This window comes from Arthrobacter sp. C152 (genome assembly GCF_054890965.1).
On record NZ_JBTZSU010000003.1, the window covers coordinates 1 to 56,354 of the forward strand.

Annotated in this window: 53 protein-coding genes and 1 rRNA gene (1 of these 54 running past the window's edge); 25 read left to right on the top strand and 29 right to left on the bottom strand. The window is 66.1% G+C overall.

Annotated features, from left to right (window positions below):
* The first annotated feature begins 190 nt into the window (after positions 1–190).
* The 4 genes from rrf (at position 191) to ACYSM9_RS02715 (ending at position 2,686) form a co-directional block, all read left to right on the top strand.
* A 5S ribosomal RNA gene (gene rrf / locus ACYSM9_RS02700) occupies positions 191–307 on the top strand.
* A gap of 251 nt (positions 308–558) precedes the next feature.
* Positions 559–1,488, top strand: a complete 930-nt coding sequence (locus ACYSM9_RS02705; protein WP_461855460.1) for a patatin-like phospholipase family protein — start codon at positions 559–561, stop codon at positions 1,486–1,488.
* Between the two features lie 71 nt (positions 1,489–1,559).
* Positions 1,560–2,237 carry a GntR family transcriptional regulator gene (locus tag ACYSM9_RS02710; RefSeq protein WP_461855461.1) on the top strand — a complete coding sequence of 226 codons (678 nt, stop codon included), beginning with the start codon at positions 1,560–1,562 and terminating at the stop codon, positions 2,235–2,237.
* Between the two features lie 191 nt (positions 2,238–2,428).
* Entirely contained in the window at positions 2,429–2,686 is a 258-nt protein-coding gene (locus ACYSM9_RS02715; RefSeq protein ID WP_461855462.1) for a hypothetical protein, read from the top strand.
* A 13-nt stretch (positions 2,687–2,699) separates the two neighbouring features.
* On the opposite strand, the gene ACYSM9_RS02720 is transcribed toward ACYSM9_RS02715, so the two are convergent.
* The 3 genes from ACYSM9_RS02720 to ACYSM9_RS02730 form a co-directional block, all read right to left on the bottom strand.
* Complete coding sequence (locus tag ACYSM9_RS02720) at positions 2,700–2,858, bottom strand: hypothetical protein (RefSeq protein WP_461855463.1); 159 nt, start codon at positions 2,856–2,858, stop codon at positions 2,700–2,702.
* Positions 2,851–3,489 carry a hypothetical protein gene (locus ACYSM9_RS02725; protein WP_461855464.1) on the bottom strand — a complete coding sequence of 213 codons (639 nt, stop codon included), beginning with the start codon at positions 3,487–3,489 and terminating at the stop codon, positions 2,851–2,853. Before ACYSM9_RS02725 ends, ACYSM9_RS02720 begins: the two co-directional genes overlap by 8 nt.
* Positions 3,490–3,584: 95 nt before the next feature.
* Positions 3,585–4,019: an ester cyclase gene (locus tag ACYSM9_RS02730; RefSeq protein ID WP_461855465.1), complete on the bottom strand. Its 435-nt coding sequence runs from the start codon at positions 4,017–4,019 to the stop codon at positions 3,585–3,587.
* A 162-nt stretch (positions 4,020–4,181) separates the two neighbouring features.
* Here ACYSM9_RS02730 and ACYSM9_RS02735 point away from each other — a divergent pair, with 162 nt between their 5' ends.
* Together ACYSM9_RS02735 and ACYSM9_RS02740 are read left to right on the top strand one after the other, a co-directional pair.
* Complete coding sequence (locus tag ACYSM9_RS02735; RefSeq protein WP_461855466.1) at positions 4,182–5,231, top strand: helix-turn-helix transcriptional regulator; 1,050 nt, start codon at positions 4,182–4,184, stop codon at positions 5,229–5,231.
* Positions 5,232–5,248: 17 nt separating this feature from the next.
* Positions 5,249–6,166 carry a CPBP family intramembrane glutamic endopeptidase gene (locus ACYSM9_RS02740; protein WP_461855467.1) on the top strand — a complete coding sequence of 306 codons (918 nt, stop codon included), beginning with the start codon at positions 5,249–5,251 and terminating at the stop codon, positions 6,164–6,166.
* Positions 6,167–6,217: 51 nt separating this feature from the next.
* Here ACYSM9_RS02740 and ACYSM9_RS02745 read toward each other — a convergent pair whose 3' ends face one another.
* The 3 genes from ACYSM9_RS02745 to ACYSM9_RS02755 are packed head-to-tail and all read right to left on the bottom strand — an operon-like array spanning position 6,218 to position 9,352.
* Complete coding sequence (locus ACYSM9_RS02745; protein WP_461855468.1) at positions 6,218–6,730, bottom strand: DinB family protein; 513 nt, start codon at positions 6,728–6,730, stop codon at positions 6,218–6,220.
* A 28-nt stretch (positions 6,731–6,758) separates the two neighbouring features.
* Entirely contained in the window at positions 6,759–7,649 is an 891-nt protein-coding gene (locus tag ACYSM9_RS02750) for a potassium channel family protein (RefSeq protein ID WP_461855469.1), read from the bottom strand.
* Between the two features lie 26 nt (positions 7,650–7,675).
* Positions 7,676–9,352 carry an FAD-binding dehydrogenase gene (locus ACYSM9_RS02755; protein ID WP_461855470.1) on the bottom strand — a complete coding sequence of 559 codons (1,677 nt, stop codon included), beginning with the start codon at positions 9,350–9,352 and terminating at the stop codon, positions 7,676–7,678.
* A 156-nt stretch (positions 9,353–9,508) separates the two neighbouring features.
* Between ACYSM9_RS02755 and ACYSM9_RS02760 the strand changes: the two genes are divergently transcribed.
* The 3 genes from ACYSM9_RS02760 to ACYSM9_RS02770 all read left to right on the top strand — a co-directional run bounded on the left by ACYSM9_RS02760 (position 9,509) and on the right by ACYSM9_RS02770 (position 11,997).
* A complete protein-coding gene (locus ACYSM9_RS02760) occupies positions 9,509–10,318 on the top strand; it encodes a slipin family protein (RefSeq protein ID WP_461855471.1) in 810 nt (269 codons plus the stop codon).
* A gap of 160 nt (positions 10,319–10,478) precedes the next feature.
* Positions 10,479–11,864: an OFA family MFS transporter gene (locus ACYSM9_RS02765; protein ID WP_461855472.1), complete on the top strand. Its 1,386-nt coding sequence runs from the start codon at positions 10,479–10,481 to the stop codon at positions 11,862–11,864.
* A 1-nt stretch (position 11,865) separates the two neighbouring features.
* Entirely contained in the window at positions 11,866–11,997 is a 132-nt protein-coding gene (locus tag ACYSM9_RS02770; protein ID WP_461855473.1) for an MFS transporter small subunit, read from the top strand.
* 110 nt (positions 11,998–12,107) lie between these two features.
* Here ACYSM9_RS02770 and ACYSM9_RS02775 read toward each other — a convergent pair whose 3' ends face one another.
* Positions 12,108–12,539, bottom strand: a complete 432-nt coding sequence (locus ACYSM9_RS02775) for a DUF2177 family protein (RefSeq protein WP_461855474.1) — start codon at positions 12,537–12,539, stop codon at positions 12,108–12,110.
* A gap of 163 nt (positions 12,540–12,702) precedes the next feature.
* Between ACYSM9_RS02775 and ACYSM9_RS02780 the strand changes: the two genes are divergently transcribed.
* From ACYSM9_RS02780 to ACYSM9_RS02790, 3 genes are all read left to right on the top strand, one after another.
* Positions 12,703–13,572: a DUF1295 domain-containing protein gene (locus tag ACYSM9_RS02780; RefSeq protein WP_461855475.1), complete on the top strand. Its 870-nt coding sequence runs from the start codon at positions 12,703–12,705 to the stop codon at positions 13,570–13,572.
* A gap of 296 nt (positions 13,573–13,868) precedes the next feature.
* Positions 13,869–14,939, top strand: a complete 1,071-nt coding sequence (locus ACYSM9_RS02785; protein WP_461855476.1) for a hypothetical protein — start codon at positions 13,869–13,871, stop codon at positions 14,937–14,939.
* The gene (locus ACYSM9_RS02790; protein ID WP_461855477.1) at positions 14,936–16,807 is read left to right on the top strand and encodes a hypothetical protein; all 1,872 of its coding nucleotides are present in this window, start codon (positions 14,936–14,938) and stop codon (positions 16,805–16,807) included. Before ACYSM9_RS02785 ends, ACYSM9_RS02790 begins: the two co-directional genes overlap by 4 nt.
* Positions 16,808–16,876: 69 nt before the next feature.
* Here ACYSM9_RS02790 and ACYSM9_RS02795 read toward each other — a convergent pair whose 3' ends face one another.
* Positions 16,877–19,351 carry a sensor domain-containing protein gene (locus tag ACYSM9_RS02795; protein WP_461855478.1) on the bottom strand — a complete coding sequence of 825 codons (2,475 nt, stop codon included), beginning with the start codon at positions 19,349–19,351 and terminating at the stop codon, positions 16,877–16,879.
* Positions 19,352–19,749: 398 nt separating this feature from the next.
* Here ACYSM9_RS02795 and ACYSM9_RS02800 point away from each other — a divergent pair, with 398 nt between their 5' ends.
* The 3 genes from ACYSM9_RS02800 (at position 19,750) to ACYSM9_RS02810 (ending at position 22,348) form a co-directional block, all read left to right on the top strand.
* Entirely contained in the window at positions 19,750–20,181 is a 432-nt protein-coding gene (locus ACYSM9_RS02800; RefSeq protein ID WP_461855479.1) for an ester cyclase, read from the top strand.
* A 117-nt stretch (positions 20,182–20,298) separates the two neighbouring features.
* Entirely contained in the window at positions 20,299–21,333 is a 1,035-nt protein-coding gene (locus ACYSM9_RS02805) for a LacI family DNA-binding transcriptional regulator (protein ID WP_461855480.1), read from the top strand.
* Between the two features lie 16 nt (positions 21,334–21,349).
* Positions 21,350–22,348 (top strand): aldo/keto reductase family protein, encoded by a 999-nt coding sequence (locus tag ACYSM9_RS02810; protein WP_461855481.1) that lies wholly within the window; start codon positions 21,350–21,352, stop codon positions 22,346–22,348.
* 120 nt (positions 22,349–22,468) lie between these two features.
* Here ACYSM9_RS02810 and ACYSM9_RS02815 read toward each other — a convergent pair whose 3' ends face one another.
* A complete protein-coding gene (locus ACYSM9_RS02815) occupies positions 22,469–23,107 on the bottom strand; it encodes a hypothetical protein (RefSeq protein WP_461855482.1) in 639 nt (212 codons plus the stop codon).
* 591 nt (positions 23,108–23,698) lie between these two features.
* Here ACYSM9_RS02815 and ACYSM9_RS02820 point away from each other — a divergent pair.
* Entirely contained in the window at positions 23,699–24,541 is an 843-nt protein-coding gene (locus ACYSM9_RS02820; protein ID WP_461855483.1) for a GmrSD restriction endonuclease domain-containing protein, read from the top strand.
* A 403-nt stretch (positions 24,542–24,944) separates the two neighbouring features.
* Here ACYSM9_RS02820 and ACYSM9_RS02825 read toward each other — a convergent pair whose 3' ends face one another.
* Entirely contained in the window at positions 24,945–25,409 is a 465-nt protein-coding gene (locus ACYSM9_RS02825) for a hypothetical protein (RefSeq protein WP_461855484.1), read from the bottom strand.
* 97 nt (positions 25,410–25,506) lie between these two features.
* On the opposite strand from ACYSM9_RS02825, the gene ACYSM9_RS02830 reads away from it, so the two are divergent.
* Positions 25,507–25,773, top strand: a complete 267-nt coding sequence (locus tag ACYSM9_RS02830) for a hypothetical protein (RefSeq protein WP_461855485.1) — start codon at positions 25,507–25,509, stop codon at positions 25,771–25,773.
* A gap of 13 nt (positions 25,774–25,786) precedes the next feature.
* Here ACYSM9_RS02830 and ACYSM9_RS02835 read toward each other — a convergent pair whose 3' ends face one another.
* Both ACYSM9_RS02835 and ACYSM9_RS02840 read right to left on the bottom strand, forming a co-directional pair.
* A complete protein-coding gene (locus ACYSM9_RS02835; protein WP_461855486.1) occupies positions 25,787–26,386 on the bottom strand; it encodes a TMEM175 family protein in 600 nt (199 codons plus the stop codon).
* Between the two features lie 30 nt (positions 26,387–26,416).
* Positions 26,417–29,053: a PEP/pyruvate-binding domain-containing protein gene (locus ACYSM9_RS02840; RefSeq protein WP_461855487.1), complete on the bottom strand. Its 2,637-nt coding sequence runs from the start codon at positions 29,051–29,053 to the stop codon at positions 26,417–26,419.
* 299 nt (positions 29,054–29,352) lie between these two features.
* Between ACYSM9_RS02840 and ACYSM9_RS02845 the strand changes: the two genes are divergently transcribed.
* The gene (locus ACYSM9_RS02845) at positions 29,353–29,673 is read left to right on the top strand and encodes a GYD domain-containing protein (protein ID WP_461855488.1); all 321 of its coding nucleotides are present in this window, start codon (positions 29,353–29,355) and stop codon (positions 29,671–29,673) included.
* 131 nt (positions 29,674–29,804) lie between these two features.
* On the opposite strand, the gene ACYSM9_RS02850 is transcribed toward ACYSM9_RS02845, so the two are convergent.
* Positions 29,805–30,857: a LacI family DNA-binding transcriptional regulator gene (locus tag ACYSM9_RS02850; RefSeq protein ID WP_461855489.1), complete on the bottom strand. Its 1,053-nt coding sequence runs from the start codon at positions 30,855–30,857 to the stop codon at positions 29,805–29,807.
* Positions 30,858–31,056: 199 nt separating this feature from the next.
* On the opposite strand from ACYSM9_RS02850, the gene ACYSM9_RS02855 reads away from it, so the two are divergent.
* From ACYSM9_RS02855 to ACYSM9_RS02870, 4 genes are read left to right on the top strand one after another with little or no spacing between them, the layout of a single operon-like run.
* Positions 31,057–32,370 (top strand): ABC transporter substrate-binding protein, encoded by a 1,314-nt coding sequence (locus tag ACYSM9_RS02855; protein ID WP_461855490.1) that lies wholly within the window; start codon positions 31,057–31,059, stop codon positions 32,368–32,370.
* Positions 32,371–32,429: 59 nt separating this feature from the next.
* Positions 32,430–33,359 carry a carbohydrate ABC transporter permease gene (locus tag ACYSM9_RS02860; RefSeq protein WP_461855491.1) on the top strand — a complete coding sequence of 310 codons (930 nt, stop codon included), beginning with the start codon at positions 32,430–32,432 and terminating at the stop codon, positions 33,357–33,359.
* Complete coding sequence (locus ACYSM9_RS02865; protein WP_461855492.1) at positions 33,356–34,186, top strand: carbohydrate ABC transporter permease; 831 nt, start codon at positions 33,356–33,358, stop codon at positions 34,184–34,186. Before ACYSM9_RS02860 ends, ACYSM9_RS02865 begins: the two co-directional genes overlap by 4 nt.
* A 56-nt stretch (positions 34,187–34,242) precedes the next feature.
* Positions 34,243–36,867, top strand: a complete 2,625-nt coding sequence (locus ACYSM9_RS02870) for a family 78 glycoside hydrolase catalytic domain (protein WP_461855493.1) — start codon at positions 34,243–34,245, stop codon at positions 36,865–36,867.
* A gap of 119 nt (positions 36,868–36,986) precedes the next feature.
* Here the strand turns inward: ACYSM9_RS02870 and ACYSM9_RS02875 are convergent, their stop codons facing one another.
* The 9 genes from ACYSM9_RS02875 to ACYSM9_RS02915 form a co-directional block, all read right to left on the bottom strand.
* The gene (locus tag ACYSM9_RS02875; RefSeq protein WP_461855494.1) at positions 36,987–37,703 is read right to left on the bottom strand and encodes a hypothetical protein; all 717 of its coding nucleotides are present in this window, start codon (positions 37,701–37,703) and stop codon (positions 36,987–36,989) included.
* A 508-nt stretch (positions 37,704–38,211) separates the two neighbouring features.
* Positions 38,212–39,459, bottom strand: a complete 1,248-nt coding sequence (locus tag ACYSM9_RS02880) for an amidohydrolase (RefSeq protein WP_461855495.1) — start codon at positions 39,457–39,459, stop codon at positions 38,212–38,214.
* 79 nt (positions 39,460–39,538) lie between these two features.
* Complete coding sequence (locus ACYSM9_RS02885; protein ID WP_461855496.1) at positions 39,539–40,891, bottom strand: class-II fumarase/aspartase family protein; 1,353 nt, start codon at positions 40,889–40,891, stop codon at positions 39,539–39,541.
* Between the two features lie 10 nt (positions 40,892–40,901).
* Positions 40,902–42,299, bottom strand: coding sequence for a cation:dicarboxylate symporter family transporter (locus ACYSM9_RS02890; protein WP_461855497.1), 1,398 nt, complete (start codon positions 42,297–42,299; stop codon positions 40,902–40,904).
* Between the two features lie 123 nt (positions 42,300–42,422).
* On the bottom strand, positions 42,423–43,145 hold the full coding sequence (locus ACYSM9_RS02895; protein ID WP_461855498.1) for a GntR family transcriptional regulator: 723 nt from the start codon (positions 43,143–43,145) through the stop codon (positions 42,423–42,425).
* Positions 43,146–43,250: 105 nt separating this feature from the next.
* Entirely contained in the window at positions 43,251–43,847 is a 597-nt protein-coding gene (locus ACYSM9_RS02900; protein WP_461855499.1) for a DM13 domain-containing protein, read from the bottom strand.
* 62 nt (positions 43,848–43,909) lie between these two features.
* A complete protein-coding gene (locus tag ACYSM9_RS02905) occupies positions 43,910–44,728 on the bottom strand; it encodes an alpha/beta fold hydrolase (RefSeq protein WP_461855500.1) in 819 nt (272 codons plus the stop codon).
* A gap of 92 nt (positions 44,729–44,820) precedes the next feature.
* The gene (locus ACYSM9_RS02910) at positions 44,821–45,750 is read right to left on the bottom strand and encodes an NADP-dependent oxidoreductase (protein ID WP_461855501.1); all 930 of its coding nucleotides are present in this window, start codon (positions 45,748–45,750) and stop codon (positions 44,821–44,823) included.
* A gap of 129 nt (positions 45,751–45,879) precedes the next feature.
* The gene (locus ACYSM9_RS02915) at positions 45,880–47,580 is read right to left on the bottom strand and encodes a SulP family inorganic anion transporter (protein WP_461855502.1); all 1,701 of its coding nucleotides are present in this window, start codon (positions 47,578–47,580) and stop codon (positions 45,880–45,882) included.
* Between the two features lie 421 nt (positions 47,581–48,001).
* Between ACYSM9_RS02915 and ACYSM9_RS02920 the strand changes: the two genes are divergently transcribed.
* Positions 48,002–48,793 (top strand): carbon-nitrogen hydrolase family protein, encoded by a 792-nt coding sequence (locus ACYSM9_RS02920; protein ID WP_461855503.1) that lies wholly within the window; start codon positions 48,002–48,004, stop codon positions 48,791–48,793.
* 81 nt (positions 48,794–48,874) lie between these two features.
* On the opposite strand, the gene ACYSM9_RS02925 is transcribed toward ACYSM9_RS02920, so the two are convergent.
* From ACYSM9_RS02925 to ACYSM9_RS02945, 5 genes are read right to left on the bottom strand one after another with little or no spacing between them, the layout of a single operon-like run.
* The gene (locus tag ACYSM9_RS02925) at positions 48,875–49,501 is read right to left on the bottom strand and encodes a 4Fe-4S single cluster domain-containing protein (RefSeq protein WP_461855504.1); all 627 of its coding nucleotides are present in this window, start codon (positions 49,499–49,501) and stop codon (positions 48,875–48,877) included.
* Positions 49,498–50,298 (bottom strand): ComEA family DNA-binding protein, encoded by an 801-nt coding sequence (locus ACYSM9_RS02930; protein ID WP_461855505.1) that lies wholly within the window; start codon positions 50,296–50,298, stop codon positions 49,498–49,500. The genes ACYSM9_RS02925 and ACYSM9_RS02930 overlap by 4 nt, the downstream gene beginning before the upstream one ends.
* Positions 50,288–50,518, bottom strand: coding sequence for a hypothetical protein (locus ACYSM9_RS02935; protein ID WP_461855506.1), 231 nt, complete (start codon positions 50,516–50,518; stop codon positions 50,288–50,290). The genes ACYSM9_RS02930 and ACYSM9_RS02935 overlap by 11 nt, the downstream gene beginning before the upstream one ends.
* Complete coding sequence (locus ACYSM9_RS02940; protein WP_461855507.1) at positions 50,515–50,943, bottom strand: hypothetical protein; 429 nt, start codon at positions 50,941–50,943, stop codon at positions 50,515–50,517. The genes ACYSM9_RS02935 and ACYSM9_RS02940 overlap by 4 nt, the downstream gene beginning before the upstream one ends.
* Before the next feature lie 7 nt (positions 50,944–50,950).
* On the bottom strand, positions 50,951–52,591 hold the full coding sequence (locus tag ACYSM9_RS02945) for an AAA family ATPase (RefSeq protein ID WP_461855508.1): 1,641 nt from the start codon (positions 52,589–52,591) through the stop codon (positions 50,951–50,953).
* 366 nt (positions 52,592–52,957) lie between these two features.
* Between ACYSM9_RS02945 and ACYSM9_RS02950 the strand changes: the two genes are divergently transcribed.
* Positions 52,958–53,266, top strand: coding sequence for a DUF4234 domain-containing protein (locus tag ACYSM9_RS02950; protein WP_461855509.1), 309 nt, complete (start codon positions 52,958–52,960; stop codon positions 53,264–53,266).
* Between the two features lie 521 nt (positions 53,267–53,787).
* Here ACYSM9_RS02950 and ACYSM9_RS02955 read toward each other — a convergent pair.
* The gene (locus tag ACYSM9_RS02955) at positions 53,788–55,446 is read right to left on the bottom strand and encodes a thiamine pyrophosphate-binding protein (RefSeq protein ID WP_461855510.1); all 1,659 of its coding nucleotides are present in this window, start codon (positions 55,444–55,446) and stop codon (positions 53,788–53,790) included.
* A 120-nt stretch (positions 55,447–55,566) separates the two neighbouring features.
* On the bottom strand, positions 55,567–56,064 hold the full coding sequence (locus ACYSM9_RS02960; protein ID WP_461855511.1) for an Lrp/AsnC family transcriptional regulator: 498 nt from the start codon (positions 56,062–56,064) through the stop codon (positions 55,567–55,569).
* 93 nt (positions 56,065–56,157) lie between these two features.
* Here ACYSM9_RS02960 and hisC point away from each other — a divergent pair, with 93 nt between their 5' ends.
* On the top strand, positions 56,158–56,354 hold the 5' end (the start) of the coding sequence (gene hisC / locus ACYSM9_RS02965; RefSeq protein WP_461855512.1) for a histidinol-phosphate transaminase. It continues 901 nt past the right edge of the window; 197 of the gene's 1,098 nt are visible here — the first part of the coding sequence; the start codon lies at positions 56,158–56,160; its stop codon lies off the right edge, out of view.

Consider the following 56,354-nt stretch of genomic DNA (forward strand, 5'->3'; position numbering starts at 1 on the left):
CGACTCGTGAAGCTGACCGGTACTAATAGGCCAACAACTTACACCACACAGAAAACATTCTGCTTGCGTCCACTATGTGGTTCCCAACCAACAACCCGGGAACCAAACAACTACATAACAACACCACATGTTGTAACCACACAGTTTTCCCACACCACCCCCGCAGCGGGTCGGTGACGGGTCAAAGGGTTACGGCGGTCATAGCGTGGGGGAAACGCCCGGTCCCATTCCGAACCCGGAAGCTAAGACCCACAGCGCCGATGGTACTGCACCCGGGAGGGTGTGGGAGAGTAGGACACCGCCGGACACACATTCAGCAGGGCCCTGACAACGACAGCCAGGGCCCTGCAGCATTTAACCCACACGTGAGCGCGGGTCGGGGGTGTTGCGCGTGGCATGCCGCTGTGCGACGATTTCCCCTGATCGTGACCTATCCGCAGGAGGTGAGACCCATGTACGCAGTATCAGCAATGGGCGCTCCCTGCAGCCCGCGATCAACCGACTGAACCAGTCGTCACCGGGAGCTTCCGCCAGGCAACTTCGCGAAAGGCGACTCCCTTGAACACCACACCTTCTTTCACTCCGCACAGCACTCCCGCCACAAAATCCGGGCGCGCCCTTGTCCTGGGCGGCGGCGGATCCACAGGCAACGCATGGCTGATCGGCATCATCGCTGGCATGCTTGATGCCGGACTCGATGTGACCAACGCCGACCTGGTCATCGGAACATCGGCCGGATCCACGGCAGCGGCGCAGCTGTCGGGCGCAGCCCCTGCCGACCTGCTCGCCGCCGTCCTTGCGGCCCCCGCTCCTGCCCGTCCGGATACAGTACCCGCTGCATCCGGCAGCGGCAGCCGGCCCAACGCCGTGACAAGCCACCTGGAGAGAACCAACACAATCATCGGCGCCGCGTCGGACGCCGCCGACATGCGCCGCCGGATGGGAGCGGCAGGGCTCAGCATGGCCGCCGCGTCGGACGGTTCCGCGCAGGCACGGTGGCGGGCCACCGTCGCGGCACGCCTGCCCAGCCAGGACTGGCCGCAGCACAAAATGCTCATTACTGCGGTCGACGCCAACAGCGGCGAACCGGCCGTCTTCGACCGCCACAGCGGCATAGAGCTGGCTGACGCCGTGGCCGCCAGCTGCGCCAGCGGTTTTGCCTACAGAATCGGGGACAGGGCATATATCGACGGCGGCTACCGGCGCAACGAGAACGCGGACCTGGCGACCGGCCACCAGCGGGTGCTTGTGCTGTCACCCTTCGGCGGCAGGACCCGGATGCCGCTCGAGTGGGGAATGCAGCTTGCAGCGCAAGTGGAGGAGCTGCGGGCGGCCGGCAGCACGGTTGAAACCACCTTCCCGGACAGCGAAGCCGAGCACATGTTCTGCGCCAACGCCATGGATCCCTCGCTGCGCCCGCCCGCTGCCCGTGCAGGGTTCAGCCAGGGCAGGTCCATAGCCGGCCAGGTCGCCGGCTTCTGGCACTGACGGATGGGATCGGGCGGCCCGTCCTGGCAAACCTGGCCGGGCAGCCCGCCGCCGGCCTATATCGTGGAGCCATGACGTTTGACGAGGTGCTGGCCGATCTGCAGACCCAGGCCAGGACCACCAAGCACGCCGAAACCGGGCTCTGGGTCGCCGCCCAGCTCCGCAGCCGGATCGAGGCTGGCCAGCTGAAGCCCGGCTCCAAGCTCGCCGAGGAAGCTCTCCGCGAGGCCCTGGGCGTGTCCCGCAACACCCTCCGGGAGGCGTTTACCGCCCTGCACGCCGAGCACATCGTCACGCGCATCCCCAACCGCGGCGTCTTCGTGGCCCGCCCCACGGCCGAGGACATCCGCGAGATCTACCGGGTCCGCAGGTTCCTTGAACCCGCTGCCGTACTGTGGTCCGGCAAGGCGCCGGTGGCGCCCCTCAAGGAGATCATCCGCCGCGCCCGGGCGGCGGCGGCGAGGGGTGACATTCCCGCCATGGCCGGGGCCAACCAGGACTTCCACCGTGCCCTGATCAGCCGTACGGGCAGCGAACGCCTGAACGGTCTCATGGATCAGGTGCTCGCCGAGATGCGACTCGTGTTCCATTCCATGGCCGCCGACCCCGCCTTCCACGAGCCCTACGTGGAGGACAACGCCAGGATCGTGGAACTCCTGGAAGCCGGGGACCCGGCCGCGGCAGCGAACTTCCTGGCCGCCTACCTGAACCGCGCCGAAGCGCAACTGCTCGCCGCCGTCGAACGCTGACAGCGCGTGCTGCCCTGCAGCCATCGCCCGGCCGTCACGGCCGGGCAGTCACAATCGGTTGCCGGGGCACCGGCAGGGCATACGGCCGCGGGGCGCGCTAGTCTGGCTTCACCACGCCGCAGCGCGTGACCTGGGAGCAGCGGGCAGGGTCGTAATGAGCTGGCCATCCGCCCGCGACCGAAGGACAACCCATGCACCACAACCACGACGCCCCCACCACTCTCCGGCCCAGGAGGAAACGGATCCGGCATCCCCGCCTGGCGGTGGGGGACACGGTCCGCTACTGCGAAGGAACCCTCGCCGGCACCGGCGTGGTGGACGCCGTCACCGCGGACTACTCGATCATCTGGGTGTGGACCGACGGCGGTCACGGGCGCCGGATGTTCCTTCAGGGCTGCGGCAGCATCGTCTCAGCCGTGGGGGCGGAAGAGGACGCGGCCGGCTGCTGACCCCGGCGCCCCGCTATCCACCGGAGCGGTCAAGCTCGCCGGAACGGCGCCTGCGCCGCTCGTCCGCCTGGCCGATGCCATCACGGACAGCGGCGCGGATGACCCCGTAGAGGATGTAGAAGAAGACGGCCGCGGCGAGCACGAAGAGGACAAACCCGGTGATGCTACCCATGGTGGATGTCCTCCCCGGGCCAGTACTGCTGGACGCCGGATGCAGCCTCCGCCAACTGGCCGCCGTCGAGGGTCACGGACGTTTCATCGAGCCCGAAGTCCGTCCACTGCGCAAACAACCGCAGACCGCCGCCCGGAGGCAGGGGCCACAGCCACAGGCTGCCGGACCCGGCAAGTTCGTCGTCGGCGCCGCTGCCGCCACCGTTGTGCAGGGCAAGCGTTGGCGGGGCGGGCTGCTGGAAGGTGTCCATGAGCCCATGGGGTCCCTGATGGCCTGTGCTGGCCTTCGAACCGTCCGGAAACTGGACGCCGAACATCAGCCCGGACAGGGAACGCCGCCTGCCCTGCATGCCCATGGGCCGGAAGAACTCGCCGCGCCGTTCATCCCAGGCGTCCTCGTCCTCCGCGCTGCGGCGGATCACCCACGAGAGGTTGAAGGACACCCCCGTGGAGAACACCTCGGCGCTCCGCAGCGCCACCACCGACGTGGGGCTGCGGTGAAGGAAGGTGCCAAGGTGCACCACGGCCGGCAGTTCGTAGGCCGGCGCGGCTGCCCAGGGCGGCGGAGCATACCGGGTGGCGCGCGGCCGCGGCGGCATGGGCGGGACCGGAAAGTCCTGGAAGAAGGTCACGGTGATCCTTGCGTTCGCTGGTGACCGACCAGCGGAAACGGCAGCAGCACCGCCCTGGATCCCCCAATCCGTCCTTACCCCGCCAGTCTAGCCTCCTACTGGGTGGACAGTTCCGGCAGCAGCCCGAGCTGGCCCAGAAGCTCCATTTGGTCGAAGTACGCGCGGTAGGCGGTGATGGAGCCATCCTCCACCCTGGCGACGTCGCAGCTGCGGACGCGGACCTGCCGGCCGGTGGGCGGGAGCGTCCCGCCGGTGGGCAGGCTCAGGGCCCCGGTGTTCGTGCCCGTCACGTAGCCCTCGTCGATGGCTACGTTGCCTGCTTCATGCTTGTCCGCGGGCTCGTACCGGACATCGGGCATGGCCTCCCAGAAGTGGAAGTAATAGTCCGCGATTGCGCTGCGCCCGGTGATCCCGCCCCGGTCCGGGGTGTGCAGCACCGCGTCAGCGGCGTAGCAGCCGGCCAGCGACTCCCTGTCCTTCGCCGCCATGGCCGCCATCAGCCGGTCCATGACGTCGCGTGCCTGTCCCATGTCAACCTCCATTGATCCGTGACGCCGGGCTTGGGCGCCCGTAAGGGAAAAGTACGACGGCGGCACGCGCCGCCGCGATCCCCTTGCCGGGGGTTTCGGGGTGCTGGGGCGATCCCCAAATTGGGGGATTGCCGCACCGCCCTCCGGGACGATACTGGAGGTATGTGGGAGGAGCGCGCGGAGCGTGCCCGGCGGGACATCGCCGACCTGGCCGCCAGCGGAATGGGCCTGCCGGAACTCTACGCTTCGGCGCTGGCCGTCGTGCAGCGTGAGGTGCCGTTCGAGCAGGGCTGCTGGGCCGCCGTCGACCCGGATTCCATGGCGATGACCTCCATCACCAACTGGCAGCCGTGGCCGGTGGGAAGGGCCGAGTACGACGAATACAGCCTCCGCTTCGCCCAGACCGAATACACGGGCCAGGAACCGAACACCTTCGCCGAGCTGCTGCGGCGGCGGCGTCCGATTGCGAGGATGTCGGACGCGCCGCACCGGGACGTGGTCCGCAGCGTCCGGATCAACGACCTCCTCAAGCCCCAGGGCCTGGACCATGAGCTGCGTGCCGCGTTCCGGGTGGACGACGCATGCTGGGGAGTGGGCAGCATCTTCCGGGGCGGCGGCCGCGACTTCACGGACCGGGAGCTGGAATTCCTGGGGGCCGTCACCGCCACCCTGGCGGCGGCGACCCGCGTCGCTGTCCGCGCCGCGCACCCGGCGGTCCCGGCCGCCGTCGGGCCCGTGATTGTCCTGGCCGGGCTGCACGGCGAACTGCGGGCCGCGACGACTGCCGCCGCGTCCTGGCTCGCCGATGTGGAGGATGCTGCGCCGGGCCGGTTCAGCATGACGCTCTATTCTGTGGTGGCGCAGGCGCACGCCGCAGCATCGGGAACGGCACGGGCCAGGATGCGCGACGCCGGGAACAACTGGGTGGTGCTGCAGGCCAGCCGGCTGATCACCGGGGACGACCCCGGGCAGATGGTGGTCACCGTGGAACCGGCCACCACGAGCGAACTCGCCAGCCTGCTGCTGATGGCCTACGGTGTCACTGCGCGCGAGCGGGACGTCTGCCTGGAGGTGCTGTCCGGACAAGCGACCGCGGACATCGCGCGGCACCTGTTCATCTCACCGCACACCGTGCACGACCACCTGAAATCCGTCTTCGAGAAAGTCGGCGTCGGGAGCCGGGGGGAGTTGGTGGCCCGGCTCGTGGCCTGAAACGCGGGGAGGTTCCCATGCATGCCCTGGCGACATCGGTGCGCAGGCACCCGCTGCCGTGGTACTTCGCCGTGACCTTCCTCCTGTCCTGGGGCGCCATTGGGCTGGCCGTGTGGGCGGTTACCGGCGGGTTGTCGCCCACGCCGGAACAGTTCCAGCTCACCATCCCCGCCACCGTCCCGGCCATGCTGCTGGGACCCGCGGTGGCCGGCCTGGTCCTGACGGGGATCGTGTCGGGACGGGAAGGGTACCGTGACCTTTGGGCGCGGCTGCTTACCTGGCGGGTCGACGGGCGCTGGTACCTCTTCGCCCTGCTGGTCGCGCCGGTGACGCTGGCCGCCGCCGTGGCGGTGCTGTGGATGTCCTCCCTGGACTACGCGCCGAGGATCGCCACGGCCACGGATAAGGCCGGGACCATGGTCATGGGAGTGGTGCTGGGACTGGTGGTGGGGCTTCTCGAGGAGATCGGCTGGACCGGGTTCGCCATTCCCAAGGCCAGGGAGCATTACAGCGTTCTCTGGACCGGTCTTTTGGTGGGCGTGCTGTGGGGCGCCTGGCACTTCTTTGTGAACTACTGGGGCGGCGGTGGGACGAATGGCGGCGTGCCGCTGGCCATCTTCATGTCGCTCTGGGTCGCGGCGGTGCTTGTCGGCCAGCTGACGGCCTTCCGGGTGCTCATGGTCTGGGTTTACGACCACACGGGTAGCGTGCTCGTGGCGGCCCTGATGCACGCGAGCCTGGCGGCATTCCAGTTCATCCTGAACCCGCTCACGCCGGGAGTTCCGCAGCAGGTCTACCCGTGGGGGCAGGCGGCCACCATGTGGCTGGTGGTCGCCGCCGTGGCACTGACGAGCCGGGGCGAGATGACCGGGCCGCGGCGTTTCCAGCCCATCCACATCCGGTCGCCGCACCGGTCATCGCGCCGGCGCAGGTAGCTTACGCGGCCCTGCGGGCGGTGGCGGGCCGATCGTCACGTGGGGGCCGCGTCAGCTGTGGTCCCCGCCCCTGCCTGCCAGGATCTGTTCGCGCAGGATGTCCGCATGGCCGCAGTGCTGGGCAAGTTCGCGCAGCATGTGCAGGTACACCCAGCGCAGCGGGAGCGGTCCACGCCGGTTGCCCGTCACCACATCGTCCAGGCTGAGAGGCGCGGCAGCGGCCCGGGACGCGGCGCAGGCTGCGTGGTGGGCTGACTGGATGGAGCCGATGGTGTCGCCGTCGTCCAGGATGAAGGACTCGTCCGGGGTTGCCGGGATGCCGATCTCGCTGCGCGGGCGGCCGGTGAAGGCTTCGTCAAACCAGACCTTCTCCACGAAGGTGGCGTGCTTCACCAGCCCCAGCAGGGTGGTGCGCGACGGAACCAGCCGGCGTCGTGCCTGCTCTTCGGTCAGCCCGGCCAGGCAGCCGCTGAGGGCTGCCCGGTGCTGGTCCAGGAAGAACTCGAACTGGACGCGCTCCGGTTCATTGATGACATCGTCGGCGGAGCGGGGGAGGGAAGCCATACGCAGACCATAGCAAGGCCGGCCGTGGCTATCGTCCCGGCTCCCGGGGCCGCCGGTGCCGGTGGTGGAGTTCGTAGTGGTCGAACACGTCGGAGGAGGTGCTTCCCACATGGCCGAACTTGCCCCGGAGGACGTCGGCCAGGTCATCCAGCGCGGCGTGCAGCATGCGCCCGGCAAAGCGCAGTTCGGGGTTGTCGCTGGCCTCGGCGTCCGTGGCGAGCCGGTGCGCGTAGGTGATGGTGGCGGGAAGCGAACCCCTCGGTTCCACGTCGTGGAAGTAGTAGGTTTCGTGGAACGAGAGCAGGTCTATGCTGACGGACGCCACGTTCTCGGACATCGATTCCAGCAGGCCCGCCGCATGCCGGGCCTCCAGCGACGCGATCCCGGAGGGTCCCGCGGCTTCCCGGAACAGGTTCAGCCGGTGGGCCAGCACCCGGCGGCGGCTCAGCGCCGGGTACGTCTGGAGGATCCAGGAGACCGTGGCCGTCAGCAGGCCGAAGCCCGCCACGGCCTGGAACGCCATCACCAGCCGCAGCAGCGGATGCGTGGCGACGATCTCCCCGAAGCCCGCGGTGGAAAGGGCCACCAGCGAGATGTACAGCGCCTCGGCGAAGTCGGCCTGCCGGGGAACCCCGGCCGAGTAGGTGAACCCGTCAGGCAGGTGGGGAAGGTACAGCAGCGCCCAGCCCACCGCGGCGAGGGTGGCCCAGGCCGCAATGACCGCCGCCATGGCCAGCGGCGCGGCGATGGAGGAGGCGCCGCCCCGGAGTTTCCTCGACAGCAGCCAGAAGCCGCGCATGATGGTCCGCCCCACCGGACCCGAACCATGCGGATAGAGCAGGGTGTTGAAGACGTCCGCGACCATCAGCAGGATCAGCGCGGCACCGGCCACGGTCAGGAGCACGACCTCGAAGTCCATGCCTCATCTTAAAGTGCGGCCGTGTCTTAAAGTGCGGCCGCGAGGGTTCGGCCAGCGGTAAGACCGGTGAAGATGCAGCCGCCCAGGAAGGTCCCCTCCAATGCGTTGTAGCCGTGGGCTCCGCCGCCGCCGAATCCGGCGGCTTCGCCCGCGGCGTAGAGGCCGGGGATGGGGGAGCCGTCCTGCCCGATGGCCTGGCCGGACAAGTTCGTCTGGATGCCGCCGAGGGTCTTGCGGGTCAGCACGTGCAGGCGGACGGCGATCAGCGGACCTGCTTTGGGGTCGAGGATCCGGTGCGGTTTGACGGTGCGGAAGAGCCGGTCGCCCAGGTAGCGGCGGCTGTTGCGGATGCCCGCCACCTGGACGTCCTTGGAGAAGGGGTTCCGGATCTCGGCGTCGCGCTCCTCGATCTGCCGCCGCAGCAGGCCGTGGTCCAGCAGTGGCTCCGCCGTGATTCCGTTCATCCGGAGGACCAGGTCCGCGAGTTTGTCCGCCACCACGAAGTCCGCGCCGTGTTCCTTGAACGCCTCGATGGGCCCGGAGGCGCCGCGGCCCAGGCGGGTCTTCAGCAGCAGCTTGCGGTCCCGGTTGGTGATGTCGGGGTTCTGCTCGGAGCCGGAGAGGGCGAACTCCTTTTCGATGATGCGCTGGTTGAGGATGAACCACGAATGGTTGTACTGCTGGATGTCCGGGGTGGTCCGCAGCAGCCGGAGGGTGCCCAGGGTGTCGTAGCCGGGCAGGCCGGGGGAGGGGAGGCGCCGGCCCAGGGCATCGAACCACAGCGACGACGGTCCGGGCAGGATCCGGATGGCGTGGTCCGGCCAGATGGGGTTCCAGTTTTGGATGCCCTCGGTGTAGTGCCACATCCGGTCACGGTTCACCAGTCGGACGCCGGCGTCGTCGGCGATGTCCAGCATCCGCCCGTCCACGTGGGCCGGGACCCCGGTGACCATCTTCCGCGGCGGCGTCCCCAGCCGGGAAGGCCACCAGCGCCGCACCTGCTCATGGTTGCCGCCGATGCCGCCGGACGCGATCAGCACCGCCTGCGCCCGCAGCTCAAATTCACCCACAACGTCCCGGTTGGAGGACACCCCGCGCGGGGAACCATCCGGGGCCAGCACCGCGCCGCGCACCCCGGTGACCGTGCCGCCGTCGAACGCTAATCCGTCCACCCGGTGCCGGAAGAAAAACCGGACGCTGCCCGCCGCAGCCGCCTCCCGGGCCCGCCCGGCGAACGGCTCCGACACTCCCGTGCCGGTGCCCCATGGGACGTGGAAGCGGGGGACCGAGTTGCCGTGGCCGCCGGCCCTGCCGTCGCCGCGTTCGGCCCAGCCCACGAGCGGCGTGAACCGGATGCCCTGTTCCCGCAGCCACGCGCGCTTCTCGCCGGCGGCGAACTCCACGTAGGCGCGGCCCCACTGCCGGGCCCACTCATCCTCGGGAAGGGCGCCGGAAAGCCGGTCCCAATGGGCCGAGCCTTGCCAGTCCTGCCATGCCAGCTCAAAGGAGTCCTTCACGCCGAGCCGCCGCTGCATGGGCGTGTCCACCAGGAAGAGCCCGCCCAGGGACCAGAATGCCTGCCCGCCGAGGTTCGCCTCGTTCTCCTGGTCCACGATGGCCACGCGCCTGCCGGCGCGGACCAGCTCGTTGCTGGCCACGAGCCCGGCCAAGCCGCCGCCGATGATGATGACGTCCGCGTCCATACGGCACCTGCTTTCCGCCTTACTGACAAGTAGCATCAACCTACAGCAGGTTTGAAGCTCTCTTTCATGGTTGGTGGGAGAATGGAGCCAGGACATCTGTCACGGCGCCGGCCCGGCTTCGGCAGGTCCCATCCAGTACTTCAGGAGGGGATCCTGATGGACCCCACCACATTGGTAATCATCGTCCTCGTCGTCCTGCTGCTCATCGTGGCGAGAATGTCCATCCGCATTGTGCGCCAGTTCGAAAAGGGCGTGCTGTTCCGGCTTGGCAGGGTGGTCGGCGTGCGGGAGCCGGGCCTGCGGCTGATCATCCCGGTCATCGACCGGCTGCCGTTGGTCAGCCTCCGGATCGTGACCATGCCCATCCAGTCCCAGGGCATCATCACGCAGGACAACGTGAGCGTGGACGTCTCGGCGGTGGCTTACTACCGCGTGGTGGACGCAGTGAAGTCCATCATCGCGATTGAGAACGTGTCCGCGGCCATCGACCAGATCGCCCAGACCACCCTGCGGAAGGTCGTGGGCCAGCATACGCTGGACCAGACCCTGTCCGAGACCGCGCGGATCAACGCTGACATCCGGCAAATCCTCGATGTGCTCAGCGTCGAGTGGGGCGTGGAAGTCACCTTGGTGGAACTGAAGGACATCCAACTGCCTGACAGCATGAAGCGCGCCATGGCCCGGCAGGCTGAAGCGGAACGCGAAAAGAGGGCCAAGATCATCGCCGCCGAAGGCGAAGCCATCGCTGCGACAGCGCTCGGTGACGCGTCTGACACCATGATGGCCCACCCGCTGGCATTGCAGCTGAGGAACCTGCAGTCCCTGGTGGAAATCGGGGTGGACAAGAACACCACCGTCGTCTTCCCCGCACCGCTCATGAGCACCATCGGCGAACTGTCCGCCTTCCTGGCCCGGGAGAGCCAGGCAGCATCGTCCGGCAGCACGTCACCCATCAAGGCCGCCTGACACCGCCGCTCACCGTAAATTTCCCACCGCTCGGCGCGCCAATAGTACGTTTACTGACTATTTGCCGCATGATTGCCGAAGGCAACGGGCCCTGTGGGGAGACCCTACGCCTCTGGATCGATCAGACATCGGCGTCATCGACAAGCAAAGGGAATTCACCATGGGCTTCCTGGACCGTGACCACACCATTGCCCGCCCGGGCTTCAACCGCTGGCTCGTGCCGCCGGCGGCGCTCGCCGTCCACCTCTGTATCGGGCAGGCCTATGCCACCAGCGTGTACAAGACAGCGCTGGTCAAGCACTTCGGGGCCAGCCTCACCGAGATCGGCGTGATCTTCTCCATCGCCATCGTCATGCTGGGCCTCTCCGCCGCGGTCATGGGCACCTGGGTGGACCGCAACGGCCCGCGCAAGGCGATGTTCACCTCGGCGATGTTCTGGGTGGGCGGCTTCCTCATCGGCTCGCTGGGCATCTTCACCCGGCAGCTCTGGCTGGTCTACCTGGGCTACGGTGTGGTGGGCGGCATCGGCCTGGGCATCGGCTACATCTCGCCCGTGTCCACGCTGATCAAATGGTTCCCGGACCGGCCCGGCCTGGCCACCGGCATGGCGATCATGGGCTTCGGCGGCGGCGCGCTGATCGCCAGCCCGGTATCCACGGCGCTGCTCAAGGCGTACGACCCCAACTCCGGCGCGCAGGGCTGGGTGGCCAGCGGCGATGCGGTGGGCAAGCTCTTCCTGACGCTCGCCGTCGTCTACCTCGCCTACATGCTCTTCGGCGCATTCACTATCAAGGTGCCTGCGGACGGCTGGCGGCCCGCCGGGTTCGACCCCTCGAAGGTCAAGGCCGCCAAGCTGGTGACCACCGAGAACGTCTCCGCGAAGAACGCCATCAAGACCCGGCAGTTCTGGCTGGTGTGGGTGGCGCTGTTCTGCAACGTCACCGCGGGCATCGGCATCCTGGAACAGGCGGCGCCCATGATCCAGGATTTCTTCCGGCAGTCCGACGGCAAGTCCCTGGTCAGTGCCGGCGTTGCGGCGGGCTTCGTGGGCCTGCTGTCCATCGGCAACATGGCTGGTCGGTTCGCCTGGTCCGCCACCTCGGACGTCACCGGCCGCAAGCGGATCTACATGATGTACCTGGGCGTGGGCGCGGTGCTGTACACGATCCTGGCCTTTGCCGGCGCCAGCACCACGGTCCTGTACGTGGCGCTCGCATTCTTCATCATTTCCTTCTACGGCGGCGGCTTCGCCACGGTCCCGGCCTACCTCCGCGACCTGTTCGGCACCTACCAGGTGGGCGCCATCCACGGCCGGCTGCTCACCGCCTGGTCCGCCGCCGGGGTGGCCGGGCCGCTGATCGTCAATGCGATCCTGGACGCCCAGGGCAAGCCCGGGCAGCTGACGGCGGCGTCCTACCAGCCGGCGCTGCTGACCATGGTGGCGCTGCTGGTGGTCGGCTTCATTGCCAACCTGCTGGTCAAACCCGTCGACGCCCGATTCCACGAACCCCGCCCGGAGCGGACCCAACCTGCCATGGAGGCCTGAGATGAGCGCACGCAATGACACCCCCGTGAACCCGTCCGCCGGGAAACTCGCCGTGGGCTGGGCCCTGGTGGGGGTTCCGCTGGCCTACGGCGTCTACGAGACCCTGACCCGCGTGGCGGCGCTGTTCGGCTGACTTTTATCCCGGCCCTGCCGGACTGGCCCAGTTTTGCGGGACGTCTGCCAGTATTCCCGTGGATTTTTGGCAGCCCACCTCTGAAAACTGGGCCAGTTCGGCGCCCCGTATCAGGCAGCTGCGGGCCGAGCGAGGCGCCGCCGAAGCAGCGTTGCGGTCACCCACGTGACCACACTGCACGCCGCGGCTCCCCACAGGATGTCCGTAACTGCCACCACGGCGGGGAAGTCCTTGAGCACGGCGAAGGCCGTCAGCGCCCAGGTGGCGTAGGTGAAGAACCCGAAAAGCCCCGCCCCGAGGACGCGTTGCCGCAGGGTGGCGTCCGGATGGTTGGGCCGCACGCCGTAGTGCACTATCCCGGCCACGAAGATGGCGTAGAACAGGACCGCCCCTGGCAGGTTGGCCTGGGGCGCCAGCAGGTGCCCGATCCGGCTCTGGTACAGCGGGTTGGCCACCAGCAGGATCCAGGCGACGTCCAGCACGGCGAAGGCCAGGGCGGTGACAACGTAGGCGGCCAGCCAGTTCGTGGTGCGCGGGCTCATGCGGGGCTCCTTGGTTCGGGGACGGAATCAGATGCAGTTCGGTGCCGATGCCGTGCCTGGACGGGCCCATACAATCGCGCGGCGGCTCCGAAGACCAAGTGGATCAGTAAAACTTGTCAGTAGGCGTGCCCCGACGGGGGCGCAGGGGGAAGGACCGGACCGCATGAACGGAAACAGCCGCAAGGCGATCATCAGCATCGTCGCCGCCGTGGTGGTGGCGGTGCTTATCGCCGTCGCCGGCAGCCAGGGCGGGTCAAGGATCGGCGGGTTCCCGGTGTTCGCGCTGGGGGTCGCCGCCGCATTCCTGATCCAATGGCTGGTGTTCATCCCGTCCTACAAGGCGCAGACGGAGAAGTTCTACGACCTCACCGGAGCCCTGACCTACATCTCCATCACCGTGTTTCTGGTGCTCGCGTCCCCTGGAGTCGACGCCCGCGGCCTGCTGCTGGCCGCCATGGTGGTGCTGTGGGCGGCGCGGCTGGGCAGCTTCCTGTTCCTGCGGATCAGGAAGCACGGCAAGGATGACCGCTTCGACGAACTGAAGACCGACTTTGCCCGCTTCCTGAACACCTGGACCATCCAGGGCCTGTGGGTGGTGCTCACCGCGGCGCTCGCCTGGGTGGCGATCACGTCGGACAAGAAGGTGGGGCTGGACGGATTCTTCTGGGCGGGCCTGCTGGTGTGGGCTGCGGGCATCACCATCGAGACCGTGGCGGACCTCGAAAAGACCCGCTTTAAGAACGACCCCGCCAACAAGGGCCGCTTCATCAGCACCGGCCTGTGGTCAAAGTCCCGCCACCCCAACTACTTCGGCGAGATCACCCTCTGGCTGGGTGTGGCCATCATCGCCCTGCCGGTACTGCAGGGCTGGCAGTGGGCAGCCCTTATTTCCCCGGTGTTCGTGACCCTGCTGCTGACCAAGGGCAGCGGGGTGCCGCCTTTGGAGAAGAAGGCCGACAAGAAGTGGGGCGGCCAGCCGGACTATGAGGCGTACAAGAAGAACACACCCGTGCTGGTGCCGAAGCTGAAGTAGGGGTTTTTCGGCAGGCACGTACGACGGCGGCGCCCGGGTTGGGTGCCCCTACCCAGCGTTAGGGGTGGTGCCCCCTAAGTACAACGAATGCCCCGAATCAGGTACCCGTTACTGGTGACTTCCCCTTGACCCCGCTTCTAGGCTCGTACCACAGGTCTGCCGTACCACGGCGGATGTGTGCTGCAGGTGCTGCTGGGGACATGGGGTTCAGAGCCGGGGGAGCAACGGTGCAAAGCAACGGATTTCTTGACAGGGGCGGGCAGGACGGCCGCCGCGGGACTGCACGGCCCCAAGCATTGCTGACTGTGCTGCTGCTGGCAGCCGAGGGCGCCGTGGCGATGATGCCCATCGCGGCCTCGGCGGCTCCGGCGGATTTGCCGGCCGCCACGAACTGCACGGCGCAGCTGCTTCCCGGCCTGGGCGGCCGGGGCAGCAACGCGATCGCGGCGAGCAGCAACGGCCTGGTAGTTGGGATCGCAGACACCTCCAATGGCGGGTCCGCGCCGGTCCTCTGGCAGAACGGCCAGCCGACGGCGCTGTCCATCCCGCTCGAGGCGCCGGTCCCCGCGTCGGTGAACAAGGACGGAGTGGTCGTCGGCACCGGGTATGACTCCAGCCAGGAGATGCTGGTGGGCTGGTGGTGGCAGAACGGCCAGTACCACCTGCTTGCTGCGGGCTCCGGAAACGTTGCGATGCCATCGGCAATATCCGATAGCGGCATCGTTGCCGGCGTTTTGGTCGCCAACGAAGATCACGCGGATGGGCCGGGTGCCGACGAGGACGAGCATCCTGCGGTCTGGTCCAGCGTGACCGCGGCGCCGCGTGAGCTTCCACTGCCCGCTGGTGCACGCGGCGGCCATGCCTTCGCGATTGGCCAGGACGGCACCGTCGGGGGTGTGGCCCTCGGCGATGATGGCAGCCCTGTTCTGTGGGCACCTGACGGGACACCGAAGGTCCTCCCGGCCCTGGCCGGGAAGGGCGGCGTGGTACTCGCGATCGACTCCACCGGGCAGGCGCTCGGCCAGAGCGCCGTGCAGGAGGGAACCCACGCCGTGGCCTGGGGAGCCTCAGGCCTCATCAGCGATCTGGGCGCGGCGGCCGCCGGGCCCGCCTCCAGCGCATCGGCAGGCGTAGCGGGGGTCGCTGTCGGCGTTGGCAGCACGCCCTCGGTCCGCGCGTCGCGGCCCCAGGCGGTGATGTGGATCGGCAAGAGCGCCCGGATCCTCCCGCCGGGCTCTGACGGCACGTTCGCCGGTGTGTCCGGGGCGGCGACGTCGGTCGCGGGGGCAGGCGCCGCGACGACCGTCGTCGGCTATTCCGCGGCAGCCAACGGGCTGCGCCGCGCCACCGAATGGAGCTGTCGATGAACGCGCGCCAGCCTTCCCGCCATGCACCGCGCGCTGCGCTGGGCCACCCGCTGCGTTGGCTGCTGGCCGGGCTGCTGGGCCTGGCCCTGGTCGTGGCCAACGTGTCCTTCCTCACCACCTCACGGGAGAACAAGGCCGACGCCGCAGCCACGGTGAGCCTGGGGTTCGTCGGCGACATGGGCGGCAATACCGTGACCGGCAAAGTGATCGATGCTGCCAGGAATGCCGGGACCGGAGCCCTCTTCAACCTCGGCGACATGTCCTACTCCCAGATCGAACCAGAGTCGTCTTGGTGCTCGTTCGTCACCCAGCACGCCGGGACGATGCCCTATGAGGTCGTGTCCGGGAACCACGAGGACAACGGGCCCGACGGCGTGTGGTCCAATTTCGCCGCCTGCCTGCCGGACCAGCTCGGCTCGTCGGGCGACTACGGCCAGCAGTTCTACACCGACTACCCGGCTGGCAGCCCGCTGGTACGGGTGATTATGGTATCGCCGAAGCTGACCTTCGATGGCACCACCAAGGACTGGTCCTACAAGGCCGGCACGCAGGGCTACAACTACGTGTCGTCAACGATCGATGCCGCACGGGCCGCCGGGATTCCGTTCGTCGTCGTCGGCATGCACATGTACTGCCTGTCGATGGTCAACTACCCCTGCGCCGCCAGCTCCGATCTGATGAATTTGCTGGTGGCCAAGAAGGTGGACCTCTACCTGCAGGCGCACGACCACGCGTACGCGCGCAGCTACCCGCTGGCACTTAAGGGAAGCTGCACGGCCATTCCGGTCAGCAGCTTCAACCCCGACTGCGTTGCCGACACGAACCCCACGGGCCAGTTCGCGGCCGGCACCGGCACCATCCTGGCCACCGTGGGTTCGGGCGGCAGGTCGATCAACAGCGAGAGCAATACGACGACGGCGCCGTACTTCCAGACCTTCATGGGTAGTAACAACAACCTCACCTATGGCTTTTTGAAGATTTCGGTGACCGATACGGCGCTCACGGGCAGCTTCGTTCGCGCCTCAGGCGGGACCTACACGGACAATTTCACTCTGACCCGGCCGGCACCGCCGACCCCTACGCCTACGCCGACACCCACCCCAACTCCGACCCCTACGCCGACCCCCACCCCAACTCCGACGCCGACCCCCACCCCAACTCCGACGCCGACCCCCACGCCCACGCCTACAGCCACCGCGGTTTCTGTCCGGTCCTCGGACAGCGGCGCCGGCGAGCTCACCGCTTCGGGTTCGTACGCACCAACCCTGCCGGCCGGGTGGCAGCCCGGGGACACGGTATTCCTGTTCTCGCAGGTGACCGTGGCCGGTTCGGCGAACGTGACCACCCCGGCGGGCTGGACGCGTGCGGTGGCTGACTTCACGAGCGCCAGTTCCACGTCCGCGCACCAGTCCGTCTGGTACCGGGTGATGCAGCCCGGGGATACCGCGCCGAGCGTGCCTGAACCCGCGTCCCGCTATGCCTGGGCGACGGTTGCCGTGCAGGGCGCCAACACCACGACGCCGCTGGACGTCACACCGGCCACCGACACCAACAGCGGGGTTGCCTACCCTGGCGTCCGGGCGCCGTCCATCACGCCGGTGACAGCCGGAGCCCTGCTGCTAACCGCCCACGGCGTCAGGAACAGCACCAACTCGGCCGCCACAACCTTCACGCCGCCGGCGGGGACCACTGACGTCGCTCACGCCACTTCGAACATCGCGTCCAAGTCGAACGCGGCCATCGAGGTCAACTCGCTCGCACTGACGGATACGTCCGCCACAGGCACGAAGACGGCGACCGCAAGCTCAACCCTTGGCACGCTGATCAACCAGTGCGGCTCGGCCATCGTCGTCAGGCCGGCATCCTGACCTGAAGTCTCGAGAAGGACGACGTCGGCACCCGGCAGAGTGCCGACGTCGTGCGTTTCGCTGGACCGGTCAGCCGGCGAAAGTACTGTTCGGGCGCGACCGTTCGGTGGAACCAGCAGATGGTGATTCGAGCCAGGCAGGGACGTCTTCCGGCGGCAAGGGAGGGCTCCAGTAGAACCCCTGCGCATAGCGGATGCCGAGCCGGCGGAGTTCGGCGAGCTGCTCCGCCGTCTCGACGCCTTCGGCCACCACCTCCAGGCTGAGGCTTTCAGCCATGCCCAGGACGAGTTCAATGATGGTGGCCCCGTGCGGCCCCCGTCCCAGTTCCTCGACAAAGGTACGGTCGATTTTCAGGGTCCGGGCGGACAGCCACCGCAGGTAGCTGAGGGAGGAGTATCCGGTGCCGAAGTCATCGATGGACAACCCGACGCCCACGCTGTGAAGCCGTTGCAGTGTTTCCTTGGGCAGGTCCGGCTGGTCCATCAGAACCGTTTCGGTGATCTCCAAGTGGACCGCGCCGGGGTCGATGCCGGCTGCCTGGATCTCGGCCTCGACGATGTCCGTGAAGTCCGGTGCGAGGAACTGCCGGCCGGAAATGTTCACTGCCGCGGAAAGGCCGTCGGCTCCCTCCAGATGTGCGCGCCATTGCTGGACCTGCCGCAAGGCTTCACGGAGCACCCAGGTGCCAATGGGAATGATCAGGCCCGTTTCTTCGGCGATGGGAATGAAGGTGTCGGGGCCAATCAGCCCGTGCTCGCTATGGTGCCAGCGCAGCAGCGCCTCGAAACCAATGGTGCTCCCGCCGTTGATGTCCACGATGGGCTGGTAGTTCAGCGAGAGTTCGCGCCGGTCCAGGGCGAGCCGCAGGTCGGACTCCAAGTCAAGCCGCCCGGCGGCCTTCCCGGACATCAGCACGTCGTAAACGGCCGACGAGTCCCCGCCCGCTGATTTGGCCCGGTACATGGCGGCGTCCGCCCCCTGCAGCATCGACTCCGCCGTATCGTCAGGTCCAGCCAACGCGATGCCGACGCTGACATTGAGGTAGATCTTCCGTCCGTCCACTTCAAACGGCCGCCTGGTCGATTGCCTGATCCGCTCCGCCAGGGTCCTCGCGCCGCGCAGCATCAGGTTCCCGCAGACGATCACAAACTCGTCACCGCCGAACCGGCCCACAGTGTCGCCGCTTTTGACGAAGCTCTTCAGCCGTTCGCCCAGGAGCATCAGAATGTTGTCTCCAGCCGCATGGCCGATCCCGTCGTTGATCAGCTTGAACCGGTCGACGTCAACGAACATCACTACGGCGCGGGAGTCCCGGTCCAGCAGTTCCTGAAGGACCTCGGTGATCACGTACCGGTTTGGCAACCCGGTCAGCGGGTCATGGCGGGCCTGCCACTCCAGGATCTGTTCGGCCTGTTTGCGCTCGGTGATGTCCAATACGGTGTCCAGGAAGCGTCCGGGTTTGCGATCGTCGGCTTCCACGTTCCTGATCCGTGAGTGCAGCCACCGTTGCTCGCCATCGGCCCTGATGATCCGGTACTCGAAATCCGCGAACCCGGCACCCTCGTCCAGGCTTTTCCAGACCGCCTGGACACGTTTTCGGTCCTCGGGGTGCGTCAGTTCAAGCAGCAGGTCCCGGGCGGCGGTCTGGCCCGGTTCAAGGCCGAAGATCCTGCCAAACTCCTCGGAATGCCAGGTCTCACCCGTCGCCTCGGTGTGCTCGACACTTCCGACGTGCGCCATTTCCTGGGCGGCCAGGAGCTTTTCGCGTTCCAGGGCGGCCGCTTCCCTGAGACGCTGGATCTCGGTGACGTCCCGGGCGATGGCGGAAGCACCAACCTGGTTACCGTCCGGCCCATACACGGGCGAGACCGTCAGTTCGACGTCGATGACGGATCCGTCCTTGCGGCCCCAGCGGACGGCCAGTCCCGTGACGAATCGTCCGTTGCGGATGCTCGCCTTAACGTTTCCGTCGAAGTCCTCGTGATCAATGGTGGCCAGCAGCCGGTAGCTTTGGCCAACGGCTTCGCGGGCGGTCCAGCCGAACATCCGGGTCGCTCCCGTGTTCCAGCTGGTGATGGTTCCGGTCATGTCAGCACTGACGATGGCGTCGCCGGAGGATTCGATCATTGCGGAAAAACGGCGCAGGACGGCCTCGTTATGTTTCCTGTCCGTGATGTCCTTGGATATGGCGACGACGGACACCGGCACGGTGTGCCGTCCGCGGACGGGGCTGACCGTGGCGTGGACAGGAAACTCCCGTCCGGTCCGGTGGCGGACCCATAGTTCCCCGGACCAGTGGGCTCCGGTGCCCACCCGGTGGGCGATTTCACGGGAGGCGCCGTGCCCTGGTGACTTATCGCCGACGAGTCCGAGCTCAGAGATTCCGGCGCCCAGGACCTCTGCTGCGCTAAACCCGTAAAGCGCTTCCGAGGCCCGGTTCCAGTACGTGATCCGCCACTGGGAATCCATCCCGATCACCGATTGGCCAAGCTCATCCAGCAGCAGCGATTGTGTGACCAAACCATCGTCGTGCTCTTCAGGCACCAGTTCCCTCCCCGCCAGGCAACACAGCTTTCCAGAGGAATACCCGGAGTTTGTGCCTCCCAAACAAAATATGCTCGGGAGCCCAAATATTGGGGGCACATTAGGTATCCAAGCATATTGACGCCCTCCGGGAGCAGGAATAGCGTCTGCAATTAACGGGGCTGTCCGTCCCGTTACCAGGAATTAGGCGCCGGGACCGGGCCACTTCTGCCAGGCGAGGGCGCCGGGTGAGGAGGCGCCTTTGTCTTGGGACATGTCCGTCCAAAGTTCCCAACGCATTTGGCTGCGGCCGGCAGCAAGGTCATCTTCGAGCCGCTGCCCGGACCGGACGAGGGTGCTGCCGCGCTCGGCAGCGCCACGCCAGGACAACAGCAAGTTTTCCAATGAGGAGGTGCGTGATGTCACGCGCAGAAGTAGAACAACTCGACGACCGCGGGATGGCGGCCTGGGACAAGCATGACACGGCAGGTTTCGCGGGCCTGCTGGCTGATGATTTCACCTTTTCGGATGTGATGGCCCCCGAAGCCTTCAGGACCCGGGAGCAGGTGCAGGCGTACATGGATTCCTGGTTCACTGCGTTCCCGGACATGCATGTGACAAGCACCAGGCGGGTGGTCAGCGATGACGAGGTTGCAGCGGAAGTGGAATTCACGGGCACGAACACCGGACCCCTGCGCATGGGGGACCGTGAAATTCCTGCCACGGGAAAGTCAGTCGTCGGAACAGGGACGTACTTTGCATCGGTGAGGGACGGAAAGATCGCGTCCTTCCGCGCCCATCCGGACGTCGCGTCGATGATGGGCCAGCTTGGGCTGATGCCGGGTATGTGATTCGGGAAAGTGGACCCTTGGGCTGGGACGGATATCCGTCCCAGCCTTTCCATGTTCCGCCCAGCTTTCTTTTGCAAGCGCTTGCAAAGTCTGGGTGAAGAGGGCTAGTCTCGTACTGTGTCCTCAACAGTCGAGCAGGTAGCAGAGCGCGCAAAAGTCTCCGTATCCACCGTTTCCCGTGCATTGCGGGACATTCCCGGAATTTCGGCGGCCACCCGCAAGCGCGTGCAGGAAGCTGCCGCTGAGTTGGGCTATGCCATCTCGCCCAGCGCCTCCAGGCTGGCGACCGGACGCACCCGGACGGTCGCCGTCGTCGTGCCGCTGCTGAGCAAGTGGTTCTTCGCCGAGATCATCGCGGCAGCCGGGCGCGTACTCAGCCGGGAAGGCTACGACGTGCTCCTGGTGGAGCTGTCCACTCCGGAGCTGCGGGAGAAGTTCTTCGCTGGCCCGCGGCTGCACGGCCGCGCCGACGCTGCCCTGGTGGTGGCCCTCCAATTGTCACCTGACGAATTGGCGGCGTTGCAGGCGCAAGGCCAGGCCGTGGCGCTGGTCGGTTCTGAACAGGGCGGGGCGTCGTCAGTGCGGGTGGAGGATCGCGTAGGTGGCCGCGCCGCCACCAGGCACCTGCTCAATCTCGGCCATGAACGGATAGCGTTCCTGGGCATCCGGGAGACCGAAGGGTCGCCGCTGGGGGGAGTGCCCCCGGCCGAGCGCCTGACCGGCTACCGGGAGGCGCTCGCGGAGGCGGGACTGCAGGACGAACCGGCGCTGGAGGCCGCCGTCGAAAACACGGTCGACGCCGGCGCGGCGGCAATGGCCGCGTTCCTCACCGCCGCTGACCCTCCGACGGCGGTGGTCGCCGCCTCGGACGAGCTCGCCTTCGGTGCGATGGCCACGCTCCGCGGGGCCGGGCTGGACGTCCCGGGCGACGTTTCCGTCGTCGGCTACGACAACCACGAACTGGCCGGCGCAGTCGGTCTCACCACCATGGACCACGGCGTGGCCGAGCAGGGCCGGCTCGCAGCCGAAGCCATCCTCGGAGCGCTGGCGGGAGCGCCGGCGTCGTCCGGCCTGATCGAGCCCCGGCTGGTGGTCCGGGGCACCACCGCACCGCCCCGGCGCCTGCGCCGGGCCATTTCTTCCAGTCAGTAATCCCCGAGAGGACATCATGGAATACCGCAAGCTTGGCAACTCCGGCATGTACGTCAGTGCCATCGCGTACGGCAACTGGACCACGCACGGCGAACAGATCGACCAGGCCGCTGCCACCGAGTGCGTCCGCACCGCCCTGGACCTGGGCATCACCACCTTTGATACGGCGGATGCGTATGCCGGCACGAAGGCGGAGATGGCTTTGGGCGAGGCCCTCGACGGGGTCCGGCGCGAGAGCCTGGAAATCTTCACCAAGGTCTACTTCCCCACCGGCGAGGGCAAGAACGACCGCGGCCTGTCCCGCAAGCACATCATGGAGTCCATCAATGGCTCGCTCCGCCGGCTGCGCACGGACTACGTCGACCTGTACCAGGCCCACCGGTACGACTACGAGACGCCGCTGGAGGAAACCATGCAGGCCTTCGCCGACATCGTCAGGGCCGGCAAGGCGCACTACATCGGGGTCTCGGAGTGGACGGTCGACGAGATCCGCAGGGGCGTGGAGCTGGCCAGGGAACTAGGGATCCACCTGGTGTCCAACCAGCCGCAGTACAACATGCTGTGGCGGGTGATCGAACCGGAGATCGTGCCGCTGAGCCAGGAGCTGGGGCTGTCCCAGATCGTGTGGTCGCCCATCGCGCAGGGGGTCCTCACGGGCAAGTACCTGCCGGGAGGCGGTGGCCCCGCGGCGTCCCGCTTCACCACGGGCGAGGGTGAAGCCAAGACGGAGCACCGGTACATGCAGCAGCCGGTGCTGGAGCGCGTGCAGGAGCTCAGGCCGCTGGCGGAGGAAGCCGGCCTGTCCATGGCCGCGTTCGCCGTGGCCTGGGTGCTGCAGAACCAGAACGTGGCGTCGGCGATCGTCGGGGCCTCACGCCCCGAGCAGCTGCGCGACAACGTCACCGCCGCCGGCGTCCGCCTCGACCCGGCGCTCCTCAGCCGCGCGGACGAGATTCTGGGCGAGCTGGTGGAACGGGACCCCGCGAAGGTGGAGTCCTTCCCCGAGCGCGTCTGAGCGCACTGATGCAGAAGCTTTGACGACGACGGCGGCACCCCGGCTGGGTGCCGCCGTCGGCCACGCGCAGGAGGGGGAACCCTATCGTTCCTCGCCCCTAAGATCAGGACTGGGCTTACGTTATTTGCTCCAGGTGTTGCCGGAGCAAGTAGCGTGGGCGCCCGCCCCTGCGCCCGTATTCTTGCCTGCGCTCTTGCCGTCGATGATGATGTCGCAGCTGACGGAAGCGTTCGGATCGCTGAAAGAACCCATCACACTAAGGCTGGCGACGTTGAATTCCTTCGACGTGACTGACTTCTTCCAATCCGCGGTGATCTTCTCGGAGGACGTTCCTCCGGGGGTCCAATAGGTGATGTCTGCCGCGCCTGTTGTTGTAACAACGTATTCAACCGTGTGCTCGGCGTTGAGCTTGTCATCCACTGCCTTTACACCAGCGCTGATTGCTGCCGTCATAACGCCGGCAATGACGAGGCTGATAATGCCAAGAACAGTTCCGGCAATCGCCATGCCTTTCTTTCGGTTCTTGAGGAAGAAAGCGATCACACCGAGGACGATTGCGACGGGTCCAAGGAAGAAAGCTGCCATTCCTACAACCGGGATGATGCTCAGAACTGCAGCCACGATGCCCACAACGAGGGCGGCAACGCCGAGCCCATTTCCTTGTTTGGGCTGCTGAACAGGAGCATAGGGATTCTGCCCCTGGGGATATTGCGTTGCCGACGACCCGGTGAACGGCACATTTTGATGCTGACCTGACATAATGTCCCCCTCTATAAAACGAGTAAACAGTAAAGGTATGCAGCAGGAATCAGTGCGACGTCCCGAGCGCGTGGAGGCTATGCAACAAAGGAGAGTCGAGGCGACTCACCATTACTGCAGTGCTTCGAACTCGTGGGCAAACATGACGAGGAGACCGCCTTCTTCACTAAGTGAATCCTGATACAGCGGTAGCATATCCGCGACCGAAGACATTTAGGAGTTTTCCTCGAAATTTGTTCATTGATGTTTTCCAATGGCGCCGTAGCTTGCAAACTGATGATGAACGAAAGCCTTTGCGTGCCGCGTCGGGCAGCTAGCGATTTGCCGTTTGCCTAACCTGGGCACTGAACGCTTGTCGTGGAAATTCACGGCCGGCAACGGCGTAATCTCTAAAGGGTGCAGCAATGTTTCATATCTCCGTGCCCGACCCGATGGACCGCAGGATCCGCGCAGGAATTCGGCAGTATTGCCGCAGTTGCGGTAAAACCGGATATTCGTAGGAAGTGCCCCCGCTAGGATCTTCCCTGGCGTCAGTGGCCATGGGGGGCTGACGCACCAAATTCTTCGTGCACACAAACCTGGGGGAACTGCATGTCCACGTCCTTGCCTGGCACCATGCCTGCGTCCGGCACCCGCCGGACGGCCGCCGTCGTCCTCGCTGCGCTGTTGGCGCTCTTCGCCGGAAACCTGCCGGCGGTTGCGGAAGAGACCGCCACCACGACGGCGGCGGACCTCCTCGAAACCCTCCCGGTCAAGGGCCGCGCGCCCAAGACCGGGTATGAGCGGTCGCTGTTCGGCCCCGCCTGGGCGGACGTGGACCAGAATGGCTGTGACACCCGCAACGACATCCTCAACCGGGACCTGACGGACATCACATACGTCAACAGCGTCCCCTGCACGGTCAAGACCGGCGTGCTCAACGACCCGTACACCGGCCTCGTCATCGACTTCATCCGCGGCACCACCACCAGCAGCGCGGTGCAGATCGACCACGTGGTGGCCCTCAGCGACGCCTGGCAAAAGGGCGCCCAGCAGCTGACCACCGAACAGCGGACCGCCTTCGCCAACGACCCGCTGAACCTGCAGGCCACCGACGGGCCCACCAACCAGCAGAAGGGCGACGGCGACGCCGCTACCTGGCTGCCCCCGGCCAAGGGCTTCCGGTGCGAGTACGTCGCACGGCAGGTTTCGGTCAAGGCACGGTACGGCCTGTGGGTGACGCAGGCCGAGCACGACGCGATCGCGGGCATCCTCGCCGGCTGCCCCGGCCAGCCGGCGCCGACGACCGTCGCGGCGGCTTCCAGCGCCACGGTAATCTACTACGCCAACTGCGCGGAGGTGGTGGCGGCCGGAGCGGCGCCCTTGTATTCCGGGACCGCGGGATACCGCACCGGGCTGGATGGCGACGGCGACGGGGTGGCCTGCGAGGGCTGAGCGCCCATTCGTGCGGAAGGGGCCTACGGTTCGGCGTGGGGATCAGGTCTTACGACGGCGGGCTCCGGGCCGGCTGCGGCGGCCGCGGTGTCCACGGTGTGCGGGGAGAGTGCCTCTTCGTAGTACTCCAGCCCAGCAGGGCGACCGCAAGGGTGAGCACCGCCGTCGCAGCACCCCGAACCCAAGATGCAGCTTCACGAAACCGGCGCCCACCGCAGCGCCGACCATGATCAGCCCGATGGCCGCAAGCCGCCGCCCCCATGGTTACCGAGAGCGTGCCCGTGATGGCGACGGTCAGGACCTCGTTGTGCCGTGTCGGCCGTCCTGGGGACGCAGTTCGTTGCTGGCTGGGGAGGCCCTTTCAGTATCCTCCGATCTTCCGGAGGCCGCGCAGTGGCGGCGGTTAGGCCGGGGTGCCCGGCTGCATCTGTGGTGGTTTGTCCTTCGGCAGGGCGGCCGCCGCGATCAGCCCGCCGGCTGCCAGGAGGACAAGCGGTGTTTGGAAGATTGCGCCCAGGATGGCGAATCCTGAATCGGCTATGGGCTTCGATGACGCGATGAGTCCTGCCACGTCCATTGCCAGGGCCACCGCGTAGCCGGCGGCGAAGACGACCATCAGCGCCGTCGGCCTATAGTTCTTGGTGACGGCCCGCACTGCGGAGTCGTAAACCAGGTACTTGAGTCCGATCAGGCTGGGCGTGAAGGTCAGGACGAAGAAGACGTCGACGTCCTGCGGGAATTTGATGAGCGGGACGTTCGAGCCGCCCTGATAAACGCCCTCAGAAAAGAACCACGTGCTGCCCACGTGGATCCCGACCAGCAGGGCCGAGACCAAGCCATACCGCAGCCACGTCCCGCGCCGCGTCATCCCCCAAGCCATGGCCCAGTATGGGGTCGGCCGGGAAGGAGTTGCAAGGGATCTGCGGCAAACTTGAGACTGCTCCAACCCACGAAAGCAGGACCCCGTGATTACTCTCCAGCAGGACGCCGGCGGCTTCATCAGGATGACCCGGCACTACCCGGCCAGCGTCCGCATACGGATTGCCTTCAACGATGGCAGCACCGGCGAGTTCTCGGGCCGTACCCTCAACAACGCCTACGACGCCGCGCTCGCCGAGTTCCGCGCGAAGAACGGACTCGACGCGCGGGGATTCAATCGGGCCCCGGCAAGCCGGACCAACTCCGGCAACAAATTGGACTTTGTTCCCGTGCACCCCGGCATGGCGGAGTAGCTGGCGCCCCGTTTCACACCTGGCCGGCGCCGCCCTGGGCCTTAACGACGAAATGTTCCACCCGCCGGTCCGGAACCAGCCAGATCAGCGCCACGATGGTGAAGACCGCGACTCCCAGCAGTGGCTGGAGCAGGGTGAGGGCGATCCCGGCGAGGTAGATCAGCGGGGAAGCCTTGCCCTTCCAGTCCTTGCCGACAGCCTGGGCGAGGGAACCGTCCCTGCCCTGGGCCGCGATCAGCCGCCGTTCCAGGATGAAGTAGGCGATCGCCGCGCACAGCAGGTTGATCCCGTACAGCAGCACGGGCACCTGCAGGAAGCCGGACTCGTCCATCCACCGCGTGGTGAACGGGAACAGCGAGAGCCAGAACAGCAGGTGCAGGTTGGCCCAGAGGATGGTGCCGTTCACCCTGCTGGCCAGGTGGATCATGTGGTGGTGGTTGTTCCAGTAGATCCCCACGTACACGAAGCTCAACAAGTAGGTGAAGATGGTGGGCACGATGGCGGCCACGCCCGCCCACGTCGGTTCCTCGGGCGTGTGCAGTTCGAGCACCATGATGGTGATGATGATGGCGAGCACGCCGTCGCTGAAGGCTTCGAGCCGGTTTTTGTTCACTCCAACATCATGGGGCGAACTCGCTGAACATCAAACAAGGGTGACCGTCCCGGCGTCGCCGTCCACCGTGACCTTCCGGCCGCCGGCCAGCCGCTGCGTGGCCACCCCGGTGCCCAGCACCGCCGGGATGCCGTACTCGCGGGCCACGATGGAGCTGTGGCTCAGCGGGCCGCCGACGTCGGTGACCACAGCGGACGCCATCGCGAACAGCGGCGTCCACGCCGGGGTGGTCATCCGGGCAACCAGCACCTCGCCGGGCTGCATCAGGCCGAAATCCTCAGGGCCCCGCAGCACGCGGGCGGGCGCGGTGACCCGGCCGGAGCTCGCGCCGGCGCCCTTGATGACGTCCCCGGCCTGGTGTTCGGGACCGGCCGGCATCCACCGGCCGAACGCCTTGTCCATCCACGGCTTCTGCGGCAGCATCTGCGGGGCGGTGGCCTTCGCCTGCCCCCGCCACAGCATCCGCCGCTCCTCTACGGCGTCCGCGCGGACCGGACGCGGCGCCCCGGCGAGTGAAACCCCCGCATCGACCTCGGCAAGGCCGAAGTCCACCGCGCTGCGCAGTTCCTGGAAACGCAGCCAGAACACGTCGTCGGGGGCGGCGATGACGCCCGAGGCCACCAGCCGCCGGCCGAGTTCCAGCAGCATCCGCCGCAGCAGCGGCCAAGCTAGTCCGACGTCGGCCAGCGCGTCCTCGCGGACCGGCGCCGTCTCCTGCGCCCACCTGAGCAGACGCAGGAACAGGGCCCGCCGCCGGGGCTTCAGCCGGCCGGCCGCGTCCCGGGTGAGCGACTCCCGCCGCTCGGTCATCAGCCGCTGCCGCTCATGCGGGTCCGTGCCCTGCCCGCGCAGGTAGAACTTCACAGTCTCCAGCTGGGCGGAGGGGTCGTCGGCGGGCACCGGGGTGGCGAAGTCCAGGTTGTAGACCGCATGCCCGTAGAGGGCCAGGTGCTCCTGGACGGCGATGCGCCATTCCTGCCACAGGACCCCGTCCACGCCTGCCGGCGCCGACCCGGTGCGCAGGCACCCGGCGAGTTCCGCCGTCGTACGTTCCAGCAAAGCGGACACCAGCGCCGGATCGCTGCGCGCCCACCCGCCCAGGTCGTAGAGGGATTTCTCGGCCCGGATGGGTTCGCTGTCGAAGCCCAGCAGGAAGTCCTGGGCCGCGGGGTCGCCGTCGCGCCTCACGGCTTTGTCGTAGAACGCGCGGAAGGAGAGTTCGCTCATGTCCGCGAGCGGGATGATGGACTGCACGGCGGTGTAGTACACGGTGCCCGCGTCCAGGAGGGCCTGCGCGCCGGCCAGGAGGCTCCCGCCCGAAAGCTCCGCCGGCGGCGGCGTAGACCAGTCCCTGATCACGCGTTCGTAGAGCGGGTGGGAGTGCTCGCGCCAGCCCTTGATGCCCATGTGCGCCTTGCCCCGGAACAGCGCGCCGAGCGCCGGCACCGTCCTGCCCGTCATCCGCAGCATCGGCCAGGTGCGGTAGTAGTAATAGGCGTAGCCATTGACGGTGGGGAAGCGGACATCGCCGTCGCGGACGATGTTGGAGCCGAAGGCGTCGTTCATCAGCGATGAGATAGAGCGGGTCACCGAGCCGTCGATGAGGTCGGCGAAGAGCGGGGAGAGCGGGTCCGGCATCTGCTCAACGATGCTCGCCCGGAAATACATGCCCTTGGGGTAGGGGACGGGCCATTCCGCCGGGACGTCGGCGGCCGGCTCGGGCAGCGCCGTGATGGGCCGCGACTGGAGCAGGAAGAACTGTCTGTCGGCCCGCGCCCATTCGATGTCCTGCGGCGCGCCAAAGTGCTCCGCGATCCGCTGGCCGTGCCGGGCCAGCTCGGCGGCCGCGGCATCGTCCAGGACGGGGGCACGACGGCGGGCTTCCGCCACCTTCTCCTCGCGCGTCCCGCTTTCCGTGAGGACGGTCATGACCTCCTTGTCCGCCGTCTGCCGGGAGAGGACCGTGCCCGTTGCGGTGTCCACTGTCAGGTCGTCGGTGGTGACCGTCCCGCTGACCACGGATTCGCCCAGGCCCCAGGCGGCGCTGACCACGGTCTGGTCCCGGTGCCCGTTGGCGGGGTTGGCGGTGAACATCACGCCGGCGGCGTCGGCGTCCACCATCTGCTGGACTACGACGGCGAGCCGCACCTGGCCCGCCGGCACGCCTTGCCGGGCGCGGTAGGCCATGGCCCGGGCGGTCCAGAGCGAGGCCCAGCAGTCCTTGACGGCGTTGGCGAGGGCGTCGAGGCCGCGGACGTTCAGGTAGGTTTCCTGCTGCCCGGCGAAGCTGGCGGACTCGAGGTCCTCGGCGGTGGCGGAGGAACGGACGGCGACGGGGGTGTCCCGGGTGCCGAGGAGTTCGTAGGCGGCGGCGAGTTCCTTGTGGATGCCCGGCGGCATGGCGCCTTTGCTGAAGAGGGTCAGGATCAGGGCGGAGGCGTGCTCGTAGTCCTCCGGCGTTGCCTCGGGCGGGAGGTCTGCCAGCTCGTGGATGGCTTCGCCCAAGTTGTTCGCGGCGACGAATTCCGCGTAGGCGTCGGTGGTGACGACGAACCCGGGCGGGACCGGGAGCCCGGCCTGGATGAGGCCGCCCAGGCCCACCGCCTTGCCGCCGGCCTCGGCAAGGTCGCCCTGGCCGACGTTGCTCAAACCCTCGATGTAGGACATGACAGTGCCTTCCCGTCGCCGGTGGTGGAAGTCCTGTACCAGCCTTGGCGGCCCGGCCGGAAACCGCAAGGGCCGAACGGCCTTCGGCGCCCCGCCAATCGGGGCTCCGAAAACCCCTAACCGGGTTGCCCGGAACGGCTCCGGCCATTAGGTATCCCAGCGTATTGACTGCCCGTGGCCGGAGGAATACTTTCTGCGGTATCGGGGCCTTTCGCTCCGATTCTGCAGCGGAATACCGACGCTCATTACCCCTCGTGATGACCGCCCCATGAAATGAGATCGCAGGAAAGGGAACCACCATGCCGAAGTATCTGTTTGAAGCAACGTACGTGGGCCAGGGCATCAAGGGGCTCATGAAGGAGGGCGGCACCGCGCGGCGTGACGCGGTGACCGAGGCCGTGAAGTCCGTGGGCGGAACGCTGGAGAGCTTCTACTTCGCGTTCGGCTACTACGACGTCCTCGGTGTTTTCGACATTCCGGACGATGCCAGCGCCGCAGCACTGTCGCTGCTGATCAATTCCACGGGAAGCGTCAACGTCCGGCTGAAGCCGCTCCTGAGCGTGGAGGACCTCGACGAGGCAGCAAAGAAGACTCCGTCCTACCGGGCGCCGGGGCAGTAGGGGAGCGTGTCACCAAACCCCGCGGGCCGCCGTCGTGAAATGCACGACGGCGGCCCGCTGGTGTGGGTGCGATTTTCCACGGTTGCGCATCCTGGCGCGTTGGCCCAACCCACCGACGGGACGGACCGCTGCTACGGGTCGGCCCTTGCCGTGTCCGCAAATGCCGGCGGACAAGTAGTTTTACGGACTATCAGCCGGGGCGGTACAAGAATGTGCTCTGAATCCTGGCGCCCTTCAATTCTCGAGAGAAGAAGTTCGGCTGCCTGGCGGCCCATTTGAACGCCCGACTGATCAACTGTTGTCAGGCCGATGGGTGGAAGCGAGGCTGCAGGTACGTTGTCGTATCCGACCAGCGAGATGTCTTCCGGAATTCTGATTCCGGCGTCGAACAAGCCGGTGAAGGCTCCGAGAGCAGCGACGTCTGCACCTCCGTGCAGAGCCGTCGGACGTTCGGCGTGCGGCCTTTGAGCGATGGAACGCCCAGTTGCCAGGCCGCTCTCATATCCCCACCTGCCGGGCACGTGGTCAATCCACTCGTCAAGGCCGTGCTTCTTCATCGCGATGTCGTATCCCTTGCGGCGGACAGTCTGGGGCATGCCGGGCTCGCTGGAGGGCTGGGTGTTCGCGAGCATCGAAATCCGCTGATGCCCCAGTGCGACCAGATGGTCCACAATCAGCGCGCTGCCTGCGATGTCGTCGCTTGCCACAGTATCGAAATGCGTGGCGGGCCCGTGCCGGCCCAAAACCACCACAGGAATGGTCCGTCCCAGTTTCTCCAGTTCTTCGTTGGGGCCGAAGGGGGCGATCAGCAGCAGCCCGTCCATCCGGCGGTCCACCATGGCTTCAATGAGCTTTTGCTGGGCATCAAGCCCATGACGCGCTTGACCGATGAGGACTTGGTATCCCAGCTCTTCAGCCACATCACGGACACCCTCCACCAGGACCGAGAAGAAAGTATTGGAGAGGTCAACGAGAAATACGCCCAGCGTATAGCTGTTGCCGCGCATGCCACGTGCAGCTGCCAGGGGCCTGTAGTTGAGGAGCGCCATTGACTCCTCGACTTTGGTACGCATTGCAGGACTTACCCCGTAGGCGTTGCGAAGGACTTTGGAGACCGCGGCCCGGGAGACTCCGGCGTGCTCGGCAACATCGCTGATCGTGGCACGCTTCAGCTGTTCCCTCATCCCATCCCCTTAGATTGTGAGTCGTATCCGTAATTGTAGATTGATCTACAAGAAACTCTTGGCAGCCGGTGTGACATGACTTACAGTGGAGAAACGTAGACCGATCTACACAAACTAGAGATGCCCACAGGTTTTATCGGCGGGCCTATTTTGAAACGTTCCACGGCCGGTGGGTCCGTGGCTTTACGAGGAGGTAAAGATGGCCGCAAGGAGCAAGCAGTGCTGGGCCGCTTTGGCCGGGGGAGTGACTGTGCTGGCGCTGGCCCTCACCGGTTGCAGCGGCGCCGGCAGCAGCAGCGGAAGTGGAAAGACCATCACCTGGCTGGTGGACAACGCAGAAAACACCGTGACGGCGGCTGAAAAAGTCGCGGAAGAGTTCACCGCGGCGAACCCCGGCATCAAAGTCGACATCGAGACCCGTCCGCAGGGCGGCGATGGTGACAATATCGTGAAGACGCGGCTGTCCACCGGTGACATGGCCGACGTGTTCAACTACAACACCGGTTCCCTGCTCCAGCAGATCAATCCGGAGCAGAACCTGCAGCCCATTACCAACGAGTCCTACCTATCCAACGTGGCTGAGTCATTCAAGCCTGTGGTGACATCCGGCGGTGAAGTGTACGGAGTGCCCTTCAGCACCGGCATGGCCGGAGCCGTCCTCTACAACAAGAAGGTCTACGACAAGCTCGGACTCTCCGTGCCCAAGACGTGGGACGAGTTCATGGCAAACAGCCGGAAGATCAAGGCGGCGGGCATCGCGCCGATCATCCAGTCCTACCAGACCACGTGGACCTCGCAGCTCTTTGTCCTGGGCGACTTCGCCAACGTCATCACCGCAGACCCGAACTTTGCATCCGACTACACCGCGAACAAGGCCAAATACGCCACAAACCCCGCCGCGGTCAAAGGGTTTGAGCACCTGGAGGAGGCCGGGAAGGCCGGCCTGTTCAACGACGATTTCGCATCCACCACGTACCAGCAGGCACAGGAAAAGCTGGTCAACGGCGAGGGCGCGCAGTACCCCATCCTCAGCTTTGCATTGAACAACATTAAGGTGACCCACCCGGACAAGCTGAACGACCTCGGGCTGTTCCCGCTGCCGGGCGATGACGCGGCCAGGAATAAGCTCACGGTCTGGATGCCCGGCGGCACCTACATTCCCAAGTCCACCAAGAACCTCGAGGAAGCCAAGAAGTTCCAGGCCTTCATCGCCAGCAAGTCAGGGTGCGATGCGCAGACGGCAGCAGTCGGCGCGGCAGGACCGTACCTCGTGAAGGACTGCGGCCTGCCTTCGGACGTCCCGGATGCGGTCAAGGACATGCTTCCGTTTTTCGAGGACCCTGCCAAGAACAGCCCGGCGCTGGAGTTCCTGTCTCCAGTCAAGGGCCCTGCCCTTGAGCAGATCACCGTCGAAGTCGGTTCGGGTATCCGCTCCGGTAAGGACGGCGCCGCCCTCTACGACGAGGACGTCAAGAAACAGGCCAAGCAGTTGAACCTGCCTGGCTGGAACTAACCTCCCAAACCCCTAAGCCGTCCGGGCTTCACGGCCCGGACGGTCCTTGGAGAGATTTCATGACACTGAACACCGCACCGACGCAGTCGGCAGTGCGCCGGCTGGCGCCGGCCGCAAACACCAAGCGCCGCAAGGGCAGCCCGCCCTACCCCTACTGGTTCTACCTGCCTGCCGCGGTCATTTACACCGCCTTGTTCCTGGTTCCCACGGTTGCCTCGTTTTTCTTCAGCTTCACGCGCTGGAATCTCACGGACTTCACCTTCATCGGCCTGGACAACTTCGTCCAGTTCTTCCAGGAGCCGGCGTTACTCAAAGGCCTCACCAACACCTTCATCTACGGCGTGGTGACCTCCGCACTCAAGGTGGTCCTCGGCATGCTCCTGGCGGTGCTGCTCACCTCGCAGATCATCGCCCGAGGCTATCTTCGCTCCGTGATCTTCTTTCCGGTCCTGCTAAGCAGCATCGGGGTCGGCATCGTCTTCACGGTGCTGATGGACCCCCGCAACGGCATGATCAACGAAGCCTTGGCTGCCATCGGGATTCAAGGGCCGGCCTGGCTTACTGATCCTGCATGGGCGCTTCTCTCTGTCGCCTTGGTTGACGTCTGGAAAGGCGTCGGCCTGGCCACGGTCATTTACATAGCGGGCATCGTTTCCATTCCCCAGGAATACTTCGAGGCAGCCACAATGGACGGTGCCTCCTCCATCAAGAGCTTCTTCAACATCACCCTGCCCCTTGCCCGCCCGGCGACCGCAACGGTGATCATCCTCTCCCTGATCGGCGGACTGCGTTCTTTCGACCTGATCTGGGCCATGACCAAGGGTGGCCCCGGGTTTACGTCCGACGTCATCGCCTCGGTCATCTACAAGCAATACCAGGCAGGTTTCTATGGCCTCTCCACGGCCGGGAACGTTGTGCTGTTCCTGATCGTGACCGCCATCGTCCTGCCCCTGTCCATGTTCCTGAACCGCAAGGAGGTGGAACAGTGATCGCCGCCGTCAGAAGGTACGCCGTTGGCATCCTGGCCATCGCAGTGACCGTCGTTGTCTTCATCATCCCCCTGATCTTCATGGTCCTGCAGGCAGTGAAGGACCGGAAGGAGGCGGCAAAGCTCGAATTCTCCTGGCCCACCAACTTCCAGTTCGTAGAGAACTTCACCCAGGTGCTCTCGGCCCGGAAATTCATGCTGGTGACAGCATTCATCAACAGCACTGTCCTCACAGTGGCCAGCGTGGCCATCCTGGTGGTACTGGCGGCGATGGTCGCCTGGGTACTGCAGCGGCGCAAATCCCGCTGGAACGGTGCGGTGAACTTCCTGATCCTCTCCGGGCTGATCATTCCGCCCGCGATTGTCCCCACTATCTGGGTCCTTCAAAGCATCGGGTTGTTCAAGACCCTTCCAGGCCTGATCCTCATTGAGGTCGCCTTCGGGCTGTCCTTCTGCGTCATGCTGTTCAGGGCCTTCATCGCCTCCATCCCCAAGGAACTCGACGAAGCGGCCGTGATTGACGGATGCGGACCCGTCCGCCTGTTCTTCCGGGTCATCTTCCCGTTGCTGCGATCAGTCATCGTCACCGTCATCGTTGTGCAGTCCGTCGCCATCTTCAACGACTTCCAGCACCCGCTCTACTTCCTTCCGGGCGACGCGAACGCCACCGTGCAGCTGACGCTCTTCAACTTCCAGAGCCAGTTCACCACGAACTACAACCTGCTGTTCATGAACATCCTGCTCATCACCATCCCGCCGTTCGTCATGTACCTGTTCTTCAACCGCCAGATCGTGGCGGGTATGACGGCCGGCGCCGTCAAGGGCTAGACAACCGCAACCTTTCGAAGCCGAAACCGGCCACATCCACCAAGGAGACTTCCCCTATGCCCGCCATCGTGCACCCGGCAACATTTGAACACCTGCCGCCCACCCCCGGCGTCGGTACGCTCGGCATCGGCCTGGCGGCCCCGCGCATCTCATGGAAGACTACCGCGGAGCCGCGGTGGCGGCAGACCGCCTACCAGCTTGCCGTCACCACCTGCGGCAATACCTGGACCAGCGGGCGGATCGAGTCCTCTGATTCAGTCCTCGTGCCGTGGGAAGGGACCCCGCTGGAGTCCGCCCAGCGCGCCGAGGTGAGCGTGCGCGTCTGGGGCGGCGGGGACGAGGCGGCCAGCGAATGGAGCCAGCCATCCGCCGTCGAGACCGGTCTTCTGCGCGCGGAGGACTGGACCGCTGCCGCCATCGCTCCCGGATGGGACGAAGATCCTGCGGCGGACCGGCGGCCACCGCTGCTCCGCCGGGCATTCACCCTCGACCGGCCGGTATCTTCCGCGCGGTTGTACGTGACGGCCCATGGCCTGTACGAGGTGGAGATCAACGGAACACGTGTCGGCAACGATGCGCTGTCGCCCGGCTGGACGGTATACGGTGAGCGGCTCCGCTATTACACCTACGATGTCACCGGCCACCTTCACGACGGCGACAACGCCATCGGAGCGCTGCTCGCCGACGGCTGGTACCGGGGCAGGATCGGCTTCAGGGGCGGCCACGCCAACCTTTATGGCGACAACGTTGCGCTGCTGGCGCAGTTGCAGATCACCCACGACGACGGCTCCGTCACGGTGATCGGGACGGACGAGACCTGGAAGGCGTCTTTCGGGCCGATCCTGCAGGCAAGCCTGTACAAGGGCGAGACGTACGACGCACGGCAGCTCCCCGGCGGCTGGAGCACTGCGGACTTCAATGGCTCCGGCTGGAAACCCGTCACGCGCGTCGAACGCGATCCCCGGACCCTGGTGGCCCCTGAAGGTCCACCCGTCCGCTGCACCGGTGAGGTACGCCCCGTCAGTGTATGGACATCCCCATCGGGCAAGACGCTGATCGACTTCGGCCAAAACCTCGTAGGACGCCTCCGCATCACCGTGAACGGCGAGGCCGGCACGACTGTCACGATCCGCCACGCAGAGGTTCTCCAGGACGGGGAGCTGTGCACCCGCCCCCTCCGGGAAGCCGACGCCACGGACCAGTACACCCTTGCCGGCACGGGCCGGGAAGCCTGGGAGCCCCGCTTCACCATCCACGGATTCCGGTACGCGGAGATCAGTGGATGGACCGGCGGGGAGATCGCAGCGAACGTTGTGGCCCGGGTCTACCACACCGATATGCAGCGGACAGGATGGTTCGAATGCTCCAATCCGGATCTCAACCGGCTCCATGACAATGTGCTGTGGAGCATGAGGGGCAATTTCGTGGACATCCCCACGGACTGCCCGCAGCGTGATGAACGGCTGGGCTGGACCGGGGACATCCAGGTCTTCGCCCCGACTGCCAGTTTCCTTTATGACTGCTCCGGCATGCTGTCCTCCTGGCTGAAGGATGTTGCGGTTGAGCAGCTACCGGACGGTACCGTGCCCTGGTACGTTCCGGTCATTCCGGGCGGCAATTATTGGACCCCGATCCGCCCCGGTGCGGTGTGGGGCGACGTTGCGGTACTCACGCCGTGGACCCTGTATGAACGCTTTAACGATCCGGGGATTCTGGCCACGCAGTATGAAAGCGCGAAGGGCTGGGTTGACCTGCTGGACCGCCTCTCCGGTGACAGCCACCTCTGGAACGGCAGCTTCCAGCTCGGCGACTGGCTCGACCCGACCGCGCCGCCCGAGGACCCCACACAGGCCATGACGGACCCGCATTTGGTGGCCACGGCATACTTCGCGTGGTCGGCGCGGCACCTCGCCAAGGCCGCTGCCGTGCTGGGCAAATCCGGGGACGAATTGCATTACCTCACGTTATCGCGGGCAGTTGCTGATGCCTTTGCCCGCGAATACATCCACCCGGGCGGGATCATGAGCAGTGACGCCCAGACGGCGTACGCACTCGCCATAGTCTTCGATCTCTTTCCGGACGCAGGCTCGAAAGCCCGGGCCGGCGCCCGGCTTGCCGAACTGGTGCACCTGAACGGCAACCGCATCGGTACTGGCTTTGCAGGCACGCCGGTGGTTTCTGACGCCCTCACGCTTTCGGGAGAGATTGACGCCGCCTACGATCTCCTGCTCGAAAAGGAGTGCCCCTCGTGGCTGTACGCTGTGGGCCAGGGAGGCACCACCATTTGGGAACGCTGGGATTCCATGCTCCCGGACGGTTCCGTCAACCCCGGGGAAATGACCTCCTTCAACCACTACGCCCTGGGCGCGGTGGCTGATTGGATGCATCGGGTGGTTGGCGGTTTAGCGCCGCTGGAGCCGGGTTACCGCAGGATCCTGGTCAAGCCGCAGCCGGGCGGCGGACTCAGCTGGGCGTCGGTCCGCCACGAGACTCCGTACGGTACGGCGGCGGTGGAGTGGCGGACCGAGGACGGCAAGCTGTCCGTCGTCGCCGAAATTCCCACCGGAACCACGGCGTCCGTTGTGCTGCCGGGGCACGAACCCGTGGACGTCGGCCCAGGACGCCACACCTTTGACGTCGCAGACGTACTTTCAAAGGTCGGCGGCCCAAAACAGGCTTAGGGGTCAACGGGTGTGCTCATTCGGGGCCGGCCACGGGCCGGCCCCGAATCCGAGTCAGGCGGATGCGGCTTCCCTGAGAAGCTGGCTCCCGTGTCGCCTCGTTTGCACCGTTACCGCGGTCAGGAATGCAGCAGTTCGACGGATCGGGCCGCAACGTGGATGCTTTCCCATCCACGGCGGGCAGCGGCTGCCGTCAGGGGATCTACCGCGACACCCTTGTTCTGCAGGATCGCCACCAGCGTCGCATTGACGATGTCTTCGCGGAGCTCCTTCAGCCATGGGCCACGGATGATTGGCATCACCGGTACACGGGCCTGCAGGGTGAGGATGTGGCCGCCGGCCAAGGCCGCGACGACGCAGATTACTCCGACGGTCAGCAGCTTGAGGATGTTGTCCGGATTGGTGGCAACCACGAACGCGGGCGGGGCGATGAGGGCCGCGATGAGCATCCAGCGCAGGGCCAGGACCTGCCTGGAGCGGGCAGAGGCTCCAGGCCGGGCCATTGGTCCAGTCAGCCGTTTGTCCCTGACTGCCTGGGCTTTGAGCCGCCACTGCCGCTGCGAGCCGAGGTGCAGCTTCACCAGCGCGCGGGCCGCGCGCAGTTCCTCTGGATGGTGCTCCCGCAATGATTGCACCGCCGGGTCCGGCACATCTGCCCAGGCGCTGGTCAGGCGGCGGTCGATGGCGGCCGCCAGGGCATCAAGGCTCAGTTGGACAGCGCCCTCTGCCGCGTCCGGGGCAGCCGCCGTGGCTGGAGCCGGATGCTCGCCGGCAGGTGATTCGGTCCGGTGGCCGTAGCGTGGCGAGCCGTCGGCGAGTTGATATTCATTGCTCATGGTTCCCCCAAATAATGTGCGTGCCGAGGCAGGAATCGCGGTGGCTGCTGAAATTATTGTGGGCGAGGCCGGATGCCCAATGGGCGAATCTTGGCGAAACCTTCGGGGATTTTGTGCGGGGGTTGAGGAATCCGGGGGCAGCTCGAAACACTGTGCCCCGGGCAGCAGGTGAGGCGGGCCCTTACTGCGGGCACTGCCTCGCTGCGAGCAGGGCGAGATCGTAGATGAGTTGCTGGACCTCGCGCTCACGGCCGGTGGTCCTGGCGCGCGGGGTTTGGGACGCCGGGAGTTTCTTGCTCGGAGGAGCGGGAACGGGCCTATGGACTTTTGCCGGTTCCCCGCCGGCCTCACTGTTGGTATCGCCGGAAAATGCATTCACGGTTGTCAAGATTGGTCCCCTAACCGAGCCTGTCCAAACACCCTAGGAAGCGAAATCGCTATCCGGAACAGTTTTGATCCATAGCGGGGATTTATTGCCTGAATCTTGAGGGAACGCGGTCCCGTGCCGCTAAAGGGAAAAGCCACCGGCTTGAACCAGCCGGAGCCCGTCGGCCACCACCCGGCCCCGGTGAATGACCGTGCGGCCCGGGAGCCTGTCCATGACGGCGGCGGTCACCGAGTCGCCTTCCAGCAGCACCAGGTCAGCCGGGTCACCCACGGCAAGGCCGGGCCGGTCCGCCACCGACGTCAGCCGCTGCGCCGCAGGGTTGATGACGCTGGCACCGCCCACCGTGGCCACGGCCGCGCAGTGCCCGATCAGCTCATCCGCCCGGAATTTGTTCGTAAACGCCAGCTGCCACGTGCGGTCCAGCATGTCTGCGTTGCCGTAGGGGGACCAGTAGTCGCGCTGGCCGTCCTCGCCCAAACCCACCCGGATCCCGGCGGCGGTGAGCCGTTCCAGCGGCAGCGGCGTCGCGGGCGCCACGGTTGCCACGGAGACGTCCAGCTCCCGCATGTCCGCCAGGAGTTCGTCGAGTTGGCCGTCGGGCAGATCGCCGAGGGCGAATGCGTGCGAGATGGTCACCAGTCCCTGCATGCCCAGCGCCCGGGTGCGTTCGAGGATGAGTTCCATGCTGAACAGCCCCAGCTGCCCCGGCTCGTGCAGGTGGACGTCCACGGGCAGGCCATACTTTTCGGCCAGGCCGAAGACGATGTCCAGGTGCTGCACGGGGTCGCGGTCCAGGGCGCAGGGGTCGATTCCGCCCACCACGTCGGCGCCCAGTTTCAGGGCCTCCTCCAGCACCTCCGCGCTGCCCGGCTCCCGGAGCAGCCCGGCCTGGGGAAACGCGATGACCGCAACGTCCGCCCTGTCCCGGTGCGTTTCACGGGCGGCGAGGACGGCCTCGAAACGCTCCAGCCCGGCGTCGGCATCCACCTGGGCGTAGCTGCGCACCCGCGTGGTGCCGCGTTCGATCATCGCGCCCAGGGTGTGGGTGGCCCGCTCGGTGATGGAGGCCTCGGCATCGCGCCAGTTGTGCCGGTCGTTGAGCATCATGTTCCAGACCCCGGGCGACCCGGTGTGCGGGCGGAACGGCAGGCCCAGCCGGGTGGAGTCGAGGTGGACGTGGACGTCGGAGAAGGACGGCAGCAGGATCCGGCCGCGGCCGTCCACCACGCCGGCGCAGGCTGAAGCAGCGTCGCCCAAAGCAGCCCGGTCCAAAGCTGAGGGTCCGACGGCGGTGACCGCCCCGCCGTCGAGCGTCACGTCAGCGGCGTCCCCGCCCCAGGGACGGACGTTGCGGAGCACGAGGGGCATGGGGCGGTCCTGTCGGAAGGAGGTGCAAGGGCGTGTTCCAGTCTAGGGGCGGGGCGGCCGCGGGCCCTGGAAGCCGGGGTTACCGCGGGCGGGCGGAGATGACTTGCTTGGTCATGGCGCCGGCGCTGCCGAGGTAGCCGGCGGGGTCGCAGAGTTGCGCGATGCGTTCTGCGCCGAGGTGCTGGACGAGTTCGGGGTGTGCAAGGAGCTCCGATTCCAGGGTGGTGCCGGTGTCGATGGCGGTTTTGCAGGCGGCATAGATGACGTGGTGTGCTTCCTGCCGGCCGAGGACGGGGGCGACGGCCATCATGACGGCTTCGGCGACGATCAGTCCGCCGGTGATGGCGGTGTTCTCGCGCATCCGCTCAACATTCACTTCGAGGCCCGAGAGCATGAATTCTGCCTGGCCGAGGGAGCTGGAGAGCAGGAGGAAGGACTCGGGGACGGTGGCCCATTCGAGGTGCCATGGGCCGGTGGCGCGTTCGAAGTCCTGCACCATGGCGTCGAGCATGGTGGAGGATTTGTCGCGGAGCATTTTGGCTGCGGCGAGCATGAGTTCGCAGGAGATCGGGTTGCGCTTCTGCGGCATGGTGGAGCTGGCGCCGCGGCCCATGACGAACGGTTCGGCGGTTTCACCGTATTCGGAGGAGCACATCAGCATGACGTCGAGGGCAATCTTGCCCAGCGAGCCGCCAATGTTGGCCAGGAGGGAGACCAGTTCGGCGAGGCCGTCCCGGGCGACGTGCCAGGTGATGTCGGGGTCGGTCAGGCCGAGCTCCGCTGCCAGGGCGGCGCGGGTTTCGAGGCCTTCGGGTCCTTCGCCAAGGGACGCGAGGGTGCCGGCGGCGCCGCCGAACTGGACCATGAGGTCGCGTTCTGCCGCTTGGGCCAGGCGGTCGGCCTGCCGGTCCAGGGAGGAGAGCCAGACGGCGCAGCGGTAGCCGAAGGTCACGGGCAGTGCGTGCTGCAGGTGCGTGCGGCCGGCGGCGAGGGTGTTTACGTGCGACTCCGCGAGCCGGGCCAGCGCCGCCCGGACCCCGTGGAGCTGTTCGGTGAGGAGCGCGATGCCTTCCTTGCACTGGAGCATGGTTGCGGTGTCCATGATGTCCTGGGTGGTTGCACCCCAGTGGATGTAGCGGCCGTCCTCACCGCACTGTTCGGAGAGCTGCTGGACGATGGGCAGGATGGGGTAGCCGACGATTTCGGTTTCGTGGCGGAGGCGGTCCTGGTCGAGCGCGGCGAAGTTCGCGGTGTTGGTGATCCGGGCGGCGGCGTCGGTGGGGATGAGGCCTACCTTGGCTTCGGCGCGGGCGAGCGCGGTTTCGGTGTCGATGATGCGGCTGACGTAGGCGTCATCGCTGAAGATCTCGCGCATGCGGGCGGTGCCGAACATGTCGCGGAAGAGCAGGGAGTCGTAAACGGTGGAGCTCATGGCTGGTCCTTTACTTGGTGGCGGCTGTGGAGACAGTTTCAGGGGTGCCCGTGGCAGCTAAGGCTGGGGTTTCAGCGCCGACGCCGTGCCCGGCAGGAGAAGCTGCTTCTTTGGCTTCCTGGCGGTCCATTTCCGCGAAGAACGCGGCGGGATCGGCGAGCGCGCGGCGGACCTTCGGAACGTCCATTTCCCTGGTCATCTTGGAGACCACGATGGTGGCCACGACGTTGCCGAAGGTGTTGCAGAAGGCGGTGGCCATGGACATGAACCGGTAGACGCCGAAGAGGATCGCAACGCCTTCCAAGGGGAGGTATCCGGTGGCGGCGACGGTGGAGGCGAAGACGACGTAGGTGCCGCCGGAAACGGTGGCTGCGCCCTTGGAGGTCAGCAGCATGATGGCCATCAGGCCCAGCTGCTCGCCCAGTCCCATGTGAACGCCGAAGGCGTTGGCCAGGAAGATGGTGCAGATGGACATGTACAGCGACGTGCCGTCCAGGTTGAAGGCGTAGCCGGTGGGAACCACGAGACCGACGCTCTGCTTGGAACAGCCCATCGCGGTGAGTTTCTTCAGAAGGCCGGGCAGGGCCGACTCGGAGGAGGCGGTTCCCAGCACGAGGGACATTTCGACCTTCACGAAACGCAGGATCCGGAACACGTTGAACCCTGCGATGAGGCAGACCAGGCCGAGGACGACCGTAATGAAGAGTGCCACAACGGCCCAGTATTCGAGCACCAACTGGGCTAACGCGATCAGCATGGCGCTGCCGTTGGTGCCGACGGAGCAGGCGATGGCCCCGAAGGCACCGATGGGTGCGAGCTTCATGATCACGTTGATGAAGCCGAAGAATGCCTCCGAGATGGTGTCGAGGCCGCCCTGGATCTTGCCGAGAACGGCTGGCTTGAGGGTGAGGAGGCCGGCGCCGAAGATCACGGCGAGGATGACGACCTGCAGCAATTGCCCGGAGGTGAAGGCGCCGAAGAAGTTTTCCGGGAAGATGCCCTTCAGGAAGCCGGCGAAGGAGTGGTCGCCGTCGGTGGCCGGCGGCTTGCCGCTGTTGGCGGTGAGTGCGCCTGCACCTTCGCCGACGTGCAGCAGGTTGGCGGCGAGCAGGCCGATGCCGAGGGCGACCGTGGAGACCACTTCGAAGTAGATCAGGGCGGAGAACCCGATCCGGCTTGCCTGCTTGAGGTTTCCGGCCGAGAGGATGCCCAGCACCACGGTCAGGAAGACCAGCGGAGCGATGCCCGCTTTGATCAGGGCAAGGAAGAGATCGCCCACGATCTTGAGCTGGGCCGAGAATCCGGGAAAGGCAAAGCCGACCACGATACCCAGCGCCATGGCAATCATGACCTGTGCGCCCAGGCCCCGGTACCAGGCTTTCTTTGGCCGGGGAGCTGCTGCTTCCAAGAGCTGTTCTTGCGACTTCATTGACGCCTCACTTGTCTAGACACATTTTCTGTCTAGACAAATGTGGGGCATGTTATGGGGTTATGTCAAGAGCGCCTGCCGCGCAGACGGTAAAAAGGCGGTTCAGCCGCGTTCGAGGACTGATTCGTACACGAAGCGGGCGCCAGGATGCGTGCTGATGGCAACGGCAAGGATCCCGCCGGCGGCATCCACATAGCGCCTCGTCAGCCGCAGGGCCACGGAGCCGGGCAGTTCGCCCAACGCTTTGGCAGCTTCCTCTTCCAGGACGGTCGCCTTGATCTGCTGCAACACGCGGTTGACCTGGCGGCCGGTGCGTTCGGCGACCAGGTCCGCCACCAGGCGGTCACTGTCCTGGAGTTCGCCGTGGATGAGGGAAGCGTCCTCGGGGGAAAGATAGACCTTCGCCCAGGAGGACGGACGGCCGCCTTCCGCGGAATCCCGCCGAGTGGATGTGATGACGGTGCGGATGGTACCTTCCGGCACCCCCAGCTCATCAGCAACATGGCCGTCAACAGCCGTTTCCCTAATGGAGATGATGCTGCGTTCAGCAGTCCGTCCATACTGCGCCAATTCCTCGATCGAGGAGAGCTTCGTGTGGAATTCCTGTACAGGCTGGAGCCTGACCACACGCGTGCCCTGACCCTTGCGCCGCACAATAAGTCCAACATCCTCCAGCTGACGCAGTGCCGCGCGCAGCGTTTCCCGGGACACACCATACTTGGATGCGAGCTCCGGCTCAGACGCGAGGAAGGCGCCGACCTCCCACTGGCCACCGCTGATCTTGGCCTGTAAATCCTCAGCGATGGTCCTATATCTGGCCGTCACGGCAGTCCGTCCCTTCCACATCCATTCCTTTGGACAAGTCTAGACAGGTGTCACGGGCTGCGTACGTCGCGGCACCAAAGCAGCAAGGGCCGCGGAGGGCGCCGGTCATGTGGTCAGCTTGGCGGCGGCGAAGGACACGGTGAAGCGGGCGCACCAGATGCTGACCGATGTGTAGTCGGCCAGGACTGCCGAGGCGGGGATCTCGTAGTTCTGGTCGCCTTTATTGGCCTTCAGCGAGCCCAAGTCCAGGTAGGCGCCGTCGTCGAAGACGTACCAGCCGGCCGGCCCTTCCAGGACGGGGGCGTCGGTGAGCCAGACCCGCAGGTCCGGGCCGTCGGAGGTGTCCAGTCCTTCGAACCGGAGGATCCGGGTGCCGTCGGGGAGTTCGAGGATCCGCACCGTCCCGGAGCTGGCGTGTTCATGGCTGATGAGCCGGCCCGTTGCCAGTTCGCGCGGGGCGGCCGGCGCAGCGGGCGGGGCAGTGGCCGCGGGCGGGACGCCGGCCGCTGACGGAGGCGCCGAGGCCGCCTCGGATGGTGCGGCGGTCGCCTTCGCCTGGGATGCTGGCGCGGGGGCGGCGGGAAGATCCTCGATCAGCGTGGAACTGGTGAAGATGCGCCAGGGCTGGAACAGGTACAGTCCGGCAGCGATGACGACGGCGGCCGCGAGCACCGCAACGGGGAGCAGGACACGACGCTTCATATCCACCTCAACGCCCGGATCCGGGACGCTGTTCCGTGGGCGCGGCAGCCGGCGGGCCTCCGTCAAAGCAGCGCGCGCAGGAACGAGATTGTGTCCGCTGCGACCCGCTCCGGGCACTCCCACAGGACCATGTGGCCCGTGCCGGGGTAGACCTTCAGCACCGCGCCGGGGATCCGTGCAGCCAGGGTCTCCTGATCTTGGCGGGGCAGCACGGTGTCCTCGCCGCCCCAGAGCATGAGGGTGGGCGTGTGGATGGTCCCGCTTTCCGTGGGCGGCGTGGCGGCGCAAAGCCCGCCCAGAATGCCTTTCCAGGCGTGGGCGGGCATCTTCAGGCCGTCGCGGATGCGGTCCTCGATGTACCAGGCGGGGACGTCATGGTGCAGGGGAAACCAGGACAGCGAGTCCCGCACCCAAGCTTCGTCGAGGGGGTCGGTGAGGGCGTCCACCTCGTCGGCGAAGGCGGGCCGTCCCTGGAGGCTGAGTGGAGACCCGGCCAGGACCAGTGCCGCCACCCTTCCGGGATGGACTGCGGCGAGTTGCTGGGCCACGTAGCCGCCGCTGGAAGAGCCGACGACGGCGGCGCGGGGCACGCCGAGTGCGTCCAGGATAGCGGCGGCGTCCTCAGCCTGCTCCGCCAGGGAGTAGCCCTCCGCGGGTTTGTCGGCGTCGCCCTGGCCGCGGAGGTCCGGCGCATAGATCCGGCGGCCGGCCAGGAGGGGTATGAGCCGGTCGAAGCTGCGGCGGGATTCGCCCCAGGCGTGAAGCAGCAGCAGGGGCGTGGCGCCGTCGTCGTCGTTGCCGTGGTCCTGGATGGTGTCCCGGGCGAGGCAGGGCACGGTGATGCCGGTGCGGAGGCGGAGGTGCCGGATGTCGGCGTCCATGGGTTCAGGCTACCCCGGGTCAGGCGGTGGCTGTAGGGGAAGCGGGGCACCGGCAGCCAGTGCCGGCCCGACGGGCCTGTGCTGCTGCCAGATCAGGAATCCTGGTCCACGGCCACCACGATCTTGCCGCGCGTATGTCCTTCCATGTTGGAGCGGAAGGCGTCGGCGGCCTTCTCCAGCGGGAAGACCTCGGCAACTTCCACGCTGAGTTTGCCGCTGTCCGCCATGTCGGCCAGTTCCTGCAGGTCGGATCCCGCGGGGGTGACCCACATCCACTGGCCACCGTGTTCTTCCACGTCGCTGTCGGCGATGGAGGCGTGCCGTCCACCGTCCGCCAGTACCGCCAGCGTGGTTTCGAGGTTGCCGCCGACGAAGTCTGCAACCACCTCCACGCCGTCCGGGCGCAGGGCTCGCACGCGCTCGGCGAGCCCGTCCCCGTAGGCAACCGGCTCGGCGCCGAGGGAACGGAGGAAGTCGTGGTTCTTTTCCGAGGCGGTGGCAATGACGCTGGCGCCCATGGCCGCGGCGATCTGGATGCCGAGGGAGCCCACGCCGCCGGCGCCGCCGTGGATCAGGACGGTTTCGCCGGCCTTCAGGCCCAGCCGGTTGAGGACCTGGTAGGCGGTGAGGCCGGCCAGCGGCAGGCCTGCCGCTTCGTTCCAATCAAGCGCCGCGGGCTTCTTTGCCAGGACCCGCTCCGGCAGCGCGATGTACTCGGCGAAGCTGCCGCCGTGGACGTAGTCCTTGCGGCCGTAGGCGATGACCTCGTCGCCGGGCCGGAACTGCCGGGAGTCGATACCTACTGACTCCACGACGCCGGCGACGTCCCAGCCGGGGATGGCGGGGAACTGCAGGTCCATGAGGGCGTCCAGTCCGCCGGCCATGATCTTCCAGTCCACCGGGTTCACCGCGGCCGCCTTGACCTTGACCAGGACCATGCCGGGCCCGGCCTTCGGCATCGGCTGCTCGCCGTATTCGAGGACGTCCGGGCTTCCGTATTCGCTGTAAGTGATCGCCTTCATGCCTGCGACAACCACGTGGCCGGACAGAACTATTCCGGATCCCACGGCGAAGTGGTGCAACGCACGGCGGGCTGGCGGTCGGCGGAATGCCGGGTGCTGCCGGGTTGTAACGTTGCGGCCGTGCCCCGGTTACTCCTGCGTCCCGCGCTGCTCCCGCTGGAACGCCCGCACCGCCTGGCTCACGGTGGGGAAGAAGTGCTCGGGGGAGAACCGGGCGCCCATGCCGTACCGCAGCAGCCTGTCCTTGACCGGGCCCTTCATCTCCGCGAACACCAGGTCCACGCCGTGCCGGTCCAGCCATTCGTCCAGCTGCACCAGCTCGTCCAGCGCCGTGGTGTCGATGCCGGTCACCGGCTCGGCGGCCAGCACCACCCGTTCGGTGCCGGGCGGGGCCTGGTCCAGTTCGTCGCGGACGAAAGAGCCAAGCAGCGCGCCGTTGCCGAAAAACAGCGGCGCGTCGAAGCGCAGGATCAGCAGGCCGGGCACGCGCTCGCCGTTCGGGTGGCGGCTGACGTCGTGGTAGCCGGGGACGCCGGGGACGTCCACAAGCTCGGCGCGGTAGGGGTCCCAGGCGCGCCGCAGGAAGTCCAGGATGGCCAGGCCGACGGCGACCACGATGCCCGGCAGGACGCCCAGGATGGTGACGCCCAGGAAGGCCGCGAGCATCACCAGGGATTCGCTGCGGCTCATGCCGATCAGCCGGCGCACCCCCGCGGGGTCGGCGATTCCGGCGGCTGCGGCAATGACGATGGCCGCCAGCGTGGCGGCTGGCAGGAACTCGGTGACGCCCGGTGCCAGGAGCATGAAGCCGACCACCAGGACGGCGCCCACCACCCCGGTGAGCTGGGATCTCGCCCCGGACTCCACCGCCACCGGCGTCCGGGAGGCGCTGGCCGACACAGGGAAGCCTCCCAGCAGGCCGCTGGCCGCGTTCGCCGCGCCGAGGGCCGCCATCTCATGGTTGCCGGAGACCCTGGCGTTACGGGCCGCGGCCAGGGACTGGGACAGCGTTCCGGTGTCCACGAAGACGATCAGGGCGATGCCCGCGGCGGCGGGCAGCAGGGTCACGACGTCGGCCCAGCCGATCCCGCCGAGGGCGGGCGCCGGGAGGCCCTGGGGGAGGGCGCCGGCGACCTTGACGCGGTCGTGCAGTCCCAGCAGGGCAACGGCGAGGCAGGAGACGACGACGGCGACCAGCACGCCCGGGACCTTCCACCTCAGCCACCGCGGCACCCAGATCAGGGCCAGTGAGGCCAGCCCCAGCAGCAGGGCGGCGATATTGGTTTCACCGGCGAGCACCTTCGGCGCTGCGGCCAGGAGTTTGTCCCAGGGCGTCTGCCCGTCCACGGAGATCCCCAGGAGGACCGGAAGCTGGGAGGCCACAACCAGCAGGGCGATGCCGTTGAGGTAGCCCAGGCGGATTGGCTTGGACAGCAGGCCGGTGACGATGCCCAGCCGAAGCGCCGTACCGGCCAGCATGATGGCGCCGATCAGGACGGCCAGCAGCCCGGCCAGTGCAACGGAGCGTTGCTCGTTGGCCGCAGCCAGGGGGACCAGGGCGGCAACGATCATCGGGGCGAGCGCGGAATCGGGGCCCAGCACCAGTACCCGCGACGGGCCGACGGCGGCGTAGGCGAGGAGGGGCACCACGGTGGCGTAGAGGCCGGTCACCGGCGGGAGACCGGCGGCCTGGGCGTAGGCCATGCCCGCGGGCACCAGGACCGCGAAGAGCGCGGCGCCGGCGATCAGGTCGTGCCGCAGCCACCCGGCCTGGTAACCGCGGAGGGCCGGCGGGACCCACCAGGTTCTGGGCTTACCGGCGCGGCTCATGCTCCGATCATGGCGCATCCAGCCGGTGCTTGCCATTGGTGCAGGGTGAGGGACCGGAAGCATCGGCCGAGCTTGTCGAAGATGTTGCTCAGGTGGCGCTGGACGGTTCTCTCACCGAGGAATAGCTCCGAACGAGGGGGCTGGTCTCCTCCGGCCTGGCCGCGCATGCCAGCGAGTCGCGGCTGATGTATGCGATAGGCCGCGATTCGGTCCTGCCCAAGGCCATCTCCGGCAGGCTCAATGCGCCATCACGCTGGGTGTGTCCTGGCTGGCGGTGGGCATCGTGGTCCTGGCCCTGATCACCCGCGCGGCTTCAAGCCGGCGCCGCCGGAGATGGCGGCCAGGGAGAAGGCGACGGTCGAGGCGGCCGCCTGAGCTCTGTCTTGTAGCGGGGGTTCTTGGGCCAAGGGAAGGAAAGTTCGTGAAGATAGCGCTGGGTCAGCTGGAGTCGGGCGCCGATATCCAGGCCAACCTCGCCGCGATCGACCGGTTCGCCGCCGAGGCAGCCCGCGACGGCGCCGCGCTGGTCGCCTTCCCGGAGTACGCCACCTACGAGAAGAAGAAGGTGGACGCGACCTTTCCCGAGGTGGCCGAGCCGCTGGACGGGCCCGTCTGCCAGGCACTCGCCGCCACCGCCCGCCACCACCGCATCGCGCTGGTGGCGGGCGTGGTGGAGACCTCGGACGAGCCGGGCCGGGCGTATAACACGCTGGTGGCTTTCGGGCCCGACGGCGGCCGGCTGGCTTCCTACCGGAAGATCCACCTTTTCGACGCGCAGGGCTTCGGGGAGTCCGAGTTCATCAAGCCGGGGGAGTCCCTTGAGCCGGTGGTGTTCGAGCATGGGGGAGTGCGCTTCGGGTTGATGACCTGCTACGACCTGCGGTTTCCGGAGCTGGCGAGGACGTTGGCCGACGCCGGCGCGCAGGTGCTGCTGGTCTGCTCGTCCTGGGTGCCGGGGGAGCATAAGACGGAGCAGTGGCTGGCGCTGAACGCGGCGGGGGCGATCGAGAACAGCGTGTACGTGGCCGGGGTGTGCCAGGCGCCGCCGGTGTCCGTGGGGCGGAGCGTGCTGGTGGACCCGATGGGTGTTGTTGAAGCTGACCTTGGCCTGGCCGCTGGGGTGCAGGTAGTGGAGGTTTCGCTGGAGACGGTGGACCGGGTCCGGGAGTCGTTCCCATGTTCCGGCAGCGGCGGCTGTGAAGGCCCTTTATGAGTTGTGGCAAGAAGAAGTCCCAGCCTTGCGACCACACGTGCTGGGATGTTCGGAGAGAACCTGTTTGGCCCTGTCGTCCTTCTACCCAGCGCCTGCCCTGCGCGCCTTTCTATCCGTACCCGTAACTTCTAACAAGTTCTTGAGACCGTCACTACCAAGGAAGCCGGCGACGTCAATGGAACCATCAGGAAGGATGCGAATATCAACGCGGTTGGCAGCGGCATCGGGTCTGTAGGAGTGATACCGATCGGAGATGTGGATGAAGCGCTGATTGGTCGAGCCGACCAACGCGCGCTGCTTTTCCTGATTCCAGGACTGATACGGACCGTCAACGAGTAGGTCGATTGCAGCGAGGAACTCCTCCGTGTCGCCGCCTCTGCTCTGGAGGGACTCGTACTCATATCCCGAGAAGGCTATGACTCCTAGGCCGAGTTTTTGTGCATCCCTAGCAAGCTTGGCTCCGCCCGAAGGCTGGTCGAAAGGCTCGCCGCCGATCAGGGTGAGGCCCTCGACGCTGCTCGACATAGCGCCCTGGAGGATGGCATCGACAGACATTTCACTTCCGCCAGTCGGACTGAACAAATGCGGATTTATGCATCCATCGCAGCGGATGCTGCAGCCCTGAAACCAAACGGCAGTGCGGAGGCCAGGGCCTTCGGCTGTCGTCCCGTCTAGGACCCGCGCGATGCGCAGTACTTCCGTTGTCAAAGGTCGAGTCTGCGGGCTGCTTGATTGGCGCTGCGGCGTGTCGGCTGTGCCGGCGCAGGCGTCGCTTCGCTGCTTGGGCCTCCGAAGACGAGCCTATGGCGGTGTGGAATCAGAAGGTGCGGCTGTACCTGGGCCTTGGCCATGAGCTGTTCGAAGGAGGTGTACGGCCCCTGGTTCTGACGCGCCTCCACGATACGTCCGGCAGTGGCGTAATCCAGGCCCAGCGCAGTAGCGAGATCTTGGGCAGAGGCGGTGTTCACGTCAATGTTGGCCGCCGGGGCGCCATGACCGGAAAGGTTTTGTGCTGGCGGGGCAGGTTGCACAGGTGGGGCTGCAGGTTGCGGAGTTGCTGACCTGAAGGCTGCCGCGGAAGCGTTGGGGTCATAGCCGATGGGAGGGGCGGCGTTAACTGCAGGCGCGGAGGTGCCCGCCTGCGCATACCACTTGGTGTCGCCAGCGTGCGCTTTCCACACCAACCATTTTCGGTTGGTGACGAAGGTAGCGACGAGGCCGCCAACAAAAGTCAGGAACCAAGCCCATCCCCAAATGGTGCTTGCCGTGGAACGAATAGGTGCTTCCTTAGTGCCACTATCGAACGTTCCGTTGGCCACCATGAGGCCGACTCCGAGGACCAAGAAACCGATGCCCATCTGGATCCACAGCTTGTTTTTGGCTTTCACACCGCGGATGAGAAATCCGACGCCTGTGAGCAAGCCGAAAGAGAGAATGCTCCAGAGCACCCCGGCGCTGTTCCGCAGCCGCCATGTTCGTGAACACAGTTTCTCTTCAGGCGTCATCGTCAGTCGTCCCCTCATGCTGTAGTTGCTGCGTTGCCACTGATTTCGTGGCGGTTTGATAGTAGGCCGGTGTAAGGCGTGAATCTGCAATGACTGCATCGGGCAGAAGGGCCTGAATCGCGGTCAGCCCTTCTGTGCAGGCGGTGCCGGGACCGCTTGCCTCTGCGGTTATGGATCCTGAGGCCGAAACGGTGATGGTAATAGTCTTCTTTTGCATCATGTCGCCTGTTCGAAAACGAGTTGGACTTCACCGTTGGTCGCGGTCTGTGAGACAAGGACCATTCCCATTTCTGCGGCTCGGGCGTGCAGGGATGCAATGGTTCTTTGCTGCAGCAAGGCGCCGACGCTCATATCCAGCGCCGCCAGCATATTGGACGTCACCTGGTCGTCTGCACGATCAACACGTCCGAGAAATACTTCGCCGATTTGTTGGAAGGTGATCCGGCCGTATGGGCTGTCACCTGTGATGCGTCCTTGTGCAACGCTGAGGTTAGTACCGCCCATGGCCACGAGCGCGTCCTGTAACAGTTGCTGGTCCTTGATGCGGGTGGTCTTGCACTTCTCGCAGAGATCGGTGCTTCGTGCTTCCCGGATGGCGGCAATGGCGGCAATACCGAGAGGGATGAGGAGGACTTCGAGACTCATGGCCGACCTAGTCCCCAAAGTCAATCTGCCGGCCGCCGCGCCACGAGTTCACGTCTGCGGGGGCTGCTGATCCACTTGTCGAGTAGTCGCCTCTGGAACTGGTGGACGTTGCTGCCACGGCACGTTGTGAAGCCCAATCCCGTACTCCCTTGATCTGCTCCGCCTGTGTGACCGACAACGGGACGGTGTTGGTGATAGCCCTGCGGAGATCTTTTTCATTCAGCCGCCGCCGCTCCGAGAAGGCTTCAAAGCAGGCACTGACCGCGGCTTCAGCGATTTCTGCCCCTGAGAAACCCTCCGTAAGTTCCGCAAGGTAGCTCAGAGAGTCGTTGTTGATGTCGAAGTCGCCGGTCGCAGCTGATCCCGCCGTGAGCCTCTTCTCGAGCTGGATCCGCCAAATGTGAAGTCGTTCCTCCCTCGTTGGCAGGTCCACGAAGAAAATTTCGTCGAAGCGGCCCTTTCGGAGGAATTCCGGTGGAAGGGTATCGATCTTGTTTGCCGTGGCGATGACAAATACAGGGTTCTTCTTCTCCTGCATCCACGTGAGGAATGTCCCGAAAACGCGCTGGCTGGTGCCCGAGTCTCCGCTCCCGCTTGAGCCGAAGCCTTTCTCGATTTCGTCTATCCACAAGATGGAGGGTGAGACCGCTTCAGCGAGCCTCAAGGCACCGCGCATGTTCTGTTCGCTGGAGCCCACCAGACCAGAGAATACGCGACCGACATCAAGCCGGAGCAGTGGCAAGCCCCAAAGCGTGGCCATGCAGGTGGCGGTAAGGCTCTTGCCGCAGCCAGGGATTCCGGTAATCAAGACACCCTTGGGTGCAGGGATGGACCACCGCTGCGCTTCGGGCAGCCAGGATCCGTTCCGCTTCTCCAGCCATTTCTTGAGGTTTTCCAGGCCGCCCACGTCGTTCATCGTGCCTTCCGGAGTGATGAACTCCAGCAGTCCTGACTTCCTGATGGTCTGGCGTTTCTCATCCAGGACCAACGCAATATCCGAGGCGTCCAGCCGGCGGTCGGAGGCGATGGCCCGTGCAAAGGCGTTCTCTGCCTCGCCAAGGGTGAGGCCCTGTGCCGCCTGGATAAGCCGCTGGCGTTCGTCCGAGCTCAGGTCGACGACGATGGATGCTGCATTCGCGCTGACTATCTCGTCCAGCACGCCCTCAATTTCCCCTGCCGTCGGCAGCGGTAGGTCGACAACGGTGACTTCCTTTTCCAAATCGGCCGGAAGAGTCATCCCCGGGGACACAATGATGAGGGTGTGCGGGACTTCCCCGGTGCGGAAGGCCGTAGCGACGTCTTGTACTGCCCGGACCATCGTCGGCTCAGCGGGGCGTCCTTGGGCACCCAGGAAGTGGTGCAGATCGAAGAAGATGAAGATAGTCGGTTCTTGAGTCTTAATCGCTTCGGTGAGGGCAACGTCCGGAGCGGTCGGTTTCCCCGTCATCTGGCCGGGAGCGTGCAGTCCCTTTGAAACGGTGTAGGCCGTGACCCGCCGATGACGCCGGATATCTGGACTTACCGCGACAGCTTCTGCTGCGGCAATCACCCTGTCGCCTTCGTGGGTTTCAACGAGAAGGATCGGGTGCCGGGCTCGAATCAATTCCACCAGTGTGGCCCCGAACTTCAGCGGCGTCTTTGAATTCACATCTGCCCCCAACATATTCCTGTCACGACTGATGGAAGCATATCCCACCTGCTTCGACCGCGTTAGAAGTAGAAATTGTCCACCAAGACGGCGAAATGCAGGAAAGCCGCGCCGTGGTGGCGCCCGTCGAATGCCAAAGCCTCAAGAGTTTGGGAACGACGCCAGGGACAGCGCCCCACTCTGCCCAAGAGAAAGTCGCTGCAATTCTCGAATATGACATGCCGCTCAGGATTGCCTCAAGATTGCCGCAGGTTTGGCATTTGCCACGATGCTTGTTGGATATCGTCGCCGGGGGGAAAATCTACGACGCTACCGATGCGCCCGAGGTGTTACTCCGACATTCCAATTGACGCGATTAGGAGAATCATGAAATACCGCAGCATCGCAGCACCGCTACTTTTGCCCCTCGTCACCTTCGGCATCTATTCCTTGGTCTGGAGCGTGAAGACGAAGAACGAAATGAACAAATCCGGTACCGGCATCCCTACGGCCTGGTTGCTAATCGTACCCATTGCCAACATCGTCTGGCTGTGGAAATACTCGGTCGGTGTCGAGGTCTTCACGCGAAGGGGCATGGGACGTCATGCAGCCTTTTGGCTGATGTTTCTCCTCGGAACCATCGGTTCAGCCATTGTCCAGCACGAGTTTAACCGGAAGATCGCCCCGGTCAGTTGAGTTCGCCTCGCGGCTTCGTCAACGCATGACGCTAACGCGCAGGACACGCTGGGTTGAGGATCCGGGAGGGCCACGAGCGGGAGTTCTTCCATATTGATAACAGCGGTGTCTAGGACTGCACTCTGCTGACGCCGAGGTAGTCCAGGTGCCGCCACAGCTAACCGGGCCGCAGACGTTAGCGGTCGTCAAACGGCCAATTGTTTTCACTCGCCAATGCTTCTAAATAGCCCCGCCGAATGGTCCAGATTCCGTTTTTCTGCGGCGGGTCCTGCCACGCCCCATCCTTGTCCAACCTGCCTTGGTCCCGAAGCTTGCGAAGGTGAGCCCGTAAGGTTCGTCCTGTCCGGCCAACTGCATGGGCTGCCTCGTCGGCAGTCAGGTGGTCTCTCATTCAGTCCGTGTCTCCGTTCATCTTGGAGTCATTTCTAGGAATGCATCAGTCAGCGGAATCAGATTATTCAAGGGACAGGGTTTTTTGGCAGCCAACAATAAACCTGCTTTATAAGGTTCGCGCCCCGTAGTTACCCCGCCACCGCCGCTCTCATAGCCCGGGTCGCGTTCATCCACTCCGTCAGCCAGGGCGCCCGGACGGTGGACGTGATCCGGCAGTCGGCCACGAACGTCCCACGAGCGCCAGCGTCGATCCAGCTCTGAAGCGCCGACAGGTCAGAGAGCGAGCGGATAACTGCTGAGTTAGCACCCAAAGCGCGAGCAACCCCGCTGAAGTCCACCTCCGGGATCAGCATCGGCTTCTGGGTCAGGCCCTGCGACCCGTACTGGTGGATCTCGGCCCCGTAGGCGGCGTCGTTGTAGATCACCACGATCGCGCTGCGGGCTGCACCGATCAGCGATTCGAGGTCGGATAGGCCCATTAAAAGACCGCCATCCCCGGTGGCCAGCACCAGGGTACGGCCGCCCTCCACGGCCCGGGCTGCCCCGACCGCACTGGCCAGCCCCAGCCCGATCGACTGGAAGGCGGTGCCCACCATCACCAGGTCCTGAGGCCGCGGGATGTTCCAGTACATGGGCGCCCAGCCGATGAAGTGCCCGCCGTCCTGGACCACCGTGCGGCGCTCCGGCAGCACGGCATCCAGCGCCGTGGCGAGGGCGCGGGGGTCCAGCCGGCCATCAACGGTTTCAAAGGAACCAGCAGCGTGACCGGGTCCCGCAACAAGACGCTTGGAGGCTTCCGCACGCCACGCACCGGCAGCAGCTTCGCCGTCAACCAGTGACAACAGCCGCGAAGCAGCAGCCTTCGCATCAGCCCGAACAAACACATCTACCCGCGGATGAGTCGGTTCCACCGCAGTGTCGATCTGAATAACAGTCGCATCGGCGCCGAGCAGGTGGCCGAACCGCATGGTGAACGGGCTCAGGCTCGCCCCGGCCACCAGGACCACGTCGGCCTCAACCATGAGCCCGGCCGCGGTGTCGGTGCCGAAACCGCCGGCCACGCCCAGGTACCCCTCGCCATTGAGGAGGTTGAGCGCGAGGGCGGTTCCGGCGGTCAGTGCGCCGAGCCGGTCGGCGAGTTCGCGGAGCTCCGGCCCGGCTCCGGCGAGGTGCGCACCCCGGCCGGCCAGGATCAGCGGCCGACGTGCCCCGGCCAAAAGGCGGGCCACCCGGGCAAGGTCAGTGCCGCCGTCGTCCGTCACCTCCAAAGCCGCCGGCTCCGGAAGGTCCTCGTCCGCTGCCTCGAGCGCGGCGAGGTCGTAGGGGATGGCAAGCACGACGGCGGTGCGCCGGGTGAGTGCGTACTCCACCGCCTGCCGGGTGACGGCGCCCGCGGCGTCGCGGGTGACGGTGAAGGTGGCCGCGCCGAGGCCGGCGGCGATGGCAGCCTGGTCGACGTCCCAGGGTCGGGCGCCGCTGGTGGGCGCATCCCCGGTGACCAGCACAACCGGGATTTGCGCCTGCACCGCCTCGGCCAGGGCGGTGAGCGCGTTGGTGTAGCCGGGGCCGTAGGTGGTGGTGCCCGCGGCGAGCCGTCCCGAGGCCCGGTAGTAGGCGTCGGCCGCGGCGATGGCGGCGCCCTCGTGCCGGACGGGGGTGAAGCGCAGGCCCTGCTGCTCGGCGGCGTCCAGGAAGTAGACGTTGCCGTTGCCCATGACGCCGAAGACGTCGCTGACGTAGCTGCTGAGAACCTCTGCCACTCGGCCCGAGACGGTAAGTGAAGTCATGCAGGAATCCTGTGACGCAGACCGCAGAAGCGGCAAGACACGGAATTGCGGCTGGGATTTTTGGCAGCGGAAGTGAGGAAGAGTGACAAAACGCCCACCTGTGGCGCGCATCACTGGCGCTTAGTCGCGGGACTCCTGCTCCGACAGCCGGCTGATCAGCCCGTCGTACCGGGGCGGCATGAGCTCCAGGATGGAGATGGCTGTGCTGGTCCGCTCGATCCCGTCGATCTCCAGGATCTCGTTGGTGATGCGGTAGAGGTCGGCGGTGCCGCGGGCCACCACCTTGGCCATGAGGTCCGCGTCGCCGGTGGTGGCGTGCACCTCGATGACCTCGGGGATCGCGGCGAGCCCGTTCTCCACCGAGCCGGTCCGCGTCTGGCTGATGGACAGCGAGAGGAAAGCCATCAGTTCGTAGCCCAGCGCGGCGGGGTCCAGCCTGCGGCTGAAGGAGCGGAGCGCGCCGCTGCGCTCCAGCCGCGCCAGCCGGGCGTGGACGGTGTTGCGTGCGACGCCGAGTGTCCGGGAGAGTGCCAGGGCACTGGCTTCGGGGTCCTTATCCAGGGCAAGGATGATCCTGCCGTCGAGGGAATCGAGGGTGCGAGAGTTCGCGATGGTCATATTTTCACCACAGGTACTAGAAGTTGAGCAGAAGTCCCAAGCATCAGAGCGTACCTTGCAATGTGGCCCGGGTCACTTCCATGATCGGACCTCATGAGCCCTGATCAACTCCTGGCCCCACCGGCAACAAAGCTGCCCACCCTCCGCAGCGCCGTCACCGGTCTTCCCGCCTACATCCCCGGCAGGCGCAGCGCCGGCGCGGACATCGCCGCCCTCGCCAGCAACGAAAGCCACTACGAGCCCCTGCCCGCAGCCACCGCCGCGGTGGCCGAGGCGGCCGGCAGGATGAA

Coding starts and splice junctions, on each gene's coding strand:
- ACYSM9_RS02810 (WP_461855481.1), top strand. CDS start 21,350: ATGGAATACCGCAAGCTTGGCAACTCCGGCATGTACGTCAGTGCCATC.
- ACYSM9_RS02905 (WP_461855500.1), bottom strand. CDS start 44,728: ATGGACGCCGACATCCGGCACCTCCGCCTCCGCACCGGCATCACCGTG.
- ACYSM9_RS02815 (WP_461855482.1), bottom strand. CDS start 23,107: ATGTCAGGTCAGCATCAAAATGTGCCGTTCACCGGGTCGTCGGCAACG.
- ACYSM9_RS02740 (WP_461855467.1), top strand. CDS start 5,249: ATGCATGCCCTGGCGACATCGGTGCGCAGGCACCCGCTGCCGTGGTAC.
- ACYSM9_RS02800 (WP_461855479.1), top strand. CDS start 19,750: ATGTCACGCGCAGAAGTAGAACAACTCGACGACCGCGGGATGGCGGCC.
- ACYSM9_RS02715 (WP_461855462.1), top strand. CDS start 2,429: ATGCACCACAACCACGACGCCCCCACCACTCTCCGGCCCAGGAGGAAA.
- ACYSM9_RS02775 (WP_461855474.1), bottom strand. CDS start 12,539: ATGAGCCCGCGCACCACGAACTGGCTGGCCGCCTACGTTGTCACCGCC.
- ACYSM9_RS02760 (WP_461855471.1), top strand. CDS start 9,509: ATGGACCCCACCACATTGGTAATCATCGTCCTCGTCGTCCTGCTGCTC.
- ACYSM9_RS02915 (WP_461855502.1), bottom strand. CDS start 47,580: ATGAGCCGCGCCGGTAAGCCCAGAACCTGGTGGGTCCCGCCGGCCCTC.
- ACYSM9_RS02870 (WP_461855493.1), top strand. CDS start 34,243: ATGCCCGCCATCGTGCACCCGGCAACATTTGAACACCTGCCGCCCACC.
- ACYSM9_RS02860 (WP_461855491.1), top strand. CDS start 32,430: ATGACACTGAACACCGCACCGACGCAGTCGGCAGTGCGCCGGCTGGCG.
- ACYSM9_RS02765 (WP_461855472.1), top strand. CDS start 10,479: ATGGGCTTCCTGGACCGTGACCACACCATTGCCCGCCCGGGCTTCAAC.
- ACYSM9_RS02855 (WP_461855490.1), top strand. CDS start 31,057: ATGGCCGCAAGGAGCAAGCAGTGCTGGGCCGCTTTGGCCGGGGGAGTG.
- ACYSM9_RS02750 (WP_461855469.1), bottom strand. CDS start 7,649: ATGGACTTCGAGGTCGTGCTCCTGACCGTGGCCGGTGCCGCGCTGATC.
- ACYSM9_RS02950 (WP_461855509.1), top strand. CDS start 52,958: ATGAAATACCGCAGCATCGCAGCACCGCTACTTTTGCCCCTCGTCACC.
- ACYSM9_RS02850 (WP_461855489.1), bottom strand. CDS start 30,857: ATGAGGGAACAGCTGAAGCGTGCCACGATCAGCGATGTTGCCGAGCAC.
- ACYSM9_RS02875 (WP_461855494.1), bottom strand. CDS start 37,703: ATGAGCAATGAATATCAACTCGCCGACGGCTCGCCACGCTACGGCCAC.
- ACYSM9_RS02885 (WP_461855496.1), bottom strand. CDS start 40,891: ATGAGCTCCACCGTTTACGACTCCCTGCTCTTCCGCGACATGTTCGGC.
- ACYSM9_RS02930 (WP_461855505.1), bottom strand. CDS start 50,298: ATGACGCCTGAAGAGAAACTGTGTTCACGAACATGGCGGCTGCGGAAC.
- ACYSM9_RS02755 (WP_461855470.1), bottom strand. CDS start 9,352: ATGGACGCGGACGTCATCATCATCGGCGGCGGCTTGGCCGGGCTCGTG.
- ACYSM9_RS02820 (WP_461855483.1), top strand. CDS start 23,699: ATGTCCACGTCCTTGCCTGGCACCATGCCTGCGTCCGGCACCCGCCGG.
- ACYSM9_RS02940 (WP_461855507.1), bottom strand. CDS start 50,943: ATGAGTCTCGAAGTCCTCCTCATCCCTCTCGGTATTGCCGCCATTGCC.
- ACYSM9_RS02935 (WP_461855506.1), bottom strand. CDS start 50,518: ATGATGCAAAAGAAGACTATTACCATCACCGTTTCGGCCTCAGGATCC.
- ACYSM9_RS02825 (WP_461855484.1), bottom strand. CDS start 25,409: ATGACGCGGCGCGGGACGTGGCTGCGGTATGGCTTGGTCTCGGCCCTG.
- ACYSM9_RS02735 (WP_461855466.1), top strand. CDS start 4,182: ATGTGGGAGGAGCGCGCGGAGCGTGCCCGGCGGGACATCGCCGACCTG.
- ACYSM9_RS02840 (WP_461855487.1), bottom strand. CDS start 29,053: ATGTCCTACATCGAGGGTTTGAGCAACGTCGGCCAGGGCGACCTTGCC.
- ACYSM9_RS02910 (WP_461855501.1), bottom strand. CDS start 45,750: ATGAAGGCGATCACTTACAGCGAATACGGAAGCCCGGACGTCCTCGAA.
- ACYSM9_RS02780 (WP_461855475.1), top strand. CDS start 12,703: ATGAACGGAAACAGCCGCAAGGCGATCATCAGCATCGTCGCCGCCGTG.
- ACYSM9_RS02900 (WP_461855499.1), bottom strand. CDS start 43,847: ATGAAGCGTCGTGTCCTGCTCCCCGTTGCGGTGCTCGCGGCCGCCGTC.
- ACYSM9_RS02960 (WP_461855511.1), bottom strand. CDS start 56,064: ATGACCATCGCGAACTCTCGCACCCTCGATTCCCTCGACGGCAGGATC.
- ACYSM9_RS02845 (WP_461855488.1), top strand. CDS start 29,353: ATGCCGAAGTATCTGTTTGAAGCAACGTACGTGGGCCAGGGCATCAAG.
- ACYSM9_RS02790 (WP_461855477.1), top strand. CDS start 14,936: ATGAACGCGCGCCAGCCTTCCCGCCATGCACCGCGCGCTGCGCTGGGC.
- ACYSM9_RS02745 (WP_461855468.1), bottom strand. CDS start 6,730: ATGGCTTCCCTCCCCCGCTCCGCCGACGATGTCATCAATGAACCGGAG.
- ACYSM9_RS02770 (WP_461855473.1), top strand. CDS start 11,866: ATGAGCGCACGCAATGACACCCCCGTGAACCCGTCCGCCGGGAAACTC.
- ACYSM9_RS02710 (WP_461855461.1), top strand. CDS start 1,560: ATGACGTTTGACGAGGTGCTGGCCGATCTGCAGACCCAGGCCAGGACC.
- ACYSM9_RS02955 (WP_461855510.1), bottom strand. CDS start 55,446: ATGACTTCACTTACCGTCTCGGGCCGAGTGGCAGAGGTTCTCAGCAGC.
- ACYSM9_RS02730 (WP_461855465.1), bottom strand. CDS start 4,019: ATGGGACAGGCACGCGACGTCATGGACCGGCTGATGGCGGCCATGGCG.
- ACYSM9_RS02720 (WP_461855463.1), bottom strand. CDS start 2,858: ATGGGTAGCATCACCGGGTTTGTCCTCTTCGTGCTCGCCGCGGCCGTC.
- ACYSM9_RS02880 (WP_461855495.1), bottom strand. CDS start 39,459: ATGCCCCTCGTGCTCCGCAACGTCCGTCCCTGGGGCGGGGACGCCGCT.